Source organism: Streptomyces mangrovisoli (assembly GCF_000974985.2).
GTDB lineage: Bacteria > Actinomycetota > Actinomycetes > Streptomycetales > Streptomycetaceae > Streptomyces > Streptomyces mangrovisoli.
Window position 1 is genome coordinate 1 of the sequence record NZ_LAVA02000052.1, and the last position, 57,088, is coordinate 57,088.

General features: G+C 71.9%; 47 protein-coding genes and 1 tRNA gene (1 of these 48 cut by a window edge). 20 read left to right on the forward strand and 28 right to left on the reverse strand.

All coding sequences use genetic code 11. The annotated features are described in order from the left end of the window. Positions 1-70 precede the first annotated feature (70 nt). Positions 71-937 carry a spermidine synthase gene (locus WN71_RS22070; RefSeq protein WP_046592603.1) on the forward strand — a complete coding sequence of 289 codons (867 nt, stop codon included), beginning with the start codon at positions 71-73 and terminating at the stop codon, positions 935-937. 36 nt (positions 938-973) lie between these two features. Here WN71_RS22070 and WN71_RS22075 read toward each other — a convergent pair whose 3' ends face one another. After that, complete coding sequence (locus WN71_RS22075; protein ID WP_046592616.1) at positions 974-1,513, reverse strand: hypothetical protein; 540 nt, start codon at positions 1,511-1,513, stop codon at positions 974-976. Between the two features lie 166 nt (positions 1,514-1,679). Between WN71_RS22075 and WN71_RS22080 the strand changes: the two genes are divergently transcribed. The 8 genes from WN71_RS22080 to WN71_RS22115 all read left to right on the forward strand — a co-directional run bounded on the left by WN71_RS22080 (position 1,680) and on the right by WN71_RS22115 (position 12,499). Beyond that, entirely contained in the window at positions 1,680-2,387 is a 708-nt protein-coding gene (locus WN71_RS22080) for a response regulator transcription factor (RefSeq protein ID WP_046592604.1), read from the forward strand. Beyond that, on the forward strand, positions 2,384-3,760 hold the full coding sequence (locus WN71_RS22085; protein ID WP_046592605.1) for a sensor histidine kinase: 1,377 nt from the start codon (positions 2,384-2,386) through the stop codon (positions 3,758-3,760). The genes WN71_RS22080 and WN71_RS22085 overlap by 4 nt, the downstream gene beginning before the upstream one ends. A gap of 360 nt (positions 3,761-4,120) precedes the next feature. Continuing rightward, on the forward strand, positions 4,121-5,602 hold the full coding sequence (locus WN71_RS22090) for a glycoside hydrolase family 18 protein (protein ID WP_046592606.1): 1,482 nt from the start codon (positions 4,121-4,123) through the stop codon (positions 5,600-5,602). A 255-nt stretch (positions 5,603-5,857) separates the two neighbouring features. Beyond that, positions 5,858-7,168 carry an ABC transporter substrate-binding protein gene (locus WN71_RS22095; RefSeq protein ID WP_046592607.1) on the forward strand — a complete coding sequence of 437 codons (1,311 nt, stop codon included), beginning with the start codon at positions 5,858-5,860 and terminating at the stop codon, positions 7,166-7,168. An 8-nt stretch (positions 7,169-7,176) separates the two neighbouring features. Further along, positions 7,177-8,157: a carbohydrate ABC transporter permease gene (locus tag WN71_RS22100; protein ID WP_046592608.1), complete on the forward strand. Its 981-nt coding sequence runs from the start codon at positions 7,177-7,179 to the stop codon at positions 8,155-8,157. Continuing rightward, a complete protein-coding gene (locus WN71_RS22105; RefSeq protein WP_046592609.1) occupies positions 8,154-9,041 on the forward strand; it encodes a carbohydrate ABC transporter permease in 888 nt (295 codons plus the stop codon). Before WN71_RS22100 ends, WN71_RS22105 begins: the two co-directional genes overlap by 4 nt. 99 nt (positions 9,042-9,140) lie before the next feature. After that, a complete protein-coding gene (locus WN71_RS22110; RefSeq protein WP_046592610.1) occupies positions 9,141-10,454 on the forward strand; it encodes a glycoside hydrolase family 36 protein in 1,314 nt (437 codons plus the stop codon). Further along, positions 10,451-12,499 carry a beta-galactosidase gene (locus WN71_RS22115; RefSeq protein ID WP_046592611.1) on the forward strand — a complete coding sequence of 683 codons (2,049 nt, stop codon included), beginning with the start codon at positions 10,451-10,453 and terminating at the stop codon, positions 12,497-12,499. The genes WN71_RS22110 and WN71_RS22115 overlap by 4 nt, the downstream gene beginning before the upstream one ends. Before the next feature lie 156 nt (positions 12,500-12,655). Here WN71_RS22115 and WN71_RS22120 read toward each other — a convergent pair whose 3' ends face one another. The 4 genes from WN71_RS22120 to WN71_RS22135 form a co-directional block, all read right to left on the reverse strand. Beyond that, entirely contained in the window at positions 12,656-14,095 is a 1,440-nt protein-coding gene (locus WN71_RS22120) for a GH1 family beta-glucosidase (protein ID WP_046592612.1), read from the reverse strand. Positions 14,096-14,308: 213 nt separating this feature from the next. Next, positions 14,309-15,217, reverse strand: a complete 909-nt coding sequence (locus WN71_RS22125) for a carbohydrate ABC transporter permease (protein ID WP_206300119.1) — start codon at positions 15,215-15,217, stop codon at positions 14,309-14,311. Further along, entirely contained in the window at positions 15,214-16,239 is a 1,026-nt protein-coding gene (locus tag WN71_RS22130) for a carbohydrate ABC transporter permease (RefSeq protein WP_046591198.1), read from the reverse strand. Before WN71_RS22130 ends, WN71_RS22125 begins: the two co-directional genes overlap by 4 nt. Then, positions 16,236-17,558, reverse strand: a complete 1,323-nt coding sequence (locus tag WN71_RS22135; RefSeq protein ID WP_046591197.1) for an ABC transporter substrate-binding protein — start codon at positions 17,556-17,558, stop codon at positions 16,236-16,238. Before WN71_RS22135 ends, WN71_RS22130 begins: the two co-directional genes overlap by 4 nt. A gap of 341 nt (positions 17,559-17,899) precedes the next feature. Between WN71_RS22135 and WN71_RS22140 the strand changes: the two genes are divergently transcribed. After that, entirely contained in the window at positions 17,900-18,955 is a 1,056-nt protein-coding gene (locus WN71_RS22140; protein ID WP_046591196.1) for a LacI family DNA-binding transcriptional regulator, read from the forward strand. Positions 18,956-19,315: 360 nt separating this feature from the next. Here the strand turns inward: WN71_RS22140 and WN71_RS22145 are convergent, their stop codons facing one another. From WN71_RS22145 to WN71_RS22170, 6 genes are all read right to left on the reverse strand, one after another. Then, positions 19,316-19,954 carry a TetR/AcrR family transcriptional regulator gene (locus tag WN71_RS22145; RefSeq protein ID WP_046591195.1) on the reverse strand — a complete coding sequence of 213 codons (639 nt, stop codon included), beginning with the start codon at positions 19,952-19,954 and terminating at the stop codon, positions 19,316-19,318. Positions 19,955-20,009: 55 nt separating this feature from the next. Then, on the reverse strand, positions 20,010-20,558 hold the full coding sequence (locus WN71_RS22150) for a GNAT family N-acetyltransferase (RefSeq protein WP_046591194.1): 549 nt from the start codon (positions 20,556-20,558) through the stop codon (positions 20,010-20,012). A 65-nt stretch (positions 20,559-20,623) separates the two neighbouring features. Further along, positions 20,624-20,696: transfer RNA gene (locus WN71_RS22155), tRNA-His, on the reverse strand. A 118-nt stretch (positions 20,697-20,814) separates the two neighbouring features. Further along, positions 20,815-21,417 carry an oligoribonuclease gene (gene orn / locus WN71_RS22160; RefSeq protein WP_079178023.1) on the reverse strand — a complete coding sequence of 201 codons (603 nt, stop codon included), beginning with the start codon at positions 21,415-21,417 and terminating at the stop codon, positions 20,815-20,817. 147 nt (positions 21,418-21,564) lie between these two features. Next, a complete protein-coding gene (locus WN71_RS22165) occupies positions 21,565-22,827 on the reverse strand; it encodes a helix-turn-helix domain-containing protein (protein ID WP_046591192.1) in 1,263 nt (420 codons plus the stop codon). A 385-nt stretch (positions 22,828-23,212) separates the two neighbouring features. Then, positions 23,213-23,536, reverse strand: a complete 324-nt coding sequence (locus tag WN71_RS22170) for a hypothetical protein (RefSeq protein ID WP_046591191.1) — start codon at positions 23,534-23,536, stop codon at positions 23,213-23,215. A gap of 473 nt (positions 23,537-24,009) precedes the next feature. On the opposite strand from WN71_RS22170, the gene WN71_RS22175 reads away from it, so the two are divergent. Further along, the gene (locus tag WN71_RS22175) at positions 24,010-24,537 is read left to right on the forward strand and encodes a universal stress protein (protein WP_046591190.1); all 528 of its coding nucleotides are present in this window, start codon (positions 24,010-24,012) and stop codon (positions 24,535-24,537) included. A 154-nt stretch (positions 24,538-24,691) separates the two neighbouring features. Next, positions 24,692-25,258 carry a GPR1/FUN34/YaaH family transporter gene (locus WN71_RS22180; protein WP_046591189.1) on the forward strand — a complete coding sequence of 189 codons (567 nt, stop codon included), beginning with the start codon at positions 24,692-24,694 and terminating at the stop codon, positions 25,256-25,258. Positions 25,259-25,366: 108 nt separating this feature from the next. Here WN71_RS22180 and glmS read toward each other — a convergent pair whose 3' ends face one another. Both glmS and WN71_RS22190 read right to left on the reverse strand, forming a co-directional pair. Further along, a complete protein-coding gene (glmS, locus tag WN71_RS22185) occupies positions 25,367-27,184 on the reverse strand; it encodes a glutamine--fructose-6-phosphate transaminase (isomerizing) (protein ID WP_046591188.1) in 1,818 nt (605 codons plus the stop codon). Between the two features lie 118 nt (positions 27,185-27,302). Next, complete coding sequence (locus tag WN71_RS22190; RefSeq protein WP_046591187.1) at positions 27,303-27,560, reverse strand: hypothetical protein; 258 nt, start codon at positions 27,558-27,560, stop codon at positions 27,303-27,305. Between the two features lie 165 nt (positions 27,561-27,725). Between WN71_RS22190 and WN71_RS22195 the strand changes: the two genes are divergently transcribed. Then, positions 27,726-29,291 (forward strand): purple acid phosphatase family protein, encoded by a 1,566-nt coding sequence (locus tag WN71_RS22195; RefSeq protein ID WP_046591186.1) that lies wholly within the window; start codon positions 27,726-27,728, stop codon positions 29,289-29,291. Positions 29,292-29,627: 336 nt separating this feature from the next. Here WN71_RS22195 and WN71_RS22200 read toward each other — a convergent pair whose 3' ends face one another. The 11 genes from WN71_RS22200 to WN71_RS22250 form a co-directional block, all read right to left on the reverse strand. After that, positions 29,628-30,512 carry a DUF4429 domain-containing protein gene (locus WN71_RS22200; RefSeq protein ID WP_046591185.1) on the reverse strand — a complete coding sequence of 295 codons (885 nt, stop codon included), beginning with the start codon at positions 30,510-30,512 and terminating at the stop codon, positions 29,628-29,630. 31 nt (positions 30,513-30,543) lie between these two features. Then, complete coding sequence (locus tag WN71_RS22205) at positions 30,544-32,319, reverse strand: IucA/IucC family protein (protein WP_046591184.1); 1,776 nt, start codon at positions 32,317-32,319, stop codon at positions 30,544-30,546. Continuing rightward, positions 32,316-32,864: a GNAT family N-acetyltransferase gene (locus tag WN71_RS22210; protein WP_046591183.1), complete on the reverse strand. Its 549-nt coding sequence runs from the start codon at positions 32,862-32,864 to the stop codon at positions 32,316-32,318. The genes WN71_RS22205 and WN71_RS22210 overlap by 4 nt, the downstream gene beginning before the upstream one ends. Next, positions 32,861-34,147, reverse strand: coding sequence for a lysine N(6)-hydroxylase/L-ornithine N(5)-oxygenase family protein (locus WN71_RS22215; protein WP_046591182.1), 1,287 nt, complete (start codon positions 34,145-34,147; stop codon positions 32,861-32,863). Before WN71_RS22215 ends, WN71_RS22210 begins: the two co-directional genes overlap by 4 nt. Then, entirely contained in the window at positions 34,131-35,597 is a 1,467-nt protein-coding gene (desA, locus tag WN71_RS22220) for a lysine decarboxylase DesA (RefSeq protein ID WP_046591181.1), read from the reverse strand. Before desA ends, WN71_RS22215 begins: the two co-directional genes overlap by 17 nt. A 178-nt stretch (positions 35,598-35,775) precedes the next feature. Then, positions 35,776-36,660: a siderophore-interacting protein gene (locus WN71_RS22225; RefSeq protein WP_046591180.1), complete on the reverse strand. Its 885-nt coding sequence runs from the start codon at positions 36,658-36,660 to the stop codon at positions 35,776-35,778. A 73-nt stretch (positions 36,661-36,733) separates the two neighbouring features. After that, positions 36,734-37,783 carry an ABC transporter substrate-binding protein gene (locus WN71_RS22230; protein ID WP_046591179.1) on the reverse strand — a complete coding sequence of 350 codons (1,050 nt, stop codon included), beginning with the start codon at positions 37,781-37,783 and terminating at the stop codon, positions 36,734-36,736. Positions 37,784-38,053: 270 nt separating this feature from the next. Further along, positions 38,054-39,214, reverse strand: coding sequence for an acyl-CoA dehydrogenase family protein (locus WN71_RS22235; protein ID WP_046591178.1), 1,161 nt, complete (start codon positions 39,212-39,214; stop codon positions 38,054-38,056). Positions 39,215-39,222: 8 nt separating this feature from the next. Continuing rightward, the gene (locus tag WN71_RS22240) at positions 39,223-40,209 is read right to left on the reverse strand and encodes a hydroxymethylglutaryl-CoA lyase (protein WP_046591177.1); all 987 of its coding nucleotides are present in this window, start codon (positions 40,207-40,209) and stop codon (positions 39,223-39,225) included. Then, positions 40,206-42,161 (reverse strand): acetyl/propionyl/methylcrotonyl-CoA carboxylase subunit alpha, encoded by a 1,956-nt coding sequence (locus tag WN71_RS22245; RefSeq protein ID WP_046591176.1) that lies wholly within the window; start codon positions 42,159-42,161, stop codon positions 40,206-40,208. Before WN71_RS22245 ends, WN71_RS22240 begins: the two co-directional genes overlap by 4 nt. An 11-nt stretch (positions 42,162-42,172) precedes the next feature. Beyond that, positions 42,173-43,789 carry a carboxyl transferase domain-containing protein gene (locus WN71_RS22250; protein ID WP_046591175.1) on the reverse strand — a complete coding sequence of 539 codons (1,617 nt, stop codon included), beginning with the start codon at positions 43,787-43,789 and terminating at the stop codon, positions 42,173-42,175. 95 nt (positions 43,790-43,884) lie between these two features. On the opposite strand from WN71_RS22250, the gene WN71_RS22255 reads away from it, so the two are divergent. The 3 genes from WN71_RS22255 (at position 43,885) to WN71_RS22265 (ending at position 46,748) form a co-directional block, all read left to right on the forward strand. Beyond that, positions 43,885-44,484, forward strand: a complete 600-nt coding sequence (locus WN71_RS22255) for an SACE_7040 family transcriptional regulator (protein WP_046591174.1) — start codon at positions 43,885-43,887, stop codon at positions 44,482-44,484. A gap of 196 nt (positions 44,485-44,680) precedes the next feature. Further along, complete coding sequence (locus tag WN71_RS22260) at positions 44,681-45,838, forward strand: acyl-CoA dehydrogenase family protein (protein ID WP_046591173.1); 1,158 nt, start codon at positions 44,681-44,683, stop codon at positions 45,836-45,838. Between the two features lie 34 nt (positions 45,839-45,872). Then, positions 45,873-46,748 (forward strand): acyl-CoA thioesterase, encoded by an 876-nt coding sequence (locus WN71_RS22265; RefSeq protein WP_046591172.1) that lies wholly within the window; start codon positions 45,873-45,875, stop codon positions 46,746-46,748. Between the two features lie 104 nt (positions 46,749-46,852). On the opposite strand, the gene WN71_RS22270 is transcribed toward WN71_RS22265, so the two are convergent. Together WN71_RS22270 and WN71_RS22275 are read right to left on the reverse strand one after the other, a co-directional pair. Then, positions 46,853-47,683: a phosphatase gene (locus tag WN71_RS22270; RefSeq protein WP_046591171.1), complete on the reverse strand. Its 831-nt coding sequence runs from the start codon at positions 47,681-47,683 to the stop codon at positions 46,853-46,855. A 67-nt stretch (positions 47,684-47,750) separates the two neighbouring features. Then, positions 47,751-49,307 carry a PucR family transcriptional regulator gene (locus tag WN71_RS22275; protein ID WP_206300120.1) on the reverse strand — a complete coding sequence of 519 codons (1,557 nt, stop codon included), beginning with the start codon at positions 49,305-49,307 and terminating at the stop codon, positions 47,751-47,753. A 189-nt stretch (positions 49,308-49,496) separates the two neighbouring features. On the opposite strand from WN71_RS22275, the gene speB reads away from it, so the two are divergent. After that, positions 49,497-50,468, forward strand: coding sequence for an agmatinase (gene speB, locus WN71_RS22280; protein WP_046591169.1), 972 nt, complete (start codon positions 49,497-49,499; stop codon positions 50,466-50,468). A 5-nt stretch (positions 50,469-50,473) separates the two neighbouring features. Continuing rightward, positions 50,474-52,198, forward strand: coding sequence for a thiamine pyrophosphate-binding protein (locus WN71_RS22285; protein WP_046591168.1), 1,725 nt, complete (start codon positions 50,474-50,476; stop codon positions 52,196-52,198). A 98-nt stretch (positions 52,199-52,296) separates the two neighbouring features. Here WN71_RS22285 and WN71_RS22290 read toward each other — a convergent pair whose 3' ends face one another. Together WN71_RS22290 and WN71_RS22295 are read right to left on the reverse strand one after the other, a co-directional pair. Continuing rightward, positions 52,297-53,103, reverse strand: a complete 807-nt coding sequence (locus WN71_RS22290; protein ID WP_046591167.1) for an endonuclease I family protein — start codon at positions 53,101-53,103, stop codon at positions 52,297-52,299. A gap of 149 nt (positions 53,104-53,252) precedes the next feature. Next, on the reverse strand, positions 53,253-55,499 hold the full coding sequence (locus WN71_RS22295) for an ArnT family glycosyltransferase (protein WP_046591166.1): 2,247 nt from the start codon (positions 55,497-55,499) through the stop codon (positions 53,253-53,255). A gap of 157 nt (positions 55,500-55,656) precedes the next feature. Between WN71_RS22295 and WN71_RS22300 the strand changes: the two genes are divergently transcribed. Beyond that, the gene (locus WN71_RS22300; RefSeq protein WP_046591165.1) at positions 55,657-56,514 is read left to right on the forward strand and encodes a serine hydrolase; all 858 of its coding nucleotides are present in this window, start codon (positions 55,657-55,659) and stop codon (positions 56,512-56,514) included. Between the two features lie 259 nt (positions 56,515-56,773). Further along, on the forward strand, positions 56,774-57,088 hold the start of the coding sequence (locus tag WN71_RS22305; protein WP_046591164.1) for an ABC transporter ATP-binding protein. The gene runs 3,420 nt beyond the window's last position; only the first 315 of its 3,735 coding nucleotides appear in the window; it begins with the start codon at positions 56,774-56,776; its stop codon lies off the right edge, out of view.

The following is a 57,088-nucleotide window of genomic DNA, read 5'->3' on the forward strand; positions in this document are numbered from 1 at the left end:
GTGTCCAGACAGGCGAGCCCCCCGCAGGGGCCGGGGCGCGGGTGGGGTGGGGGGCTGCGAAAATGGGGGGATGGGAAAGTCCAGGGGCGCTCGGCGCAGGCAGGACGCCGAGGCCGTCGTCGAGGGCGTCGACGGGGGGCTCGCCGAGCTGATCCCCGACCGGGACCGGCCGCGCGCCTGGACCCTGCTGATCGACGGGGCCCCGCAGTCGCACGTCGACCTGGACGACCCCACCCGGCTGTCGTTCGAGTACCAGCGGCGGCTCGGCCATGTCATCGACCTCGCCGCCCCGCCCGCCGCCCCGCTGCACGTGGTGCACCTCGGCGGCGGCGCCCTGACCCTCGCGCGCTACGTCGCGGCCACCCGCCCGCGCTCCACCCAGCAGGTCGTCGAGCGGGACGCCGCCCTCGTGCAGCTCGTACGCCGGGAACTGCCGCTGGACCCCGGCGCCCGGATCCGGGTGCGCTCGACGGACGCGCGGGCCGGTCTCGCCAAGGTCCCCGACGGCTGGGCGGATCTCGTCGTGTCCGATGTCTTCAGCGGTGCCCGCACCCCCGCCCACCTCACCTCGACCGAGTTCCTCGACGAGGTCCGCCGCGCCCTGCGGCCGGGCGGCGTCTACACCGCCAACCTGGCCGACGGCCCGCCCCTCGCGCATCTGCGCGGCCAGATAGCCACCGCCGCCGCCCGGTTCGGCGAACTCGCCCTCGTCGCCGACGCGGCGGTGCTGCGCGGCAAGCGGTTCGGCAACGCCGTGCTGGTCGCCTGCGACCTGCCGCTGCCGGTCGCCGACCTCACCCGCCGGGCCGCCTCCGACCCGCATCCGGCCCGGGTCGAACACGGGCGTGCGCTGCGGGACTTCACCGGCGGCGCGGGAGCCGTCACCGACGAGGCCGCGGTCGCCTCACCGGCACCCCCGCCCTCGGTCTTCCGCTGAGCCAGGGTGACCGGGGGCCGAACCGCGCCCGGCGGCTCAGTAGTTGCCCACGTCCACCGTCGGCGGCCCGGCGTTCCACGCGCAGATCACCGACACCTTGTCCGCGTCCTTCGTGAACTCCACCCGGATCCAGGTGTCTTCCTTCCACACCTGCATCGACCACCCCGTGCCCGGCGTCGCCGACACCAGCGTCGCGTAGTCGGCGGCCAGATCGAGCACCACCCGCCCGCCGTCGGTGTCGTAGGCCTTGACCGAGCCGGTGGCCGTCGCGGCGGCGGACGGGGTGGCCGCCGCGGCCGAACTGGCTGCGGCCGAGGGTGACTTCGAGGCCGACGGCGACGGCTTCGCCGAAGCGCTGCGGGTGGCGCTCGCCGAGGAGTGCGCCCGCGCCGTCCGCGACGGGGTGGGCAGGGGCGGCGGCGACTGCGTGGCGGCGCCCACCGCCGCTATGGGCAGCGCGCGCGGCGGGTCGTACGCCGTCCCGGTCATGACGGTGTGCACGCCCCACCACGACAGCGTGACCGCCGCGCCCGTGGCGAGCAACCACGCCAGTAGATGTACGAGTCCTCTGCGCATCGACGTCATACTGCCTCACGACCGCCCCACGCGTCCCACCGGTCGTCCAAGCCCTCCCGGGACGGAGTGGGTCCTTCCTCTTATGGGGAGTTCGTCCCCCGCGGCCGCGCTCCGGTTGTCCACAGGCGCCGGATTCCCGTCGCCCGTATGGCGTACGGTGCGGCGCATGGCAAGTGTGCTCGTCGTCGAGGACGACCAGTTCGTCCGCTCGGCGCTGATCCGGCATCTCACCGACGCCTCGCACCTGGTGCGCAGCGTCGGCACGGCCCTTGAGGCGCTGCGCGAGGTCGCCCATTTCCGTTTCGACCTGGTCATCCTGGACCTCGGGCTGCCCGACCTGGACGGCTCCGAGGCGCTGAAGATGCTGCGCGGCATCACCGACGTACCGGTGATCATCGCCACCGCCCGGGACGACGAGGCGGAGGTCGTCCGGCTGCTCAACGCCGGCGCGGACGACTACCTCACCAAGCCGTTCTCCGTCGAGCACCTGTCGGCCAGGATGGCCGCCGTCCTGCGCCGCGCCCGCGCCACCACCGGCGAGGCCCCGCCGTCGTCGGTGATCCGCGTCGGCGGCCTGACCGTCGACCCGCTGCGCCGCCAGGCCGAACTGGACGGCGCCCGGCTCGACCTGACCCGGCGCGAGTTCGACCTGCTGGCCTTCCTGGCCGGCCGCCCCGGCGTGGTCGTCCCCCGCAAGGAGCTGCTCGCCGAGGTCTGGCAGCAGTCCTACGGCGACGACCAGACGATCGACGTGCATCTGTCGTGGCTGCGCCGCAAGCTCGGCGAGACGGCGGCCCGGCCCCGCTATCTGCACACCCTGCGCGGGGTCGGCGTGAAGCTGGAGCCGCCGACGGGAACGGGGCCGACGCGATGAGATGGGCTCTGGTCAAGGTCTGCCTGGCGGTCACCACCATGGTCGTGGTCGCCTTCGCCGTCCCGCTCGGCCTGGTCATCAAGGAGATGGCCCGGGACCGCGCGTTCTCCAACGCCGAGCGCCAGGCCGCCGCGGTCGCGCCCGCCCTGTCCATCACCACCGACCGCGACCAGCTGGAGAAGGTCGTCGCCTCGGCGGCCACCGACGACGGGATGGCCGTGCACATCCCCGCGGGCGACGGCAAGGCGGGCATCGACATCGGCAAGGGCCGCGCGGCCGCGCGCGACATCACCACCGTGCGCAGGATGGGCCGCGCGTCCACCACCGCGGCCACCGGCGGGTTCCTGCTGCTCCAGCCGGTCGCGCTGAGCAGCGGCGCGATCGCCGTCGTCGAGGTCTACGTCCCCGAGTCCGAGGTCAGCAACGGCGTGGGCACGGCCTGGGCGGTGCTCGCGGGGGTCGGCGTCGCGCTGATCCTCGGCTCCGTCGCGGTCGCCGACCGGCTGGGCGTACGGATGGTGCAGCCCGCGCAGCGCCTGGTGGAGGGCGCGCACGAGCTGGGGGAGGGCAAGCTCGGCGCCCGGGTGCCCGAGGAGGGCCCGAACGAACTGCGGCTCGCGGCGGTGGCGTTCAACGCCATGGCCGACCAGGTCGTACAACTGCTCGCCAACGAGCGGGAGCTGGCGGCGGACCTGTCGCACCGGCTGCGCACCCCGCTGACCGTGCTGCGGCTCAACGCGGCCTCGCTGGGCGACGGTCCGGCGGCCGACCAGACCCGGTCGGCCGTCGCCCAGCTGGAGCGCGAGGTCGACACGATCATCCGCACCGCGCGCGAGGCCAAGCCGCAGACCGCGGCCGCCGGTCCGGGCGCCGGCTGCGACGTGGCCGAAGTGGTGCGCTCGCGGATGGAGTTCTGGTCGGCGCTCGCGGAGGACGAGGGCCGCAAGTGGCGGGTGGCGGGGGTCGAGCGGCCGGTGCGCATCCCGGTGGCCCGCGCGGACCTCGCGGCCGGGCTGGACGCGCTGCTCGGCAACGTCTTCCGGCACACCCCCGAGGGCACCGCGTTCGCGGTCGACGTGCACAACGGCGACGACGCGGTGATCGTGCTCGTCTCCGACGCCGGCCAGGGGATAGCGGACCCGGAGGCGGCGATGGCCCGCGGCAGCGGCTCGGGCAACGACGGCTCGACCGGTCTCGGCCTGGACATCGTGCGGCGGCTCGCCGAACAGACGGGCGGCGACGTGCGGATCGGCTCCTCGGTCCTCGGCGGCACGGAGATCCGGGTCTGGATCCAGCTGGCCGACCCCGCGCCGACCCGCCGGGGCCACCGGGGGTCCGTGCGGCGGCGCAAGCGTCTGGCGTCGGCGCGCTGACCCTGCGGGCGGCTCGGCCGTCTCGACAACCCGCGGGCCGGTGGGGCCCCTTCGCGCAGTTCCCCGCGCCCCTTTCGGGGCACGGCTGCGAGGAGCCCCTGAAAGGGGCGCGGGGAACTGCGCGATCAGCCCCCACCGGCCCGCACGTGTCCAGAGAGCCGAGCCCCGCAGGGCCCCCGCAGCGTCACCCTCCGCAGCCGAGCGCAGCGCCTCCGTCGCGAGTTTTAACCGTCCCCGATCTCTTCCTTAAGCGCACCCTAAGATCCTCAACCACCGTCCGGATCAGGCTCTTTGCCCGAATCACGGCCGCTAGCGTCTTGCCCGCACCCCTCCCCCGGAACCATGAAGGCAGGCAGGCGAATGAGCACGCACCGGCGCAGGTTGAGCCGCAGGAACAAGGTGATCGGCAGCATCGTCACCGCGGCCGTGGTGGGTGGCGGCGCCCTGATCCTCACCACCACCGCCAACGCCGCCGACGTCGGCGCCGTGTTCACGAAGACCAGCAGCTGGGACACGGGCTACACCGGCCAGTACGTCGTCACGAACAACACCGGCGCGCGGGAGACCAGCTGGACCCTGGAGTTCGACCTGCCCTCCGGCTCGAAGATCAGCTCCCTGTGGGACGCCGAGTTCACCGTGAGCGGCCAGCACGTCACGGTGAAGCCCCCGAAGTGGGACACGGACGGTCTCGCGGCGGGCGAGTCGGCCACCGTCGGTTTCGTGGTCAGCGGCAGCGGCGACCCCAAGTCCTGCCTCATCGACAACACCTCCTGCTCCGCGGACAGCACCGCCACCCCCGAGCCGAGCGGCCGCCCCACCGAGACCGCGACCTCGACCCCGACGGCCACCCCGACCGCGAGCGCCAGCGCCACCAAGTCGGCGACCCCCACGCCGACGGCCACCACCTCCTCGCCGTCCCCGACCCAGAGCTCCGGCTCCGGCACCACCACCTCGGCCGGCTTCGCGCCGTACGTCGACACCTCTCTCTTCCCGGCGTTCGACCTGGTGAGCGCGGCGAACTCCACCGGCGTGAAGAACTTCAACCTGGCCTTCGTCACCGACGGCGGCGGCTGCACCCCGAAGTTCGGCGGCGTCAGCGACCTGACCGCGGACGGCGTGGCCTCCCAGATCGGCGCGCTGCGCGCCAAGGGCGGCGACGTGCGGGTCTCCTTCGGCGGCGCCTCCGGCACCGAGCTGGCCACCTCCTGCTCCTCGGTGGACGCGCTGGCGGCGGCGTACGGCAAGGTCATCGACACCTTCAAGCTGACCAAGGTGGACTTCGACGTCGAGGGCGCCGCGTCGGCCAACACGGCGGCGAACACCCGCCGCAACCAGGCGATCGCGAAGCTTCAGGCCCAGCACCCGGACCTGGACGTCTCCTTCACCCTGCCGGTGCTGCCCTCGGGCCTCACTCAGGACGGCGTCAACCTGCTCGCCGACGCCAAGACCAACGGCGTGAAGACCTCCGCGGTCAACATCATGGCGATGGACTACGGCCCCTCCTTCACCGGTGACATGGCCACCCTCGCCGAGCAGGCGGCCACCGCCACGCAGGCGCAGATCAAGAGCGTCCTCGGGCTCGGCGACAGCGCCGCGTGGAAGGCGCTCGCCATCACCCCGATGATCGGCGTCAACGACGTCTCCTCCGAGACCTTCACGGTCGCCGACGCGAGCACGCTGGTGACCTTCGCCAAGTCCAAGGGCATCGGCTGGCTGTCGATGTGGTCGGCGGCCCGGGACCAGCAGTGCGCGGGCGGCGCCAAGGGCACGGCCGACGCGACGTGCAGCTCGATCGTCCAGGACAAGTTCGCGTTCATGAAGGCGTTCGGGGCCTTCAACTAACGTAACCAAGACGGAACATGGAGACGGGGCGCTCAGCCGTAGGCTGAGCGCCCCTTTAAGCGCTTGCTTGTTCGTGATCGCGAACGGACGGTCTCGATTACGTTTCGACAAACGGCCCGAGGGGGCCTTGACCGCCCCCCGGAATGGGGCTGTTATTGCGCCACCATGTTTGTTCGAGTTGGTTTCTGGTCGGTTACGACGGATTCCCTCACGGCCTCACATGGCGAGCCGAGCCTCAGCCCTCAGGAGCCGTCCATGCCTCTGTCCCAGTCCGGACTCGTCCTCCCCTCCGCGAGCCGCCGATCGGTCCTGCGCGGCATAGCCGGCGCCGCCGCGCTCGGTGCCGGGGTCCCCCTTCTCAGCGCCTGCGGCGGCAGCGGAAGCTCCTCCGACCCCAAGACCGTCTCCCTCGGCTCGAACGCGTCCGACGCGGTGCCGAAGAAGGCGTACCAAAGCGTCTACACGGCGTTCCAGAAGCAGTCCGGCATCACGGTCAAGGTGAACACCAAGGACCACAACACCTTCCAGGAGCAGATCAACTCCTACCTGCAGGGCACGCCGGACGACGTGTTCAACTGGTTCGCCGGCTACCGGATGCAGTTCTTCGCGGCCAAGAAGCTCTCCACGGCGATCGACGACGTGTGGGCGAAGATCGGGGACAACTTCTCCGACGCCATGAAGAACCTCAGCAAGGGCGAGGACGGCAAGTACTACTTCGTCCCGATGACGACGTACCCCTGGGCGGTCTTCTACCGCAAGAGCGTCTTCCAGAAGTACGGCTACCAGGTCCCGACCACCTGGGACCAGCTCGTCGCCCTGTGCAAGCAGATGAAGAAGGACGGCCTGGTCCCGATCGCGTTCGGCGACAAGGACGCCTGGCCGGCGATGGGCACCTTCGACCAGATCAACTTCCGCCTGAACGGCTACGACTTCCACAAGTCCCTGATGGCGGGCAAGGAGTCGTGGACCGACGCCAAGGTCAAGGCCGTCTTCGACCACTGGTCCGAGCTGCTGCCCTACCACCAGGACGGCTTCATGGGCCGCACCTGGCAGGACGCCGCCCAGACCATCGTCGCCAAGAAGGCCGGCATGTACGTCCTCGGCACCTTCGTGGCCCAGCAGTTCACCAACAAGGACGACCTGGCCGACCTCGACTTCTTCCCGTTCCCGGAGATCAACTCCGCGTACGGCCAGGACACCGTCGAGGCGCCCACCGACGGCTTCATGGTGAGCAAGGCCCCGAAGAACCACGCCGGCGTCGTGAAGCTCATGGAGTACCTGGGCACCCCGGGTGCCGAGGAGACCTACCTCAAGACCGACCCGAGCGTGGTGGCCGCCTCCAGCAAGGCCGACACCTCCTCCTACTCGGCGCTCCAGAAGAAGGCGTTCGACATGATCGGCGGCGCCAAGAGCCTCACCCAGTTCATGGACCGCGACTCCCGCCCGGACTTCACCTCGACGGTGATGCAGCCCGGCCTGCAGAAGTTCCTCCAGAACCCCAAGGGCGTCGACAGCCTGCTGTCCTCGATCGAACGCCAGAAGAAGACGATCTTCGCATCCTCGTGAGCAACCCCATGACGACCGACACCGACACGACCAGCCCGGAGGCGGCACCCGTGCCGCCTCCGGGCCGTGCGCCTGCCGCCAAGCGGGTCCCCAAGGGCCACAAGCGCCTGCTGACCCGCCGTGACCGCGTCACGCTCGCCTTCATGGCGGGTGTGCCGACGTTCCTGCACGTGGCCCTCGTCTGGGTCACCGCCCTCGCCTCCATCGCCCTCGCCTTCACCAGCTGGGACGGCATCGGCTTCGACTCCATCAAGTGGGTCGGCCTGGACAACTTCAAGCAGTTGTTCAGCGACAACCCGCAGTTCTGGCCCGCGGTCCAGCACAACATCATCTGGTTCGTCGTACTGATCCTGATCCCGACGCCGTTCGGCCTGTTCCTGGCCGTGCAGCTGGACAAGCGGATCCGGTTCAGCCGCGTCTACCAGACCGCGTTCTTCCTGCCCGTCGTGGTGTCGCTCGCCGTCACCGGGTTCGTCTGGCAGCTCGTCTACAACCCCGACACCGGCCTGATCAACAGCCTCATCGGGGCCAACAAGCCCGGCCACTACATCGACTGGATCGGCGACCCGCACCTGAACCTGTGGGCCGTGCTGGTCGCCGCCTCCTGGCGGCACACCGGCTACATGATGATCCTCTACCTGGCCGGCCTGAAGGGCGTCGACCCGTCGCTGCGCGAGGCCTCGGCGCTGGACGGCGCCAACGAGTGGCAGACCTTCCGCAACGTCATCTTCCCGACGCTCCGGCCCACCAACACCGTCGTCCTGGTCGTCACCATCATCGAGTCGCTGCGCGCCTTCGACCTGGTGTTCGTCTTCAACAAGGGCGCGCAGGGCACCGAGCTGCTGTCGATCCTGATCACCAACAACATCATCGGCGAGTCCAGCCGGATCGGATACGGGTCGGCCATCGCGGTCGTCCTGCTGGTGATCTCCCTCGCGGTCATCATCCCGTACCTGATCGCCACCTTCCGCAAGGAGCGGCGCGCATGACCACCCCCACCGCCGCGCTCCGGCAGCGCGCACCCGTCCGCCCGGCCAGGGTCCTGCTGCACACCTTCCTCGTCGTCACCTCCCTGGCCTGGCTCGCCCCGCTGCTGTGGGCGGTCTACGCGGCCCTCAGGCCGTACTCGGAGACCAGCGACAAGGGCTATGTCTCCTGGCCGGACAAGCTGACGTTCGAGAACTTCACGAACGCGTTCAAGCAGTCCGACATGACGCACTACTTCGTCAACACGCTGATCATCGCGGTCCCGGCCGTGCTGCTCACGCTGCTGCTGGCGTCGATGGTCGCGTTCTACGTCAGCCGCTTCGACTTCCGGCTCAACCTCTTCCTGCTGCTGGTGTTCACCGCGGGCAACCTGCTGCCGCAGCAGGTCATCATCACCCCGCTGTACCGGATGTACCTGCTGATCGACCTGCCCGGCATCACCGTCAGCGGCAAGCTCTACGACTCCGCGCTGGGCCTGGTCCTCATCCACGTCGCCTTCCAGTCGGGCTTCTGCGCCTTCGTGCTCAGCAACTACATGCGGATGCTGCCGCACGAGCTGACCGAGGCCGCGCTCGTCGACGGCGCCTCGGTGTGGCGGATGTACTGGCAGATCGTGCTGCCGCTGTGCAAGCCCGCGATGGCGGCGCTGGCGACCCTGCTGTCCATCTGGATCTACAACGACTTCTTCTGGGCCATCGTGCTGATCTCCACCGGCGAGAACATGCCGATCACCTCGGCCCTGAACAACCTCTCCGGCCAGTACTTCACCGACCCCAACCTGGTCGCGGCCGGCGCCCTGCTCACCGCCATCCCCACCCTGATCGTGTACTTCGCGCTCCAGCGGCAGTTCGTCAGCGGCCTGACCCTCGGCGCCAACAAGGGCTGAGCCGGGCCTCCTGGCACCGGGCCCTCGCATCGGGGCCCGCGCACCGGGCCCTCTCCACGGCGGGCCCGCCCGAACCGGCCCCACGTGAAAGAGAACCCCGTGCACCACCCGTTCACCCCCGTCGCCGCCCTCCCCGTGGACCCGCGCACCGCTCGCGTCCACGAGGAGGGCTGGCAGTCCTGGAGCCCGAGCGGCGCCTACGCCCTCGACGCCGCTCCGTACCGCCCCACCAACGACAACTGGGCGCTGGTCTGCTACCGCCCCGGCCGCACCGTGCCCGCCGGCACCTTCCAGGGCGAGGGCCTGCTCGCGCTCGACCCCGGCGACGGCTCCCCGGTCCGCCTGTGGGCCGCCCCCGACCCCCTGCACGCCGTGCCCTCCATCCGGCTCACCGTCCACGGGGACCACGCCGAGATCGAGGCCGACGGCCCGGTGAAGGAGCTGACCGGCACCGACGTCCAGGGCGTGCTCGGCGCCTGGGCCGACGGCCTCGGACAGCCCGCGCCCCGCCCGGCCCCGACCGTCTGGTGCTCCTGGTACGAGTACTTCACGACGGTCACCGAGGACGACATCCACGAGAACCTGCGCGCGATGGACACCCTCGACCTGCCCGTCGACGTCGTCCAGATCGACGACGGCTACCAGCAAGCCCTCGGCGACTGGCTCACCCTCTCCGGCCGCTTCCGCTCCCGCGCCGGCATCGCCGAGGCGATCCTCGCCCGCGGCCGCCGCGCCGGCATCTGGACCGCGCCCTTCCTGGTCGACCCGGCGAGCGACCTCGCGGCCGCCCACCCCGACTGGCTGGTGCGCGCCGCCGACGGCACGCCACTGCACGCCGGGCACAACTGGAACCACGACCTGTACGCCCTCGACACCACCCACCCGGACGCGGCGGCCCACCTCACCGAGGTCTTCACCACCCTGCGCGCCGAGGGCTACGACTACTTCAAGACCGACTTCCTCTACGCCGGCGCCCTGGACGGCGTGCGCCACCAGGACGTCGACGCCCTGACCGCCTACCGCGCGGGCATCGGCCTGATCCGCGAGGCCATCGGCGCGGACGCCTACCTGCTGGGCTGCGGAGCGCCCCAACTCCCCTCCGTCGGGCTGTTCGACGCGATGCGGGTCAGCCCCGACACCGCGCCGCACCGCCGCCCCGAGGCCGGCGACTACAGCCAGCCCGGCCAGGACCCCGCCGAGTTCACCGGCGCCGGCCGCCAGTGGCAGCACGGCCGGCTGTGGACCAACGACCCCGACTGCCTGATGGCCCGGCCCGCCGTTCAGACCCGCGAGCGCTGGGCCGCCCATGTCGAGGCCACCGGCGGCCTGGTGGCCTCCAGCGACCGCCTGCTCTCCCTCGACGAGTGGGGCGTCGCCACCACCCGCCGTCTGCTCACCGGAGCGAAGCGATGAAGCGCGAACTGACCCTGCCCGGCCTCCAGTACGGCGGCGACTACAACCCCGAGCAGTGGCCCGAGGAGACCTGGGCCGAGGACATGCGGCTGATGCGCGAGGCCGGGGTCACCCTGGTCAGCGTCGGCATCTTCTCCTGGTCCCTGCTCGAACCCGCCGAGGGCGCCTACGACTTCGCCCGCATGGACAAGATCCTCGACCTGCTCCACGAGAACGGCATCGCCGCCGACCTCGCCACCCCGACGGCCGCCCCGCCCGCCTGGTTCTTCCGCGCCCACCCCGAGGCGCTCCCCGTCGACCACGACGGCCGCACCCTCTCCTACGGCAGCCGCCAGACGTTCTGCCCGAGCAGCCCCGCCTACCGCGAGGCGGCCCTGCGGATCGCCCGCGCCGTCGCCGAGCGCTACGCGGACCACCCCGCCGTCGCGATGTGGCACATCCACAACGAGTACGGCTGCCACAACGCCGCCTGCTACTGCGACACCAGCGCCGAGGCCTTCCGCACCTGGCTGCGCGCCCGCTACGGCGACGACCTCACCGCCCTCAACACCGCCTGGGGCACCACGTTCTGGAGCCAGTGGTACTACGACTGGGCGGAGATCCTGCCGCCCCGCGCCACCGGCGCCGTCCCCAACCCCACCCAGCAGCTCGACTGGCGCCGCTTCTGCTCCGACGCACTGCTCGCGCTGTGCACCGCCGAACGGGAGGTGCTGCGCGAGGCCGCCCCGGACACCCCCGCCACCACCAACTTCATGGTGATGCACGCCTTCGACGCGCTCGACTACTGGCGCTGGGCCCCCGAGCTGGACGTCGTCTCCAACGACCACTACCTGCGCTCCACCGACCCCGAGTCGCAGATCGACATCGCGCTCAGCGGCGACCTGGTGCGCTCGCTGGCGGGCGGCCCCTGGCTGCTGATGGAGCACTCCACCGGCGCGGTCAACTGGCAGCCGGTCAACCGCGCCAAGACCCCCGGCGAGATGCGCCGCAACGCGCTCGCGCACGTGGCGCACGGCGCCGACGGCATCGCCTACTTCCAGTGGCGGGCGGCCCGCGCGGGCGCGGAGCAGTGGCACTCCGCGATGCTGCCGCACGCCGGCACCGACAGCCGGATCTGGCAGGACGTGGTCCGGCTCGGCGCCGACCTGAAGGCGCTCGCCGAGGTACGGGGCAGCACGTCCGCAGCCGACACCGCGATCGTCTGGGACTGGGACGCCCGCTGGGCGCTCGAACTCCCCTCCCAGCCCAGCGAGTCGCTGCGCTACCTCGACCTCGTGCGGTCCTGGTACGAGCCGCTGTGGCGGGCCGGGGTGGCGGTCGACTTCGTCCGCCCCGACGCCGACCTCTCCGGCTACAAGCTGGTCCTCGCGCCCACCCTCTACCTCGTCGACGACGCGGGCGCCGCCAACCTGACGGGGTTCGCGCGCGCGGGCGGCACCCTCGCCGTCGGCTTCCACAGCGGCATGGTCGACGAGAACTGCCATGTCCGCCTGGGTGGTTACCCGGGCGCCTTCCGCGAGGCGCTCGGCGTCTCCACCGACGAGCTGTTCCCGCTCCTCGACGACGAGAGGCTCACCCTCGGCGGCGAGGTCCCGGACGGGGCCACGGCCGGCCTGTGGTCGGAACGGGTCCGCCTCGCGGGCGCCGAGGCCGTCGCCACCTTCACCGCGGGACCGCTCGCCGGCGGCCCCGCCGTCACCCGCCACGGGCACGGCGACGGCACCGCCTGGTACCTGGCCACCCTCCCGGACCCCGGCACGCTGGCGGCCCTGCTCGACGGCATCCGCCGCGCGGCGGGCGTCGAAGCGGTGCTGGAGTCCGCCCCCGAGGGCGTGGAGGCCGTCCTGCGCCGCGGCAAGGACGCCGACTTCCTCTTCCTCGTCGACCACGCCGGGGCCGGCGCCGAGATCGCGGTCCCGGGCGCGGACGTCGAACTCCTCACCGGCAAAACGGTCGTGGGCGGCACGGTGACCGTGCCGCCCGGAGACACGGCGGTCGTACGCCGCGCGCACCGCGCGGATCTGTCGAAGCCCGCCGCGGAGTAGCGCCCCGAAAGGGGCGCGGGGAACTGCGCGACCGGCCACGACGGCCCCGCGGCCGCCGGACGGCACACCGCGGGCCCGCCGGCAGGGCGCAGGGCTCCGGGCCGGTCCGACGACTCCCGTCGGACCGACCCGGAACCCGCCGAACCAGCGGAGCGCCTACGCCACGTCGTCCGTGGCGGGGAGGCTGCCGGTGCGGGCCGCTCGGCCGTACCACAGGGCGCTGGACTTCGGGGTGCGCTCCAGCGTCGCGTAGTCCACGTACACCGCGCCGAACCGCTTGCCGTAGCCCCACGCCCACTCGAAGTTGTCCAGCAGGGACCACAGGTAGTAGCCGCGCACGTCCGCGCCGTCCGTGATCGCCTGCCGTACCGCCGAGAGGTGCCCGTGCAGGTACGCGACGCGCTCGGGGTCGTGCACGCGGCCGTCCGGGTCCGGCTTGTCGTCGTAGGCCGCGCCGTTCTCCGTGATGTAGATCGGCAGGCCCGGGGCCTCCCGCGTGTAGCGCATGAGCAGGTCGTGCAGGCCGGACGGGTCGATGGACCAGCCCATCTCCGTGCGCTCGCCCGGCGTCTGGTGGAAGGCCACGTCGTCCGCGCCGGGCCACGGGGTGTGCTCGCTCTGGCCGTGCCCGTCCAGGCGCGGGCCGGAGACCGTGCTGTCCGCCGCGGAAACCAGCGTCGGCGTGTAGTAGTTGAGGCCGAGCGCGTCCAACGGCTGCTGGATCAGCGCCAGATCGCCCTCCTCGACGAACGACCAGTCGGTGATCGAACGGGTCGCCGCGAGCAGCGTCTCGGGGTACGCGCCGTGCAGGATCGGCCCGTGGAAGACGCCGTTGGCCAGGTCGTCGATCTTCAGCGCGGCCGCCGCGTCCTCGGCGGACGGCGTCAGCGGGCGCACCACCGAGGAGTTGAGGCTGATCGCGATCTGGTTGCGGGACGGCATGACCGACCGCAGCGCCTTGGCGCCGAGGCCGTGCGCCAGGTTCAGGTGGTGCGCGGCCCGCAGCGCCGCCGCCGGGTCGGTGCGGCCGGGCGCGTGCACGCCGGAGCCGTAGCCCAGGAAGGCGCTGCACCAGGGCTCGTTGAGCGTGATCCAGTTCTCCACCCGGTCGCCCAGCGCCTCGCCGACGATCTGCGCGTACTCGGCGAACCGGTAGGCGGTGTCACGGGCCGGCCAGCCGCCCGCGTCCTCCAGCTCCTGCGGCAGGTCCCAGTGGTAGAGGGTGACGGCCGGCTTGATGCCGTGCTCCAGCAGCTCGTCGACCAGGCGGCGGTAGAAGTCCAGGCCCACCTGGACCGCCGGGCCGCGGCCGGTCGGCTGCACCCGCGACCAGGAGATGGAGAAGCGGTACGCCGTCAGGCCCAGCTCGGCCATGAGCGCCACGTCGTCGCGGTAGCGGTGGTAGTGGTCGACAGCGATGTCACCGGTCTCGCCGCCCAGCGTCTTGCCCGGCGTATGGCTGAAGGTGTCCCAGATCGAGGGCGTACGGCCGTCCTCCCGCACCGCTCCCTCGATCTGGTACGCCGAGGTGGCGGCGCCCCAGAGGAAGGTGGAGGGGAAGGTCACCGGGGTCACCGGCTGTGCGGACTCAGTCATGGAAGCGCTCCCAAGGTGGGCCGCGAAGGCCCGACAGGTCGAAACGAGGGGGAAGGAGAGGGGGAGGGGGGAGGGTGGGGGACGAACGGCGATACGGCGGGCGCCGGCGGGGGACGGGCACGGGAGGCGCGAGGGCAGGGACCGGGGACGGGCGGTGGCCCGGCCCCCGGAAGCCCTGCGGCGCGGCGCGCGGCGCGCGGCCTCCGCGGACCGTCAGCCCTTGACCGCGCCCTGCATGATGCCGCCCACGATCTGCTTGCCGAACAGCAGGAAGGCGATCAGCAGCGGCAGCGTGCCGAGCAGCGCGCCCGCCATGATCACCGCCTGGTCGGGGACATAACCCGTGCCCAGCGAGTTCAGCGCCACCTGGACGGTCGGGTTCTGCTGGTTCAGCGCGATGATCGGCCACAGGAAGTCGTTCCAGGCGAACACGAAGGTCAGCAGACCCAGCACGGCCATCGCGGGCCGCGCCGCCGGGAAGACCACGTGCCACACCACTCTGAGGCTGCTCGCGCCGTCCACCCGGGCCGCCTCGATCAGCTCCGTGGGCAGTGCCTGCACCAGGTACTGGCGCATGAAGAACGTCCCGAACGCGGTGACCAGGGTCGGCAGGATCACCGTCTGCAACTGGTTCGACCAGCCGAGCTTCGACATCCACAGGTACAGCGGCACGACGGCCAGCTGCGGCGGGATCATCATCGTGCCGATGGTCAGCAGCAGCAGCGCGTTGGAGAACTTGAACCGCAGCTTCGCGAAGGCGAAACCGGCCAGCGTGGAGAAGACCACCGTGCTCGCGGTGATGGTGCAGGCCACGAGCACGCTGTTGAACATGGCGGTGCCGAGACCGGCCTGGTCCCAGGCGGCCTGGAGGTTCTTGAACAGGTTCCCGCCGAACCACAGCGGCGGCGGGGTCTGGGCCAGCCGGCGGTCGGTGCGCGAGGCGGCGATCGCGGTCCACACCAGCGGTGCCAGCGACACCAGCGCGAAGACCGTCAGCACGATGTACGTGACCGGGCCCGCGTGCATCTGCTTGCCCGCGCCCATCACCCGGCGGGTGCGGCGTTCCGGCGCCGGACGCGTCTGAGGCAGCGGCACCCGGTCCGTCACTTCACTCGTCGTCATTGGGACTTCCTCAGGCGTCGGGTGAGCAGCATGTTGATCGCCGCGATGATCAGCAGGATCAGGAACATCGACCAGGCGATCGCGGAGGCCTTGCCGAGGTTGCCGATGATCCAGCCCTGGTCGTACATGTACAGACCGAGCGTCTGGAACTGGTGCTCCGAGCCGCCCTTGGACCCGCTGATCCCGCCGAACAGCAGCGGCTCACCGAACAGCTGCGTCGCGCCGATGGTCGAGACGACCACCGTGAACAGGATCGTGGGCCGCAGCTGGGGGATGGTCACATGGCGGAACTGCTGCCAGCGGTTGGCGCCGTCGAGCGCCGCGGACTCGTACAGGTCGACCGGGATCGCCTGCATCGCCGCGAGGTAGATCAGCGCGTTGTAACCGGTCCACCGCCAGATCACGATCGACGACACCGCGAACTGCGAACCCCAGTCGGATTCACGCCAGTTGATCGGGTGGACGCCGACGAAGTGCAGCAGCCAGTTGACCATGCCGCCGTCCCACGAGTACAGCAGCGTGAAGACGAGGGTCGCCGCCGCCACCGAGGTGGCGTACGGGGTGAGCATGACCACCCGCCACACGGTCGAGCCGCGCAGCCGGTAGTTGAGCAGGTGCGCCAGACCGATCGCGGCCAGCAGCTGCGGCACGGTCGAGATCACACCGATGGTGAAGGTGTTCTTCAGCGCGTTCCAGAAGAACTCGGACGCGAAGAGGTTCTTGTAGTTGTCCAGGCCCGCCCACGTCTGGTGGTCGAGCGAGGACAGCTGCACGTCGTGCAGCGAGTACCAGGCGGTGTAGAGCAGCGGGACCAGCGAGAAGGCCCCGAATATGAGGAAGAAGGGGGAGATGAACGCGTACGGCGACGCCTTCATGTCCCAGCGGTACAGCCGGCGGCGCCAGGAGTCCGGTTCCGGCGGTGTACCGCGACCGTGAGCGCCCCGGGCCGCGCCCGGCGAGGAGCCGGGCGCGGCGTCGGCGCTCGACGCGGCATGCGCGAGAGCCTGGTCGGAGCTGGTCACTGGCCGAGCACGTCCTTGATCTCGGCCGTGGCTGCGGACCACCCCTGGGCCGGGGTCTTGCCCTTCTGCTCCACCTGGAGGATGCCGACGTCGGTGATCGCGGTACCGATCGGCTGGTCCTTGATGCCGTAGTTCTGCACCGGGATGGACTTGGCGGAGTCACCGAAGATCGTGGTGAGCGGGGCGCCGGAGAAGTACGACGTGGTGTCGGCGGCCGGCTGCAGGGTCGAGTACACCGACGGGGTCGACGGGAAGCTCGCCTGCTTGGCGAAGACCTTCGCCTGCTGCTCGGGCGCGGTCAGCCACTTGGCCAGCGCGATGGCCTCCTTCTGGTGCTTGCCCGCGGTGGGCACGCCGATGAAGGAGCCGCCCCAGTCGGACGCGGTCGGGGCCGCCGCGACGTCCCAGTTGCCCTTGCCGGAGTCACCGGACTTCTGCTCGATGTAGCCGATCATCCAGGCCGGGCAGGCCACGGTGGCGAAGCTGGCGTTGGCGAAGCCCTGGTCCCACGGCTTGTCGAACTGCTTGAGCTTCGCGGACATGTTGCTGGTCGCAACCGTCATCGCGTTGTTCCAGGCGTCCTTCACACCGGTGGACTTGTCCCAGATGACGTTGCCGTCCTTGTCGTAGTACCGCTCGCTCTCGCCGCCGAGGGCCGCGTTGTAGACCGAGGCGGCGGAGTCCACGAACTTGGTGCCCTTGGGCGCCTTCTTCATGTAGTCCTTGCCGACGTCGACGTACTTCGACCAGTCGCCCTTCCACATGGCGGCGAGCTTGTCGCGGTCGGTGGGCAGGCCGGCCTTCTTGAACAGGTCCTTGCGGTAGCAGATCGCCATCGGACCGGTGTCGGTACCGAGGCCGATCAGCTTGCCGTCCTTGGTGGTGGCCTGGGCGTTCTTCCAGTCCAGCCACTGCGACTTGTCGACGTACTTGCTCATGTCGACGAACTTGTCGCCCTGCGTCTGCACGGCCTCGGTGATGTTGCCGACCTCGATCGCCTGGATGTCGTCGGTGCCGGACCCGGCCTGCAGGCGGGTGAGGACCTTCGGCCAGTAGACGGAGGTGCTGGTGGTGACGTTCTCCTTGATGCTGATGTTCGGGTGCAGCTTCATGTACTCGTCGTACAGCCCGGCCTGCTTGTAGCCGAACACGCCGAAGTCGCCGATGGTCAGCGTCGTCTTGCCGTTGGCGTTGCTGCCGCTGTTGTCCGAGGAACTGTCGTCGGAGTCCTTGGAACAGCCGGCCAGCAGTCCCGTAGTCAGCGCGGCGACAGCTGCGAGAGCCATCCACCTGCTGGACCGTCGGGTACTCGTACGCATTTGCGTCCTCCTGTTGCCTGACGTGCCGACCCCCCGGCCAACTGCACTGTTGGGCCCGTTGTTTCTCGCTGCGGCTCGGGCGGGGAACGTGCGGGACGTGTATGTGTCAGGTACTGTGGGAGCGCTCCCACAAGTGATGTGTTGAAGAGTCGCCGGTTCGTGCGGGGGTGTCAAGGGAGCAAGCACGCTGAGATGCGTTCAGTTATCTGCCTGTTAGCTAACTCGGGGCTTCGTGCCCTCTCGTCCCGGTCGGACCTGATTCGGTCCCCGGCGGGGCGGGGGCGGTCGGGGATCGGCTGTTAGATTCCAGGCCCATGCACGGTCGACGGGAGGCAGAGCCCATGGCAAGCCACGGAACTCGAGGCCGGGGCGGTCGTCGCCCCACTCTCGAGGAGGTCGCCGCTCGCGCCGGGGTGGGACGGGGGACCGTCTCCCGGGTGATCAACGGCTCGCCCCGGGTGAGCGAGGCGACCCGGGCCGCCGTCGAGGCGGCCGTCGAGGAGCTCGGCTACGTTCCGAACAACGCCGCCCGCGCCCTGGCCGCCAACCGCACGGACGCGATCGCCCTCGTCGTCCCCGAACCCGAGACCCGGTTCTTCGCGGAACCGTACTTCTCGGACATGTTGCGTGGTGTGGGGGCCGAACTGTCCGAGACCGAGATGCAGTTGCTGCTGATATTCGCGGGCAGCGACCGCGAGCGGCGCCGGCTCGCGGAGTACCTCGCCGCGCACCGGGTCGACGGCGTGCTGCTGGTCTCCGTGCACGCGGACGACCCGCTGCCCGATCTGCTCGGCCAGCTGGAGATCCCCGCCGTCATCAGCGGCCCGCGCTCCTCGGCGGAGACGCTCACCTCCGTGGACTCCGACAACTTCGGCGGCGGGCGGCAGGCCGTGGAGCACCTGCTCGCGCGCGGCCGCCGGACCGTCGCGCACATCACCGGCCGGCTCGACGTCTACGGCGCCCAGCGGCGCGTGGACGGCTACCGTGAGGGGCTGCGCGCGGCGGGGCACGTGGTCGACGAACGGCTCATCGAGCCGGGCGACTTCACCGAGGAGGGCGGCCGCCGGGCCATGACCCGGCTGCTGGAGCGCTGCCCCGAGCTGGACGCGGTCTTCGCCGGCTCGGACGTCATGGCGTCCGGCGCCCGCCAGGTGCTGCGCGAGGCGGGCCGGCGCATCCCGGACGACGTGGCGCTCGTCGGCTACGACGACTCGGCCATCGCCCGCCACATGGACCCGCCGCTGACCAGCGTGCGCCAGCCCATAGAGGAGATGGGTCGCGCCATGATCGAGCTCCTCCTGAACGACATCGCGGACAGCCGCCCGGCAGTCTCCCGCGACCTGGAACGCCGCCACGCGGTACTCCCGACCCAACTGGTCCACCGCACGTCGTCCTGACCCCGCGGCCGTGCAATCCCCCCCCAGGAGGGGGCGGTCCCCGGCCCTTCGGGAGGAGGCGGCCGGCCGGTGCGGGTGCGTCGTAGCCGGTCGCGCAGTTCCCCGCGCCCCTTGCAGGGCCGCGGCGACCGCCCGCGACACACCGACGCCCGGCCGACCCCCTCAGGGGCGCGGGGAACTGCGCGGCCAACCGCGACGGTCCCGCACCCGACAACGGTCCGTACCCCTCCAGGGTCTCGGTGACCGCCCGCGACACACCGAGCGTCACGCCAACCCCCTCAGGGGCGCGGGGAACTGCGCGGCCAACCACGACGCACCCGCACCGGACAGCCGACCGAAGAACCCCGCCGACCCGCGCGGTCAGCGCACCCCGCGCACCTGCCACCCCCGCTCCAGCAGATCGAACGCCGCGTTCACGGTCGCGGCCGGATCCGCCGTCGTACCGGCGAGCGCCCGCGCCTCCAGAGCGAAGTGCGCGAGGGCCGCGCAGCGGGGATCGTCCGCGGCCACGCCGAGATCCGCCGCGACGGCCTCGGCCAGCGCGTGCTCGTGCCGCAGCCACATCCGCCGGTGGTACTCGACCAGCGCCGGGGTGCTCCGCACCAGCCGGTTGAACACGTCGAGCTCCTCGTCGCGCCCGCCGGCCGCGACGACGCGGGCCCCCAGCATGTGGACGCGCAGGGCCTGGATCACCGACGTTCCCGGCGCCCGCTCGCGCACCACCGCCACCAGGGCCGCCTCCTGGTCCGAGTCCAGGTCGAAGACGAGCGCCTCCTTGCTGGGGAAGTGCTTGAACAGGGTGGTGGTGGAGACGTCCGCGGCCTCGGCGACGTCCCGGACGCTCACCTGGTCGTAGCCGTGGGCGAGGAAGAGTTCCAGGGCCGCGTCCGCGAGCGCCTTGCGGGTCGCGGCCTTCTTCCGCTCGCGCCGCCCCGGCGGCTGCGACTGCGAAGGCGGCGGCGCGCTCGCCGCCCGGCCCGAACCCGTGGTCTCCGACATGACAGCAGTCTAAGCGCCGGTTGCCCCGGTGAATAAGTTGAGCCGTTGCACCGACTCAGCCGGCGTCGGCGGCCGGCCCGGCCGGCAGGTCGAGCCGCCAGCGCACCTCGCCGTCCTGCTCCTCGTCGGTCGCGGTGAGCCCGGCCGCGGCGGCCACGGCGGCGGAGGCCAGGTGGGCGGGGTGGACGTGCGCGACGACCGTACGGACGCCGTGCGCGGCGAGCCGCCCGACGAGCCCCCGGGCCGCCTCGGTGGCGAGCCCCCGGCCCTGCCAGGCGGTCCCGACGACCCAGGCGATCTCGGCGAGGTCCCGCGCGGGCACCAGCGTGGCCTGGACCGTGCCGGCGAGCCGGGAGTCCGCGCGCAGCCGGAGCACCCAGTTGCACCAGAGAACGCCGGGGTCCGGTGACCCGGCGGCCAGGCGCTCGTAACGGGCGCGAAGTTCCGCGCGGGAGAGGGGCGCGCCGCCGGTGAAGGCGTACAGCGCCGGGTCGCCGAGTACGGCGGCCATCTCGTCGGCGTGCGCGGGGCGCAACGGGACGAGGTCGAGGCGGGCGGTGCGGACGGTCTCCGTGCCGACGGTCACGGCGCGCAGGGCGGCCACCTCCTCCGGAAAACGAATCAGCCGGTGACCTCGATCTGCATCGAGGTCACCGGCTGACTACTCAGGGTGAGTGACGGGACTCGAACCCGCGGCATCCTGGACCACAACCAGGTGCTCTACCAGCTGAGCTACACCCACCATGACCGCTTCGGTTCGGCTACTGCCTTCTCCGACCGGCCGAGAAAAAGTGTACAGGGTCCGAAGGGGTGCTCGCGCACGCCTTTTCCGGGGGGCCGCCGCGCCGGTGCGCGGCGGGCTACTGCGCGGGCACGACGTGCTTCGCCGCGATCGTCCGGGCGGTGTCGGAGTCGGGTCCGGGCTGCGGCACGAAGATGGCCTCGCGGTAGTAGCGCAGCTCGGCGATGGACTCGCGGATGTCGGCGAGGGCCCGGTGGTTGCCGTTCTTCTCCGGGCTGTTGAAGTAGGCCCGCGGGTACCAGCGCCGCGCGAGCTCCTTCACGGACGAGACGTCGACGATGCGGTAGTGGAGGTACTCCTCCAGCGTCGGCATGTCCCGGAGCAGGAAGCCGCGGTCGGTGCCGACGGAGTTGCCGCACAGCGGCGCCTTGCCGGGCTCCTTGACGTGCTCGCGGATGTAGGCGAGGACCTGCGCCTCGGCGTCGGCCAGGGTGGTGCCGCCGGCCAGCTCCTCGAGCAGCCCCGACGCGGTGTGCATCTGACGCACCACCTCCGGCATCGTCTCCAGCGCCGCGTCCGGCGGGCGGATGACGATGTCCACCCCCTCGCCGAGTACGTTCAGCTCGGAGTCGGTGACGAGGGCGGCCACCTCGATGAGCGCGTCGTCGGACAGCGAGAGGCCGGTCATCTCGCAGTCGATCCACACCATGCGATCGTTCATGTGTCTCACCTTACGGCCCGGTGGGGCGAGGCGGGCCGGTCGTGCGGTGACCTTGTGGCGCGAGGGACGGCCGGGACACCCTCGCCGAGCCCGGTGTGCGGGCGCGGGGGTGGCGGCGCACCGGCCGTCACCCCCGCGTTCCTCACGTCATGCTCCGCTGCGCTGCCCCGGCAGGCTGGCCCTGGTCGGGACATAGGGGTCCCGGCCGTCCAGCGCCGCCGACAGGTGCGCCGGCGCGCCCACCGCGCTCGCCGCCGCCGTACGGCGGGCCTGGTGCGGCACCGGACCCTCCGGGTGCAGCGGGGTCGGCAGCCCGGCACCGCCACCGAGGGCACCGGGAGCACCGGGACCCGCCGTGGCCGTGCCGTCGGAGTCGCCCGGCCGCTCGCTCTGCGGGCGGCGCGCCCGGTAGGCCGCCCGGTAGGCGGCGGGCGACGAGCCCAGCTGGCGGCGGAAGTGCCCGCGCAGGGCGACCGGCGAGCGGAAGCCGCAGCGGCCCGCGACCTCGTCCACGGAGTAGTCCGACGTCTCCAGCAGGCGCTGCGCCTGAAGCACCCGCTGGGTGATCAGCCACTGGAGCGGCGCGCTGCCGGTCAGCGACCGGAAGCGGCGGTCGAAGGTGCGCCGGCTCATGTAGGCGCGCGCCGCCAGCGTCTCGACGTCGAACTGCTCGTGCAGGTGCTCCAGCGCCCAGGCGACGACCTCGGCGAGCGGGTCGGCGCCGATCTCCTCGGGTAAAGAGCGGTCCAGGTAGCGTTCCTGACCCCCCGTCCGGCGCGGCGGGACGACCAGCCGGCGGGCCAGCGCGCCGGCCGCCTCGTTGCCGTGGTCGGTCCGCACGATGTGCAGGCAGAGGTCGATTCCGGCCGCGGTGCCCGCGGAGGTGAGGACGTCCCCGTCGTCGACGAAGAGCTCCCTCGGGTCGACGTGCACCGACGGATAGCGCTTGGCCAGCGTCGGCGCGTACATCCAGTGGGTCGTCGCCGGGCGGCCGTCCAGCAGGCCCGCCGCCGCGAGGACGAAGGCGCCGGTGCACAGCCCGACGATGCGGGCGCCCTCCTCGTGGGCCCGGCGGAGCGCGTCGAGCGCCTCCTCCGGTGGCGGCGAGGTGATCGAACGCCAGGCGGGCACGACGACCGTGCCCGCCCGCGAGATCGCCTCCAGGCCGTGCGGCGCGGTGAGTTCCAGGCCCCCTGTGGTCCGCAGTGGGCCTTCCTCACCGCCGCACACCAGCAGTCGGTAGCGCGGCACGCCGGCGTCCTGGCGGTCGATCCCGAACACCGACAGCGGTATGGAACTCTCGAAGATGGGGCCGCCGCTGAACAGAAGCACCGCGACGATCTCCTTGCGGCGTCGCCCGGAAAGCTTCCGGGCCGCGGCTTCCGGCGCGGCAGTGGAGTCGTGGCTCATCCTGCTAAGCCCCCCTCGGTGGTCGCGGCGCCCTGATCCCTTCGGGTCTGTCGCTCCAACACGTTTCCCCTCGGTCCTGCACGAGTCCCCCGCCGTAACAGTCAAGATCGAATCTACTGTGTCGCGTGATGCCGGCGTGGCCAGTTCGCCACCCGGCTCATTGTCGACATGGCAACTTGGCGTGAAGCATTCGATCACGAAGCGTTGCACTCGTGGGCCGTGCAGGGAAGTGCGCCTCGTGGCAGTGGCCAATCCACGTAGGGTGCGTGGGCCCTCGCGGACTCTGTTCCCGCAGGTGGCACGGGGGTTGGGGGGTGTCAGGGGTAGGGGATGCGCGGTGGCGTGAAGTTGGCTGAAAAGATACGGGCGCGTGCGCGGAAACCGGTCAGTCGACCGGTGTATGCCCTTCCGTGCGCCGCCCGCCCCGGTGGGCGCCGACCGTGCCCCGGTGGTGCCGGCCGCGGGGCGCCGGCACCGCGTCGTCGGGCAGCGGCCGGGCCGCGCCGCGCTCGGAGCGGCGCAGCAGCACCCGGCAGGCGGCGGTGACCGCGGCCAGGCCCAGCGCCGTCCCGGTGGCCCCGGCCAGCGAGGTGCCGTACCAGACGAGGACCACCGGGACGAGGACGCAGCTGAAGGCCGCCCAGCGGACCACGTCCGTCGCCGCCTCCTTGCCGGGGTGGGACTCGGGGGAGGGGCGGGGTCCGGACATGGCGTGCTCCTCACGACGGGGGTTCCCCGGGTTCAACGGCCGTTCGACCGGTCGGTCACTGTGCGTGCCCGGGCGCGGGGCCGGACGGCGGAGCGGGGCGCGGGTCCCGGAGGGGGACAGGATGGCCCGGGAAAGGGCGGCGGAGTACCCCCGGCGGCGCGGCGGGGCGCCGCGGGGCGCGCGTCGCGGGGCGTGCGGAGCACGTGCCTCCGGTAAGTGAACGCTGTGCAAACCGCCTGTACGAGGCAGCAACCATTGCGTGACGGGCGCCCCCTCGTGCATGCTCCGGGGAACCCTCGCGGACGGGTGTGCCCCGACGGGCTTCGGCCGCGAGCCGGTGGAGCGCGAGGTCTGGGCTTAAGGAGGCGTGCCGCCGTACCCTTGCGGGTATGGGGTTGGGAAGATGATTCCCGGACACAGCTCCGCCGCACACTGTCGTCCCCACCCACGAGGATCAAAACGCCGAGAATCCCATGGCCGGTCACGAATTCTTCGAACCCGCGGACCGCAAGCGGCGGGTCGCCGATCCCACGGCGTCCGACCCCTTGGCGGCGGAAGAGGCGCGCCCTTCCTGCGATCCCGCATTCCTGCACGGAGTGGTCGTCGGCTTCGACGGCTCGACCTCCAGTGAGCGTGCCCTCGCCTACGCGATCGGCATGGCCCACCGTTCCGGTTCCGGCCTGATCATCGTGCATGTGGCCAACCGGCTGCCCACCACGGTGTGGGCGGGCTGCGAGCCGCCCGTCTTCGTGGACGTGCCGGACCACCGCACCGAGGTGCTCGGCCTCGAACTCGCCTGCGCGGACTACCTCTCCGAGGTGCCGTGGATCCTGGTCGAGCGCGGCGGCGACATCTGCCACGAACTCGAAGAGGTGGGGCGGGAGTACGGGGCGGACGCGATCGTCGTCGGCTCGACGCACGGCATCGTGGGCCGCATCTTCGGCTCCGTGGCGGGGCGGCTCGCCAAGCGCGCGCAGCGCCCGGTCGTCGTCATTCCGTAACTCCGCGTTCGCCCAGGCAGGTTGGCTGCCGGGCGCGGTGGAGCCCCTTTCCCGGACGGGTGAGCCCGCGCGTGCGCGGGCGTGTTTGTGCCCTTGTGAAGTCAGGGCATATATCGCTCACCGCACGACCGCACATGCAGGAAGGGAGCCCGCCGTGGACAACGACGTCTCCGCGGGAAGCAGCACGACCACCGTCGTCGGCCGACTCGCCCTGGGAATCACCCTGTTGGCCTTCGGCTTCGGATACACGGATGTGATCGACGGCGTATCGGCCGCCGACGCCGTGTCACTGGCCCACTATGTGGGCGGAGTTGCTCTGTTCGTCGCCGGTCTGCTCGCGTTCCGCGACCGGGACACCACGACCGGTACGGCCTACGCGGCCCTCGGCGCGCTCTGGTTCACCTGGGCCGTCGGTGCCGGAACCACCGCATCCGCCAACGCGGCAGGGATGTTCCTGCTGCTCTTCGCCCTGGTCGCGCTGACCCTCACCCTGGCGGGCGGGGACCAACTGACACAGGGCACCTACGGGTTGTTCTTCGCCGCCCTGGTGCTGCTGGCGATCGCGCAGTTCGCCGACAACGGCTCCCTGGCGAAGATCGGCGGCTGGGTCGCCGTGGCCGCGGGAGCGGTGGCCTGGTACGCGGCCACCGCGTCGCTCGCGCACTGGCCGACGGCCCTGCCCCGTCGCGCTGCCGGCCGGGGGGTGACGGCCACCGGCTGAACGGCAGCCGACGCCGGGGCGCCGGGCGCCTCCGGCGGAACAGCGGCGGACCCCCGCGTGTCAGGTGGCACACGCGAGGGTCCGTTCGCACTCCGGTCGCGCAATCCGCTACTCGACGGTCACGGACTTCGCCAGGTTGCGGGGCTTGTCGATGTCCCGGCCCAGCGCCTTCGCCGTGTGGTAAGCGAGCAGCTGGAGCGGGATGCCCATGAGGATCGGGTCCAGCTCGTCCTCGTTCTTCGGGACCACGATGGTCTGGTCCGCCTTCTCCTGCTCCCGGTGGGCCACCGCGAGGATCCGGCCGCTGCGCGCCTTGATCTCCTCCAGGGCGGCGCGGTTCTTCTCCAGCAGGTCGTCGTCCGGGACGATCGCGACCGTCGGCAGGGCGGGCTCGATCAGGGCCAGCGGGCCGTGCTTGAGCTCGGAGGCCGGGTAGGCCTCGGCGTGGATGTAGGAGACCTCCTTGAGCTTCAGGGAGGCCTCGCGGGCCACCGGGTAGCCCCGGACCCGGCCGATGAAGAGCATGGAGCGGGCGTCGGCGAACTGCTCGGCCAGCTTCTGGATCTCCGCCTCCTGCTCCAGGATCTCGGAGATCTGCGCGGGCAGCTTGCGCAGGCCCTCGATGATCCGCTTGCCGTCGCGCACCGACAGGTCGCGGGTGCGGCCGAGGTGCAGCGCGAGCAGCGCGAAGGCGACCGTGGTGTTGGTGAAGCACTTGGTGGACACCACGCAGACCTCGGGGCCCGCGTGCACGTAGACGCCGCCGTCCGCCTCGCGGGCGATCGCCGAACCGACCACGTTGACCACGCCGAGGACGCGCGCGCCCTTGCGCTTGAGCTCCTGCACGGCGGCCAGCACGTCGTACGTCTCGCCGGACTGGGAGACCGCGATGTAGAGGGTGTCGGGGTCGACGACCGCGTTGCGGTAGCGGAACTCCGAGGCCGGCTCGGCGTCCGCGGGGATGCGGGCCAGCTCCTCGATCATCTGCGCGCCGATCATGCCGGCGTGGTACGAGGTGCCGCAGCCGAGGATCTTGACCCGGCGGATCCGGCGGGCCTCGCGGGCGTCCAGGTTCAGGCCGCCGAGGTGCACGGTGGAGAAGCGCTCGTCGATACGGCCGCGCAGCACGCGGTCGACGGCGTCGGCCTGCTCGCTGATCTCCTTGTGCATGTAGGTGTCGTGGCCGCCCATGTCGTAGGAGGCGGCCTCCCACTCCACGGTGGTGGGCTCGGACGTGGTCCGGGTGCCCTCGGTGGTGTAGGTGCGGAAGTCGTCGGCCTTGAGGGTGGCCATCTCGCCGTCGTCGAGCGTGACGATCTGGCGGGTGTGGGCGACCAGCGCGGCGATGTCGGAGGCGACGAACATCTCCTTCTCGCCGATGCCGAGGACGACGGGGGAGCCGTTGCGGGCCACCACGATGCGGTCGGCGAAGTCGGCGTGCAGCACGGCGATGCCGTAGGTGCCCTCGACGAGCCGCACGGTCTCGCGGACCTTCTCCTCCAGGGTCGCGGCCTGGGAGCGCGAGATGAGGTGGACGAGGACCTCGGTGTCGGTCTCCGAGAGGAACTCGACGCCGTCCGCCTCCAGCTTGCGGCGCAGGTCGGCGGCGTTGTCGATGATGCCGTTGTGGACGACGGCGACCTTGCCCTCGGCGTCCAGGTGCGGGTGGGCGTTCACGTCGGAGGGGGCGCCGTGGGTGGCCCAGCGGGTGTGGGCGATGCCGGTGGTGCCCTTGAAGCGGGCGGGGACCTTGGCCTCCAGGTCGCGCACCCGGCCCTTGGCCTTGACCGTCCTCAGGCCGGGCGTCTTCGGGGAGGTGATGGCGATGCCGGCCGAGTCGTAGCCGCGGTACTCCAGACGCTGCAGACCTTCGAGCAGCAGAGGGGCGACGTCACGCTTCCCGATGTATCCGACGATTCCGCACATATATGGGTATCCAGCTCTCTCGGCACCACGGCCCCGCCGTGGACGATGTCTTCCGGTGCTTCCGGTGCTTCCGGCCTTTCCGGTGCTTCCGGTGTTCTTCCGGCTCTTGGGCTGCGGCTCAGCCGTAGACGATGCGGCGCAGTTGCCGGAGCGTGAGCTCCGGCGGCGCCACCGCCCGGTATCTCAGGTCCGCCTCGATCCGTCCGAAGATCTCCGCGTTGACCAGGCCCTGTGCCTGGAGTTCGCGGTGGCGGCGACGGACGTACGCCTCCGTCGTCTCGTCGAAGAAGGCGAGCACGTCCTGGACCACGCGCAGTGCCTCGCCCCGGGTGAGGGCGGTGGACCGCGTCAGATGATCGAGGAGTTCGTCGTGCACTCGGTAGATCCTGAGGCACCGGTCCCGGTTTCGCAAGAATCCTGCCCGATTCCGGGCAAGGGGCTGTTGGATCTCTCATGAGGTGCTGTTCGCGCAATGTCCATCCCGTGTCCTGCGCCACGTTGCCCGCGTAGACGAGTTTCAGACGCCATGGACATTCCTCGCATGGGCGTACCCGACCAGCTCGCCGAGCGCATGAGCATGGCCGAGCAGCATGAGTACCTGCGCGCCAGATTCTCCCGGCGCACGATGATCAGAGGCGGTGCCGTGACGCTCGGCGCCGTCACGGGCGGCACCTTCGTGGCGGGCGGTACCGCCCAGGCCGCGGTGCCCACCCAGTCCACCGCCACCTCGTCCGAGAAGGTCGACGGCGCCCTCGTCGCCCCCTTCGGCCGGCACCTCGCCTACGGCAGCGACCCGCGCACGGAGATCACCGTCTCCTGGCAGGTCCCCGTCGTCGTGGACAAGCCGTTCATCCGGATCGGCGCCTCCCCGTGGGACCTCTCCCGCAAGATCTCCGCCGAGGTCCGCACCCTCTACACCCCGGCCGGTGTCGGTGCCAGCGCCGACCACTACCAGTACTACCTGCACGCCAAGCTCACGAACCTGCGCCCCGGCAAGACGTATTACTACGGCGTCGGCCACGCGGGCTTCGACCCGGCCGAGCGCCACCTGCTGGGCACCCTCGGCACCTTCACGACCGCCCCCTCCTCGAAGGAGCCGTTCACCTTCACGGCCTTCGGCGACCAGGGCGTCAGCTACCACGGCCTGGCCAACGACGCCCTGATCCTCGGCCAGAACCCCACCTTCCACCTGCACGCCGGCGACATCGCCTACGCCGACCCGTCCGGCGCCGGCAAGACCGCCGACACCGGCTTCGATTCGCGGGTGTGGGACCAGTTCCTCGCCCAGACCGAGTCGGTCGCCAAGTCCGTGCCGTGGATGGTCTCCTACGGCAACCACGACATGGAGGCCTGGTACTCGCCCAACGGCTACGGCGGCGAGGAGGCCCGCTTCACCCTCCCCGACAACGGGCCGGACAAGAAGAACCTGCCGGGCGTCTACACCTTCGTGCACGGCAACACGGCGATCATCTCGCTGGACCCGAACGACGTGTCCTTCGAGATCCCGGCCAACCTCGGCATCTCCGGCGGCACCCAGACCACGTGGCTGGAAGGCCAGCTGAAGAAGTACCGGGCGTCGAAGGACATCGACTTCGTCGTCGTCTTCTTCCACCACTGCGCCTACTGCACCTCCACCGCGCACGCCTCGGAGGGGGGCGTGCGCCAGGAGTGGGTGCCGCTGTTCGACAAGTACTCGGTGGACCTGGTCATCAACGGCCACAACCACCAGTACGAGCGCACCGACGTGATCAAGGGCAACCAGGTCGTCAAGAAGCTGCCGATCGGCGAGACGGCCTACTCGGACACCGAGGGCACCGTGTACGTCACGGCGGGCGCCGCGGGCCGCAGCCTGTACGCGTTCACCGCGCCGGACTCCTACGAGGGCCACCTGAACGAGGTCGACTCCGTCGCCTCCTTCATCAACACCAAGGACGGCAAGGTCAACGAGACCGTCACCTGGTCGCGGGTGCGCTACCTCAACTACTCGTTCCTGCGCGTGGACGTCGAGCCGGCGCCGCGGGGCCACTACGCCAAGCTGGTGGTCTCCGGCATCGCCGAGACCGGCGACCGCATCGACCACTTCACGGTGGCGCGCAAGGCCAAGTAGGCGGCGCGACGCACACGGGCGGCCCGGCCGCGCCTTCCGGCGCCCGCCGGGCCGCCCGTACCACCACGCGCCGCCCCCGACGGACCCGCCCGCGGCCCCCGCGCGGGCGGGTTCCGCGGGGGCGGTCGGGCCGTTCGCGCAGTTCCCCGCGCCCCTGATCAATCACCCTGCGGGCCGGTGGGGGCTGGTCGCGCAGTTCCCCGCGCCCCTTTCAGGGGCCCGGGCAGCCGTGCCCCGAAAGGGGCGCGGGGAACTGCGCGACCAGCCCTCCACCGCCCCGCGGCCGGCCCGGGCGGGGTCCACCGTTCCGAGGCAGCAGCCGCCGGTCGCCCGTCCTCACAGGCGTCTGAGCACCGCCCGCTTGGCCAGGGTGAACTCCGCGTCCGTCAGGACGCCCGCGCGGCGCAGCTCGCCCAGTTCGCGCAGCCGTCGCAGCAGCGCGTCGTGGCCGTCTCCGGCGGGCGGTCGCGCGGCCTGAGCGGGCACCTTCGAGGCCGGAGCCGCCCCGGGGCCGCCCGCCGCCCGCGGGTGCGGCAGCCGTGCCCGCACGGCCGCCGCGACGAGCGCCGTCAGCGGGTCCCCGCGAAAGCCCCACAGCTCCACGGCGTGCGGGTCGTACCTCGGGGGCGCCCCGCACGGCGCGCCGCGCACGGTGAAGCGCAGAAAGCCGTTCGCCGGCCCGGTCGCCGGGCGCCACTCCACCGCGGCGATGTCCGCGACGGGCAGGGTGCGGGCGCCGGCCGCGGCCTTGGCGTCCTCCGTCCGCCGGTTCCACTCCAGGCGCACCCGCTCGCCGTCGAAGCTCGCGGTGCCGTCCCCGGCGGACGCCGACACCGGCACCGCGGGCCCCGGCAGCAGCCAGGCGGCCACCGGTTCGGCCGGTGGCGCGTCGAGCCGCAGCGCGCCGCGCACCTCCTCGGCGACATATCCGGCGACGCCGTACCGGTCGGCGTCCACGAGCAGCCGGTAGGGGTCGTCGCCCGCGCCGAGCCGGCCGCCGGTGGCGTGCAGCAGCGGGTCCGCGCCGTCGCGCAGCCGCAGCCTCAGCCGCCCGGCCCGCCGGCCCTGTTCGAACGAGACCCCCGCGAGTGCCCGCAGTGGTACGTCCAGTTCGCCCAGGGTCCGGCGGAACGGGCTGACGCTCCGGTGCCGGCCGGGCGTCAGCCGCAGGGCGTCGCCGTGGAGCACCCACGCGCCGTCCCGCTGGAGGATCTCGGCCATGGGTGCATGGTCCCACCGGCCGCCGCCCGCGTCAGAACACGGCGAGCGGGTTGCGCAGGGTGCCGACCAGCTGGAGCGCGCCGGAGGGATCCGCCAGGTCGACCATCTGCCGGTTGTCGCGCAACTGGAGCCGGTTCAGGCAGGACAGCGCGAACTCGGGCGCGAACAGGTCGTACTGCCGGAACTTGTCGGCGAGTTCGGGTGCCGAGTCCTGATAGGCGCGGCTGACCTCGGTGACCGTCCGCCAGAAGGCGTCCTCGGCCAGGATGCCCTCGGCCGCCAACTGGGCGGCGAGGAACCGGAAGAAGCAGTCGAAGACGTCCGTGAAGATCGACAGGAGCTTCATGTCCTCCGGCACCTCGGCGCGGATCCGCCGCACCTCGGGCGGGAGCACGGCGTCCGGGTCCATCACCACGATCTCCTCGGCGATGTCCTTGTAGACCGCCCGCCGCACCACGCCGTCCTCCAGCACCAGGATCACGTTCTCGCCGTGCGGCATGAACACCAGGTCGTAGGCGTAGAAGCTGTGCAGGAGGGGGACGTAGTACGCCTCCAGATAGCGCCTGAGCCACTCGGTGGGGGCCAGCCCGGACCGCTCGACCAGGGCGCCCGCGAACGACGCGCCCGTGTGGTCGACATGGAGCAGGGACGCCATGGTGGCGAGCGACTCGCCGTCCCGGAGCGCCGGCACCGGGCTCTCCCGCCACAGCGCCGCCAGCATCTTGCGGTACGGCGAGTAGCGGTCGGTCGCCTGCTCGTACTCCAGGTGCCGGTAGCCCACGGCGGCCCGCTCGCGGATGACCGACAGGCCGGACTCCTTGAGCACCGGGTCGTTCGCGACCAGCTGGGCGAGCCAGTCGTTGATGGCCGGGGTCGCCTCCATGTAGGCGGCCGAGAGGCCCCGCATGAAGCCCATGTTGAGCACGGACAGCGCCGTCTTCACATAGTGCTTCCCGGGGTGGGAGCGGTTGAAGAAGGTCCGGATGGATTGCTGGGCCAGATACTCGTCGTCGCCCTCGCCGAGGCAGACCAGCAGCTCCCGGGCGACCTCGGCGGCGAAGGTGACGGAGAGCTTGTTCCACCACTGCCAGGGGTGGACGGGTATGAGCAGGTAGTCCGCCGGGTCGAGGCCGCGCCCGCGCAGCGTGGCGGCGAAGCGCTCGACGGTCTCCTCGCCCAGCTCCGCGCGCAGGAAGGACTCGTACTCGATGCCCGCGCCCGCGGTGAACGCGGCGCGCGAGCGGTGCGCGGCCAGCCAGACCAGGCGGACCGGGCTCGCGGTCTCCGGCGCGTACGCCAGGTACTCGTGGACGCCGAAGCCGAGCCGGCCGTTGTTGGCGACGAAGCAGGGGTGGCCCTCGGTCATCCCGGTCTCGATGGCCTGGAAGCCGCGCTCCAGCAGGTCGGCGGAGGCGACCTGCTCCTTGGCGAGCTTGTAGCAGGTGCCGGAGAGGGTGGAGGAGATCTCCTCCAGATAGACCGGCAGGATCTCGTCGGCGAGGCCCAGGGAGTCCTTCAGCTCGATGAAGAAGTCCAGGGCGGCGAGCGGGAGTTCGGCGCCGTCACGCGTCCGGGTGATGGAGTCGGCGGCCACCTGCCAGTGGTCCAGGGCGCGCCGTTCGGCGGTGAAGCGGTAGCGGGTGAGGCCGTCGTCGCCGCGGACGGTGAACCCCGTGCCGTCCGGCTCCGGCTCGGGCGTGATCAGCCGCTCGTGCGCGAACTCCGCGAGCGCCTTGCGCACGAGCAGGCGGTTGGCCCGCTCCCAGTGCTCGGGGGTCAGGTGGGTGACGGCGTCGGCGGGCCTCATGCGGACACCGCCTTCTCGAAGTCCTCGCGGGTGCAGAAGCTGAGCAGCGCCTTCTTCTCCGGCTTGACGATCTCCCGCTCGGGCACGAACCCGACGGCCGCGTTCAGGGCGTGCACGGCGGTGTTGGCGACGTCCGGTTCGACCACGACCCGGTGCACCGCCGGGTCGGCGAACAGGTGGGTCATGACGGCGGTGATGACGGCCCGGGTGAAGCCGTGCACGGGCCGGTCGGTCGGCGCGACCAGGAAGTGCATCCCGACGTCGCCGGGCCGCGGCTCGTACAGCCCGACGAGTTCGCGGTGCGCGGGGTCGTAGTGCTCCATCAGGAAGGCGGGGGTGCCGTCGCGCAGCCCCAGCAGGGCGTGGTGGTGCTCGTCGGCGGCGATCTCCATGTAGGCGCGCTCGACGTCCTCCAGGCGGGCGTCCTGCATCATCCAGAAGGCCGCCTTGGGGTGGGTGACCCAGGCGTGCAGCGACTCGGCGTCCCGCAGCGGGTCCAGGGGGCGCAGGGTGAGGATGCCGATGCCGGCGGTGGTGGTGCTCATACGGAGAACTCCTGGAAGGCGATCGTCTTCTCGATCGGGTAGTACTCGGTGCCGAGCAGCTCGCGGATGATGCAGGAGTTGCGGTACGGGCCCATGCCGAGGTCGGGGCTGGTGATGCTGTGCGTGTGCACGCCGGCGTTCTGCAGGAACACGCCGCGGCCGGTGACGTCGACGGAGTAGTTGCGGGCGACGTCGAAGCGGCCGTGGCCGTCGAAGCGGAGGCGGTCGCGGATCGGGCCGAGGAAGGCCGGGGGCTCGTAGTGGTAGCCGGTGGCCAGCACGACGGCCTCGGTGGTGATCTCGAAGTCCTTGTCCTGCTCGTCCTGGTGGAAGCCCAGGGTGTGTCCGTCGCCGTCCCGACGGGCGGCGACGAGCGAGGAGTTGGTGAGCAGACGGGTGGTGAGGGGGGTGTCGCCGCTCTCGACGTTCTTCTGGTACAGCAGGTCGAAGATCGCGTCGATGAGGTCCGAGTTGATGCCCTTGAACAGGCCCTTCTGCTGCTTCTCCAGCCGGTAGCGGGTCTCCTCGGGCAGCGCCCGGAAGTAGTCGATGTAGTCCGGGGAGGTCATCTCCAGGGTCAGCTTGGTGTACTCCAGCGGGAAGAACCGCGGGGAGCGGGTGACCCAGTTGAGCTGGTAGCCGTGGACGTCGATCTCGGCGAGCAGCTCGTGGTAGATCTCCGCGGCGCTCTGCCCGCTGCCGACGATCGTGATCGACTTCTTCGCCTGGAGCTCCGCCTTGCGGTGCATGTACTGCGCGGTGTGGACGACGTCCTTCGTCAACTCCCGGCAGACCTCGGGCACATAGGGCACGGTGCCGGTGCCGAGCACCAGCCGGCGGGCCCGGTGGGTCTCGCCGGCCGCCGTGTGCACGAGGTAGATCCCGTCCTCGTGGCGGACCTCGGTGACGGTGGTGGAGAAGCGGACGCAGGAGAGCTTCCCGGCGGCCCAGCGGCAGTAGTCGTCGTACTCGACGCGCAGCGGGTAGAAGTTCTCCCGGATGTAGAACGGGTACAGCCGGCCCTTCTCCTTCAGGTAGCTGAGGAAGGAGTACGGCGACGTCGGGTCGGCCAGGGTGACCAGGTCCGACATGAACGGGGTCTGCAGGTGGGCGCCGTCGAGGAACATGCCCGCGTGCCATTCGAAGTCCGGCTTGGCGTCGAGGAAGAGGCCGTCGAGCCCGTCGATGGGCTCGGTCAGGCAGGCCAGTCCCAGGTTGAAGGGGCCGAGCCCGATGCCCACGAAGTCGTAGGTCCTGTCCGGGGTTTCAGCAAGCGCGGTCAAGGGAGTCTCCCAGGTACTGCTCGGCGTGGCCGGCGATGAGGTCGAGCACCGCGGCGATGTCGCCCGCGGTGGTCTCGGGGTTGAGCAGGGTGAACTTCAGGTAGTGGCGCCCGCCGACCTTGGTGCCCGCGACGACGGCGTCCCCGGAGGCGAACAGGGCCTTCCTGGCGTAGAGGTTGGCGCGGTCGATCTCGGCCGGGTCGGTGACGGTGGCCGGGATGTACCGGAAGACGAGGGTGGACAGCGACGGCTCGACGACGACGTCGTAGCGGGGGTCGGCGGCCAGCAGCCGCCACCCTTCCCGGGCCAGGTCGCAGACCTCGTCGAAGAGTTCGCCGATGCCGTCGGCGCCCATCGTGCGCAGCGTCATCCACAGCTTGAGGGCGTCGAAGCGGCGGGTGGTCTGGAGGGACTTGTCGACCTGGTTGGGGATGCGCTCCTCGGCCATCCGGCGCGGGTTCAGGTAGTCCGCGTGGTAGGTGGCGTGCCGCAGGGTGGCCGCGTCCCGGACCAGCACGGCGGACGAACTCACCGGCTGGAAGAAGGACTTGTGGTAGTCGACGGTGACGGAGTCGGCGCGCTCGATGCCGTCGATGCGGTCCCGGTGGCGCACGGAGGCGAGCAGTCCGCAGCCGTAGGCGGCGTCGACGTGCATCCACACGTCGTACTGCTCGCACAGTTCGGCGATCTCGGGCAGCGGGTCGATGGAGCCGAAGTCGGTGGTGCCCGCGGTGGCGACGACGGCCATCGGCACGAGGCCGTCGCGTGCGCAGTTCTCCAGCGCGCGGGCGAGCGCGACGGTCTGCATCCGCTTGTCGTGGTCGACGGGGATCGACACGACCGCGTCCTGGCCGAGGCCCAGCAGTTTCGCCGACTTGCGGACGCTGAAGTGGCTGGCCTCGGAGGCGAAGACACGCAGTTTCGCGAGCGAGGCCGGGTGGTCCCCGTCGTCCGGTCCGGGCTTGGCCTCCTCGCGGGCCAGCAGCAGCGCCTGGAGGTTGGACTGGGTGCCGCCGGAGGTGAACACGCCGTCGGCGGCGGGTCCGAGGCCGATGCGGCCGGCGGTCCAGTCGATCAGTTTCCGCTCGATCAGGGTGCCGCCCGCCGACTGGTCCCAGGTGTCCAGCGAGGAGTTGACGGCGGAGAGCACCGCCTCCCCGAGCACCGCGGGGATCACGACGGGGCAGTTGAGGTGCGCGAGATAGCGGGGGTGGTGGAAGTAGACGGCGTCGCGGAGGTAGACCTCCTCGAGCTCGTCCAGGGCGGCGCCGGTGTCGTACAGCGGGCGGTCGAGGTCGATCCGGTCGACGAGCGGGGCGAGGGCGTCGGGGGTGACGCCGGTGAACGGCCGGTCGGTGGTGGCGAGTCTGGCCGCCACCCGCTCCACTCCTTCGGTCACGGAGCGGCGGTAGTGCTCCGCGGTGAGGTCATTGAGCAGGTGCGAGCGCATGTGGGGGTCCTCCGGTGGGGACGGTCCGTGCGGGGTGACGGAAAGGGGCGGAACCGCTCTCCAACTAAGGTTAGCCTAACCTAAGTTGATCTAAACGGATTCCGCCCCTCGGGTGACCGCGATCACGCGCCCGCGATCACGCGCCCGCGATCACGCGCCCGCGATCACGCGCAGGCGATCACTCGCCGCGTGCGCGCAGTTGCTCCTCGCTCAGTCCCTGGCGCCAGTAGCCCACGAAGGTGACACGGCGCCGGTCGATCCCGCGCTCGCCCACGAAGTGCCGGCGCAGCGCCTTCATCCGCCCGGCCTCGCCGGCGATCCAGACGTACGGGCGTGCGGCTGCGGGCAGTTCGGCGGCGCGGACGGCGTCGAGGGCGGGGAAGCGAGGGGTGCCGGTGTCGTCGCGGCCGTCGTGCGGCGCGGGATGCGTCCCCGTGACGATCCAGTCGATCCGCACGTCCGCCGCGGTCGCCGGCCGCTGGATGTCGGCGGGGTCGGGCACCTCCAGCCAGACCCGGGCGCGGGTGCCGGCCGGCAGGGACTCCAGGACGGCGCAGGCGGCCGGAAGGGCGGTCTGGTCGCCCCACATCAGCACCAGATCGGTGTCCTCGGGCGGACGGAAGCGGATGGCGTGGTTGTCCGCGACGGCCGGCCCGAGCAGCAGGACGCGGTCGCCGGGCGCGGCGTCCGCGGCCCAGCGGGAGGCGGGACCGGCCGGGGTGGGGGCGCCGGGCTCCACCCCGTGCAGCACGAAGTCGATGTCGATCTCGTCGGGGTCGTGGCGCTGCGCCCGCAGGGTGTACGACCGCATCACCGCCCGCACGTCCTCGGGCAGGGCGTTCCAGCGCTGCCGCCAGGTGTCGTCCAGGTCCAGGGGGACCACCGGCTCGCTCTGGCCGGGACGGGGCAGGAACAGCGACAGCGACTGGTCCCGCCCGTGGGAGTGGAAGGCGTGCAGATCGGGACCGGTGAAGGTGACCCGGGCCAGAGACGGGCCGAGCCGCCTCGTCCGTACGACCCGGAGGGAGAAGAAACGGAACGGGGCGGCCACGGCCGTCGTCATGAGTGCTCCTGTGACGCGAGGAGAGGTGACTCGGGGGGAGGGGGAGTCGGTCGGGGAGGGGTGACGCGGGGCGTCAGCCGACCTTCTTGGCCTTCTCGATGGCCGCGGCGAGGTCCTCGACCAGCGGGGCGCACTTGTCGTAGGACAGGATCGGCTCGGGGTTGCGGGCGATGACCTGGCCGGCCTTGACCGCGGGCAGCTTCTTCCAGGTGCCCTCGGTGATGTCGGCGGGCTGGATGGCCGAGGTGCGGTTGTCCATCATGATGATGTCGGCCGCGTACTTGTCGACGTTCTCCCAGCTCAGCGACTCGTACCAACCGCCGCCCTTGGCCTTGGACTTCTCCGACGGCTCGACGAAGTTCACGCCGAGGGCCTTGAAGTACTCCAGGTCGATGGAGAGGTTGGAGCCGGAGACGTAGAACAGGTCCTGGCTCGCGGAACCGGCCATGACCTTGATGTCCGGGTTGGCCTTGGTGGCGGCGCGCAGCCGGGCGGCCGCGTCCTCGAAGCGCTTCTTCGCCTGCGTGACCTGGTCCGAAGTGACGTCGCCGCCGAGGGACTTGGCGAGCGCGAGCATCCGCTGCAGGGGCTCGGTCAGCTGGCGGTCGTAGACGGAGATCCCGACGCTCGGGGCGCCGACGGCGAGGATCTTCTTCTTGGACTCCTCGGGGACGTACCAGAGGGTGCCGACGTTGTCGAACATCGTGGAGACGAGGAGGTCGGGCGCGAGGGCCGCGTACTTCTCGATGTTGAACTGGCCCCACTCGTTGCCGAGGTTGGTCACCTTGGTGATGTCGAGGTCGCCGGCCTGGACGTCGGCCTTGCCGTCCGAGGTCTTCGTCGGGCCGAAGACGCCCTTGGCCTCGACGCCGTAGTCGTGCAGCGCCGCCGCGACACCGATGAACGCGACGATGCTCGCCGGGGTCTTGTCGGTCTTCGCGGTCTGCCCGCGGTCGTCCTTGAAGGACCAGGGGCCGGACGCCGCGGCCGTGGTCTTCGCGCCCGAGCCACCGCTTTTCGCGTCGTCGTCCCCGCAGGCCGCGAGCGCGGCGCCGAGGCCGAGCGCGCCTCCTGCGGCGAGGATGCCGCGGCGGGAGAGGTGAGTGACACGGGCATTGGGCATGGGTCGGCTGCCTTCGAACGGGGCGGACTGTCCGCCGGGCGATTCGAAGGTAGGTTAGCCTAACCTCAGCGGATGTCCAGAGGGCGGGTCGGCCCCGGCACGTGGGCGCAACGGCCCGGATGTGCCGTGGCGGTTCGCGGAGGGACGGCCCCGCCGCCCCGGCGGCGGTTCGTGTCGGACCGGTCCCGCCGCGCGCGCAGGGCGTCCCCGGACGCGCGAACGGCCCGCCCGGCGGTCTCCCCGCCCGGCGGGCCGCGCGGGGCCCGCTGTTCAGCTCGTGAGCCCCAACTCCCGCGCGATCAGCATCCGCTGGACCTCGCTGGTGCCCTCGCCGATCTCCAGGATCTTGGAGTCGCGCCACATCCGGGCCACCGGGTACTCGTTCATGAAGCCGTAGCCGCCGTGGATCTGGGTGGCGTCCCGCGCGTTGTCCACGGCCACCGTCGAGGAGTGCAGCTTGGCGAGCGCCGCCTCCTTCTTGAACGGGGCGCCCGACACCAGCCGGGCCGCCGCGTCCCGCCACGCGAGCCGCGCGGTGTGCGCCCGCATCTCCATGTCGGCGATCTTGAACTGGATGGCCTGGTTGGCGCCGATCGGCCGGCCGAAGGCGTGCCGCTCCCGCGCGTACTTCAGCGACTCGTCCACACAGCCCTGCGCGAGACCCGTCGCGAGAGCCGCGATCGCGATCCGCCCCTCGTCGAGGATGCGCAGGAACTGCGCGTAGCCGCGCCCCTGTTCGCCCACCAGGTTGGCCGCGGGCACCCGCACGTCCGCGAAGGACAGCTCGCGGGTGTCCGAGGCGTTCCAGCCGACCTTCGAGTACGGCGCCGCGACGGTGAACCCGGGGGTGCCCGAGGGCACGAGGATCGCCGAGATCAGCGGCCTGCCGTCGGGCCCCCGGCCGGTCACCGCCGTCACCGTGACCAGGCCCGTGATGTCCGTGCCGGAGTTGGTGATGAAGCACTTGGTGCCGTTGATCACCCACTCGCCGGTGGCCTCGTCGAGCCGCGCGGTGGTGCGGGTGGCGCCCGCGTCCGAGCCGCCGTCGGGCTCCGTCAGGCCGAAGGCGCCCAGCACCTCGCCCGAGCACAGCCGCGGCAGCCACGCGCGCTTCTGCTCCTCGGTGCCGAACAGATGGATCGGCATCGCGCCGAGCGAGACGCCCGCCTCCAGGGTGATCGCGACCGACGAGTCGACCCGGGCCAGCTCCTCCAGCGCCACGCCGAGCGCCAGGTAGTCGCCGCCCATGCCGCCGTACTCCTCGGGGAACGGCAGCCCGAACAGGCCCATGCGGCCCATCTCGCGGACGATCTCGTAGGGGAACTCGTGCCGCTCGTAGAAGTCGCCGATCTTGGGCGCGACCACGTCGTGGGCGAACTCCTCGACGGTGCGCCGGAGTTCCTCCAGCTCGGGGGAGAGTCGGTAGTCCATGGCTGTGATCACTGCTCCTGGTGGGAGAGGGCTCGGACGGTGCGGGACGGGCTGGGGCGGCCCAGTTGTTCGGCCATCCACACGCTGGTGGCGACGAGACGGCCGAGATCGACGCCGGTGTCGATGCCGAGTCCGCGCAGCATCCACACGAGGTCCTCGGTGGCGAGGTTGCCGGTGGCGGACCTGGCGTACGGGCAGCCGCCGAGGCCGCCCGCGGAGGCGTCGACGGTGGTGACGCCGTGCTGAAGCGCGGCCAGGGTGTTGGACAGGGCCTGGCCGTAGGTGTCGTGGAAGTGGACGCCGATCTCGTCGGTCGGCACGCCCTCCTCGTTGAGCTGCGCGAGCAGGTCGAGCACATGGCCCGGGGTGGCGACGCCGATGGTGTCGCCGAGGCTCAGCTCGTCGCAGCCCATGTCGCGCAGGGCCCGGCACACGCGGACCACCTGGTGCAGCGGGACCGGGCCCTCCCAGGGGTCGCCGAAGCACATGGAGACATAGCCGCGCACGTGCGCGCCCGCGTCCTTCGCCTGCCGTACGACGGGCTCGAAGACGGCGAGCGACTCGTCCACCGTGCGGTTGAGGTTGGCCTTCGCGAACGACTCGGTGGCGCTGGCGAAGACGGCGACCCGGCGGGCGCCGAGCGCGAGCGCGCGGTCCAGGCCCCGCTGGTTGGGCACCAACACCGGCAGCGCGACCCCGGGCAGCTCGCTCACCTTCGGGAACAGCTGCTCCGCGTCGGCGAGTTGGGGCACCCACTTGGGGTGCACGAAGCTCGTCGCCTCGATCGTGGTGAGCCCCGCGTCGGCGAGCCGGCGGATGAACTCCGCCTTCACCTCGACCGGTACGGCCGTCTTCTCGTTCTGCAGCCCGTCGCGCGCGCCGACCTCGTGGATGCGCACCCGCGCGGGCAGACCCGGTGCCGGTACGGCCATGGGCAGCGCGCGGGGGCCCGCCGCGGCCGTAGTGTCCGTTCCTTCGATGCCCTCGGCGGTCATGCCCCCGCCTCCTCGCTCCGGTCGGCCTGCTCGCTCTCGTGCGGCGCGATGACGGCCAGCACCTGGTCCATGGCGACCGTGGAGCCGGGCGTCACGTCCAGCTCGGCGACGGTGCCCGCGTGCGGGGCGGAGACGACGTGCTCCATCTTCATCGCCTCGACCACGAGCAGGCTCTGTCCGGCCGTCACCTCGTCGCCGACGGCCACCTTCACCACGGTCACCGTGCCCGGCATGGGCGCGGTCAGCGAGTCGGCGCCGGCGTGCGCGGAACGGGTCAGCGAGGCGGCGACCGGGTCGTGGTCGCGCACCTGCCAGGAGTCGCCGTCCCGGCCGATCCAGTCGCCGGCCCGGCGGAAGGTCGTCCGGACGCCGTCGAGGGTGACCGAGACCGTGTCCCCGGCGACGGCGTGGGCGCCGCGGGGGACGTACTCCACCGGGTCCTGCACCCGCAGGTGGAAGCCGACGGGCTTCGGGGTGCCGCCGAGCCGCCAGCCGCTCGGCACCGAGAACGGGTCGGTCCAGCCCTCGCCCCGGGGCCTGAGCGCGTCCAGCCGCACGGCCGCCGCCGCCTCGTACACCTCGTCCGGCACGTCCGTGGTGACCAGGTCGTCCACCACTCGCTCCACCAGCCCGGTGTCGAGATCGCCCGAGACCACGTCCGGGTGCGCGAGCAGCCGGCGCAGGAAGCCCGCGTTGGTCTGCACGCCCAGTGTCACCGTGTCCGCGAGGGCGGCGCGGAGCCTGCGCAGCGCGGTCGCGCGGTCGGGGCCGTAGGCGATGACCTTGGACAGCATCGGGTCGTAGAGGCTGCCGACCTCCGTGCCCTCGCTGAGCCCGGAGTCGGTGCGCACCCCGTCGCCGTCCGGCTCGTCCAGCAGCAGCACCGTGCCGCCCGAGGGCAGGAAGCCGCGGGTCGGGTCCTCGGCGCAGATCCGCGCCTCGATCGCGTGCCCGGTCAGCCGTACGTCGTCCTGCACGAAGCCGAGCCTCTCCCCGGCCGCCACCCGCAGCTGCCACTCCACCAGGTCGAGGCCGGTGACCAACTCGGTGACCGGGTGCTCCACCTGGAGGCGGGTGTTCATCTCCATGAAGTAGTACGCCGAAGGGTCGCGGCCCGGGACGATGAACTCCACCGTGCCCGCGCCCCGGTAGCCGCAGGAGCGGGCCGCCTGCACGGCCGCCTCGCCCATCGCGGCGCGGGTGGCCTCGTCGAGCAGGACGCTGGGCGCCTCCTCGATCACCTTCTGGTGGCGCCGCTGGAGCGAGCACTCGCGCTCGCCGAGGTGCACCACGCCCCCGTGGCCGTCGGCGAGGACCTGGATCTCGATGTGCCGGGGCCGGTCGATCCACCGCTCCACCAGCAGGGTGTCGTCGCCGAAGGAGGCGCGGGCCTCGCGGCGGGCGGCCGCGATCTCCTCCTCCAGGGCGGTCAGCTCGCGCACCAGGCGCATGCCCTTGCCGCCGCCGCCCGCGCTGGGCTTGAGCAGCACGGGCACGCCGATCTCGCGCGCCGCGTCCGCGAGCTGCGCGTCGCTCAGGCCACTGCCGCTGGAGCCGGGCACGACCGGCACCCCGGCCGTCTGCACGGTCTCCTTGGCGCGGATCTTGTCGCCCATCAGCGCGATCGCGTCGGCGGACGGCCCGATGAAGACCAGCCCGGCCTCCTCGCAGGCCCGCGCGAACGCGGCGTTCTCCGCGAGGAAGCCGTAGCCCGGGTGGACGGCCTGGGCGCCGGTGCGGGCCGCGGCCTCGATCAGCCGCTCGGCGGACAGATAGCTCTCCGCGGCCGGCGCGGGCCCGATACGGACCGCGGTGTCGGCCTCCCGGACATGCCGGGCGTCTGCGTCGGCGTCGGAGAAGACGGCGACGGACCGCACGCCGAGCGCGCGCAGCGTACGGATGACCCGCACGGCGATCTCGCCGCGGTTGGCCACGAGCACGGTGTCGAACACGGGTCCCCTCCTCACATCCGGAAGACGCCGAACTGGGGGTCACCCAGCGGCGCGTTGGCACAGGCGGTCAGTGCGAGTCCCAGCACCTGCCGGGTCTCCACCGGGTCGATGACGCCGTCGTCCCAGAGCCGGGCGGTGGCGTAGTAGGCGCTGCCCTGGCGTTCGTACTGGGCGCGGATCGGGGCCTTGAAGGCCTCCTCGTCCTCGGCGGGCCAGGACCCGCCGCCCGCCTCCAGCTGGTCCCGCTTGACGGTCGCGAGCACCGAGGCGGCCTGCTCGCCGCCCATGACGGAGATCTTGGCGCCGGGCCACATCCACAGGAAGCGGGGGGAGTAGGCGCGGCCGCACATCGAGTAGTTGCCCGCGCCGTAGGAGCCGCCGACGACGACGGTCAGCTTCGGCACCCGGGTGCAGGCGACCGCGGTCACCATCTTGGCGCCGTGCTTGGCGATGCCGCCCGCCTCGTAGTCCTTGCCGACCATGAAGCCGGAGATGTTCTGGAGGAACACCAGCGGGATGCCGCGCTGGTCGGCGAGCTCGATGAAGTGGGCGCCCTTCTGGGCGGACTCGGAGAACAGGATGCCGTTGTTGGCGACGACGGCCACCGGGTGCCCGTGGATCCGCGCGAAGCCGGTGACCAGGGTCTGCCCGAACTCCGCCTTGAACTCCGCGAACCGCGAGCCGTCGACGACGCGCCCGATGACCTCGCGGACGTCGTAGGGGGTGCGGGAGTCGACCGGCACCGCGCCGTACAGCCCGGAGGGGTCGACCTTGGGCTCGATCGCCGCGGTCACCTCCCAGGGCAGGGTGGAGCGCGCGGGCAGCGTGGCGACGATGTCGCGGACGATCCTGAGCGCGTGCGCGTCGTCCTCGGCGAGGTGGTCGGTGACGCCCGAGACGCGGGAGTGCACCTCGCCGCCGCCGAGCTCCTCGGCGGTCACGACCTCGCCGGTGGCCGCCTTCACCAGCGGCGGGCCGCCCAGGAAGATCGTGCCCTGGTTCCGGACGATGACGGCCTCGTCGCTCATCGCGGGGACGTACGCCCCGCCGGCCGTGCACGAGCCGAGGACGGCGGCGATCTGCGGGATGCCGGCCCCCGACATGCGGGCCTGGTTGTAGAAGATCCGCCCGAAGTGCTCCCGGTCGGGGAAGACCTCGTCCTGCATCGGCAGGAAGGCGCCGCCGGAGTCCACCAGGTACAGGCAGGGCAGCCGGTTCTCCAGGGCCACCTCCTGCGCGCGCAGGTGCTTCTTCACCGTCATCGGGTAGTACGTGCCGCCCTTGACGGTGGCGTCGTTGGCCACGATCACGCACTCGCGCCCGCTCACCCGGCCGATGCCGGCGATCACCCCGGCCGCCGGGGCCTGCCCGTCGTACATCCCCTCCGCGGCCAGCGGAGCCAGTTCCAGGAAGGGCGACCCGGGATCGAGCAGCGTGTCCACCCGGTCGCGCGGCAGCAGCTTGCCGCGCGCGGTGTGCCGGGCGCGCGCCTTCTCGCCGCCGCCGAGCCGCGCGGCGGCGAGCCTCGCGCGCAGCTCCTCGCCGAGCGCGCGGTGCGCCTCCTCGTTGGCTCGCCAGGCGTCCGACGCGGGGTCCGCCGCGCTCGTCAGCTCCGGTGCCTCGTGCATTCTTGCGGCCCCTCACCCAGTGGTCGACTGTTAATGAGCGTTAACCATCTCCCTCAGGTTAACGACCGCTAACCTCCCTGTCTAGAATTGACTGCATGGTCACCAGAACCGACGCCCCCACCCGGCGTGAGCAGATCCTCAAGGAGGCCGCCCGCCTCTTCGCCGAGCGCGGTTTCCACGGCGTCGGGGTCGACGAGATAGGCGCCGCCGTCGGCATCAGCGGCCCCGGCCTGTACCGGCACTTCCCGGGCAAGGACGCGATGCTCGCCGAGCTGCTGGTGGGCATCAGCGGCCGGCTGCTGACCGGGGCCAAGCTCCGGCTCGCGGAGTCCGGCGCCGCCGCGGACCCGTCGGCGGTGCTGGACTCGCTCATCGAGGGCCATATCGACTTCGCCCTCGACGACCGCCCACTGATCACCCTGCACGACCGTGAGCTGGACCGCCTGCGCGACAGCGACCGCAAGCTGGTGCGCCAGCTCCAGCGGCAGTACGTCGAGCTGTGGGTGGAGGTCGTACGGGAGCTGTATCCGGCCCTCACCGAACCGGCGGCGCGCTCCTCCGTGCACTCGGTCTTCGGCCTGCTGAACTCCACGCCCCATCTGGCCCGCCCCGGCGCGCTGCCCGGCCGCTCGGTCACGGCCGAGCTGCTGCACCGCATGGCGCGGGGCGCCTTCGCCGCCGCGGGTGCGGAGTGACGCGCGCCGGCCGGTCCGAGGGGCGGGCGTTCGCCGCTGCGGAGTGACGAGCATTACGGGTCCGTGCACCGGCCGCCCCTGGACTCACCTCGATACCCGCCGGTACGGTTGAGTGAGCAAGCGCTTAGACAGGTGCCGTGACAGCGGCATGTGCCGTGGCGCTCGGACAGGACAGCCCCAGGCGGAGGAGGCGGCGGTGCGCCGTACTGTGTTCAACGAGGACCACGAGGCGTTCCGGGAGACCCTGCGCGCCTTCATCGAGGCCGAGGTCGTCCCGGTCTACGACGAGTGGTTCGCCGCCGGCCAGGCGCCGCGCGACTTCTACTACAAGCTCGCCGAACTCGGCATCTTCGGCATCCGCGTGGACGAGGAGTTCGGCGGCGCCGGCATCGACTCGTACAAGTTCGAGGCCGTGATGTACGAGGAGACCGCTCGCGCCGGTGTCCAGTTCGGCGGCTCCGGCGTGCACGTGCTGCTCGGCCTGCCGTACATCAAGATGCTCGCCACCGACGAGCAGAAGAAGCGCTTCCTGCCGAAGTTCGTCTCCGGCGAGGAGATGTGGGCCCTCGCGATGACCGAGCCGGGCACCGGCTCCGACCTCGCGGGCATGAAGACCACCGCCAAGCTCAGCGAGGACGGCACGCACTACGTCCTCAACGGCGCCAAGACCTTCATCACCGGCGGCGTGCACGCCGACCGCGTGATCGTCTGCGCCCGCACCTCGGCGCCCAAGGAGGACGACCGCCGCTTCGGCATCTCCCTCTTCGCCGTCGACACCAAGTCCGAGGGCTACTCCGTCGGCCGCAAGCTCGACAAGCTGGGCCTGAAGACCTCCGACACCGCCGAGCTGGCGTTCGTCGACGTCAAGGTGCCCGTCGAGGACCTCCTCGGCGAGGAGAACAAGGGCTTCTCCTACCTCGGCCACAACCTGGCCTCCGAGCGCTGGGGCATCGCCTTCGGCGCCTACGCCCAGGCCAAGGCCGCCGTCCGGTTCGCCAAGGAGTACGTCCAGGACCGCACGGTCTTCGGCAAGCCGGTCGCCTCCTTCCAGAACACCAAGTTCGAGCTGGCCGCCTGCCAGGCCGAGGTGGACGCGGCCGAGGCCGTCGCCGACCGCGCCCTGGAGGCCCTCGACGCGGGCGAGCTGACCCCCGCCGAGGCCGCCAGCGCCAAGCTGTTCTGCACCGAGGTCGCGCACCGCGTGATCGACCGCTGCCTCCAGCTGCACGGCGGCTACGGCTTCATGAACGAGTACCCGATCGCCCGCCTGTACGCGGACAACCGGGTCAACCGCATCTACGGCGGCACCAACGAGATCATGAAGACGATCATCGCCAAGGACATGGGTCTGTAAGCGGCCGGCAATCACTGGCCTATACAACTGACTCATGAGCCAGGCACTTCAGGACCTCCTCGATCTGCTCGACCTCGAGCAGATCGAGGAGGACATCTTCCGCGGCCGGTCCCGGTCCGCCGTCGTCCCCCGCGTCTTCGGCGGGCAGGTCGCGGCGCAGGCGCTGGTCGCCGCGGGGCGCACCGTCCCCGCCGAGCGGCACGCACACTCCCTGCACGCGTACTTCCTGCGCCCCGGGGACCCGGGCGCGCCGATCGTCTACACCGTCGAGCGCATCCGTGACGGGCGCTCCTTCACCACCCGGCGGGTGGTCGCGGTGCAGCACGGCCGGCCGATCTTCGCGCTGTCGGCGTCCTTCCAGGTCTTCGAGGACGGCCTCGACCACCAGACCCCGATGCCGCCCGCGCCCGACCCGGCCACCCTGCCGACCTCCCAGGAGCGGCTGCGCGGCTACGGCCACCTCGACCCGGTGGTCGTGGAGAAGTTCGTCGAGGCGCGCGAGGCGGTGGACCTGCGCTATGTCGAGGATCCGCCGTTCGGCCGGTTCGGCGAGCCGCGCGAGCCGCACTCCCAGGTCTGGTTCCGCACCAACGGCAAGCTCGCGGACGACCCCCTGCTGCACGTCGTGCTCGCCACGTACGTCTCCGACATGACCCTGCTCGACTCGGTCCTGCTCGCGCACGGGCGCGGCGGCTGGGCGGTCGGCGACGTCGTCGGCGCCTCCCTCGACCACGCGATGTGGTTCCACCGGCCGTTCCGCGCGGACGAGTGGCTGCTGTACGACCAGGAGTCCCCGTCCGCGTCCGGCGGGCGCGGCCTCGGCCAGGCCCGCATCTACACGCAGGACGGGAGCCTCGCGATCTCCGTCATCCAGGAGGGCGTGATCCGCGTCCCGCACGGCGAGGACTGAGCGCGGACCTCCCGCTCTCGTGAGGAGGCCGGGCGCTCTTCCCGGGCGAGCCGGCTCGGGCGGCCCCGGACGGGGCGGCCCCGGGCAGCCCCCGGCCGGCCGGCTCAGGCGGCCGGGACGCCCCGGTCGGCGCTGGTGGCGGGGTCCGCCGCCAGGCCCGCCGCGTCCAGCAGGTACGCCGTCATCGGGTCGTAGTGGCGCGGGCTGCGCACATGGTCGTCGAGGGGTACCGCCACCTGGAGGGTGCCCTCGGCCTCGGCCAGGAACAGCGCCGGGTCGTTGCAGTCCGCGTAGCCGACGGAGTCGACGCCGTGCCGGGCCGCGTACCCCGCCCAGCCGTGGTCGGCGACCACCAGGTCGGGCAGCGGGCGGCCCTCGCGTTCCAGGGCGGTGAGGATCTGCCGCATCGGCTCGCCCGAGTGGGTGTGCCACAGCGTGGCCCCGTGCTCCAGGACCGCCACGTCCGCGAACTGCATGACGTAGCCCTCGTCCGTCTGGAGCTCCTCCGGGATGACGACGATCTCGCAGCCCGCGGCGCGCAGCGCGACCGCCGTCGCGCGGTGCACGTCCAGCAGGCCGCCGGGGTGACCGGTGGCCAGCAGCACCCGCTGCCGTCCCTCGGCCGCCTTTCTCAGCCGGCCCGCCAGCCGCTCCAGGGCGTCGATCGTCAGCTCGGGGTCGATGGTGTCCTGCCCGTAGCGGTGCTCCGGGTCGTCGTTCACGCCCACCCGCTCCGCCATCACCGCGAGCACGTCCTGCTCGTCGCGCCACCGGTCCCCGAGCTCCAGGCCGAGCCAGTAGTGACGGTCGCCGTTCGCCAGCTTGCGGTAGTGCAGCAGGTTGTTCTCACGGGGGGTGGCCACCTCCCCGGCGATGCGGGTGCGCTTCAGGTGGTCGACGAGCTCGGCGCGGCTGGGTGTCCCGGGTATCGGCATGACAACCATTGTGGAGCAGCACACTGTGACCGTCCCCACTGTCCCGCAGCCCGGGATGGGACGTGCGTCACTGCCCGGCCGTGCGCGGCGCCCTGCCCAGCGCGAACCACAGCTCCATCCGTACGTCCGGGTCGTCCAGGTCGGTCTCCAGCAGGGCCGCGCAGCGGGCGATCCGCTGGCGCACGGTGTTGCGGTGCACGCCGAGCGCCACCGCCGTACGGTCCCAACTTCCGTGCAGGGAAAGCCAGGTGCGCAGGGTCTCGGTGAGTGCCGGGGCCGCGGCGATCGGCGCGAGCAGGGCGCTCGCGTGGGCGGCGGCGTCCGCGTCGGGCACCAGGTCGGCGAGGGCGGTGCGGGCGCCGTGCCGGACCAGCGGGCTACGGGTGGCCCGCGCGCGGGCCAGCGCGCGGGCGGCCTGCGCGTCGGCGGCCGGCCAGTCCGGCGCGGCGGCCGGCGCGCTGACGCCGAGCGTCCAGCCGGGCTGCGGCTCCGGCGCGCGATCGGCCGGCACCAGGACCCGTACGACGTCGTCCGCGAGGTCGACCAGCGGGGAGCCGAGGGCCGCGCCCAGCGCCGAGGCGGCCACCGGGTCCGCGGCCTGCGCGTCCGGCCGGGCGTGCACCACCAGCCGGTCCCCGGTCCCGAGCAGCGGCGCGACCTCGGCGGGCGGCGCCCCGAGCAGCAGCCGCACCAGCGCCGACGAGCGGGCCGCGCCCGCCCCGCTGTGGTGCTCCCCGGTCAGCAGCGAGAGCAGCACGGCGGCGACGGAGGCGATCGTGTGGTCCCCGGGCTCCCGCCGCGCCGCGGCGACCCCGAGCACGAAGCCGCCTCCGGCGCCGAGCGCGTAGGCGGCGAGATGCACCCCGGCGACGGTGTCGGTCGCGGAGGCGGGCGCCCCGGCCCGCCCGGGCCGCACGACCCGCGCCAGCGCGTCGAGCGCCGCGCCCGCGGGATCGTCGGCGTCCGCGGGATCGGCGGCGGCGCCCGCGGGGTTCGCGGGCGCGGTCGCGGGCGTACTCCCCGCCTCCGCGATCCGTGTCCCGTCCGGTCCGTACAGCACCGCCCGGCCGTCCACCCGGCGGGCCAGCCGGCGCAGGACCGAGGGGACCGGGTCGGGGCGGGCGGCGGCGGAGGCGAGGCTCTGCTGGGCCTCGGTGACCCGGCGCAGCTCGGCCAGCCGGGCCTGCGCCATGAGCTGCCAGACCGCGCGCGCGATGCCGGAGAACGTGGTCTGCGGCGGCACCTCGAGCAGCGGCAGGCCGTGGGTGTCGCAGGCGGCGACCAGGGCGGGCGGGACCGTGTCGTGCACGGGCGCCAGCCCGAAGCCCAGGGCGGCCCCGCCGGCCGCGACGATCCGGGCGACGTAGGAGTCGAAGTACGCGGCGGCGGCCCCGTCGGCCGCCGTGTCGCCCAGCACCCCCTCCGGGATGTGCACGCCCGCCGAGAGCAGCAGCTCGCCGCCCAGCAGATAGGGATACGGGTCGGCCATCTCCGAGGTGTGCACCCAGTGGATCGCGGTGTCCTCGGCGGCCGGCCCGGCGATCCGCCGCAGCGCCAGGTCCTCCCGGGCCAGCAGGGCGGTCAGCGGCACGGGCGGCGAGGGCGGGACCGCGGGATCCGGCATGGTGTGCGTTCCCTCCATGAGATCCGTCCTCGATGGATGAAACGTACACTTCGCAGCCGCCCTCCGGCGACCTAGGGTCGGTCCGGAGGCGCGGCCCCGTCCAAGGCCGCGCTCCTGGTCACCACCCCCCATAGAGTCGGACAAGAGCGGTACATACGCGGCGAAGCGTAGGAAAGAAGGCAGTACCTCATGAGCAGCAACGGCACGTTCCGGGGCCCCGTCGACTCCTCGCGCATCCCGCGGTACGCGGGCCCCGCGACCTTCGCCCGGCTGCCCCGCCTGGACGAGGTCGGCACGGCCGACGTCGCCGTCGTGGGCGTGCCGTTCGACTCCGGCGTCTCCTACCGCCCCGGCGCCCGCTTCGGCGGCAACGCCATCCGTGAGGCCTCCCGCCTGCTGCGCCCCTACAACCCGGCGCAGGACGCCTCCCCCTTCGCCCTCGCCCAGGTCGCGGACGGCGGCGACATCGCCGTGAACCCGTTCAACATCAACGAGGCCGTCGAGACGATCGAGGCCGCCGCCGACGACCTGCTCGGCACCGGCGCCCGCCTGATGACCCTCGGCGGCGACCACACCATCGCCCTGCCGCTGCTGCGCTCGGTCGCGAAGAAGCACGGCCCGGTCGCCCTGCTGCACTTCGACGCCCACCTCGACACCTGGGACACCTACTTCGGCGCCGAGTACACCCACGGCACCCCGTTCCGCCGGGCGGTCGAGGAGGGCATCCTCGACACCGAGGCGCTCTCCCACGTCGGCACCCGCGGCCCGCTCTACGGCAAGCAGGACCTCACCGACGACGAGAAGCTCGGCTTCGGCATCGTCACCTCCGCGGACGTCTACCGCCGCGGCGCCGACGAGATCGCCGACCAGCTGCGCCAGCGCATCGGCGACCGCCCGCTCTACATCTCCATCGACATCGACTGCCTCGACCCGGCGCACGCGCCCGGCACCGGCACCCCCGAGGCGGGCGGCATGACCTCCCGCGAGCTCCTGGAGATCCTGCGCGGCCTCGCCTCCTGCAACCTGGTCTCCGCGGATGTCGTCGAGGTGGCGCCCGCGTACGATCACGCCGAGATCACGTCGGTGGCCGCCTCGCACACGGCGTACGAACTCACCACGATCATGTCCCGCCAGATCGCCGAGGCCCGGAAGGACGCGTAGGCGCCGTGACCCACGACCACGACCTGGTGCTCCGCCCGACCGCCGCGCAGACCGCGGCGGCCCTGAACCCGCCCCCCGGGCGGTGCGGCGGAGACCTCGTCGTGGAGACGCTCGCCTCCCTCGGCGCGACGACCGTCTTCGGACTGCCGGGCCAGCACGCGCTCGGCATGTTCGACGCGCTGCGCCGCTCCGCCCTGCGCTACGTCGGCCTGCGGGTGGAGAACAACGCGGGCTTCGCCGCCGACGCCTACGGCCGGATCACCGGCGAGGCCGCCCCGCTGCTGCTGTCCACCGGCCCCGGCGCGCTGACCTCGCTCGCGGCACTCCAGGAGGCCGCGGCGGCCAGCGCCCCGGTGCTGGCGATCGGCAGCCAGGTGCCGACGGCCGGCCTCGGCGGCGGCCGGCGCGGATACCTGCACGAACTCCCCGACCAGGCCGCCTCGTTCCGCGGGGTGGTCAAGTCGGTGCACACCGTCCGCAGCCAGTCGCAGATCCCCTCGGCGCTCGCCGCCGCCTGGCAGTCCGCGCTCACCGCGCCACACGGCCCGGTGTGGGTGGAGATCCCGCAGGACGTGCTGCTGGCCCCGGCCTCCCTCCCGGTGGTGACCGGCGTGGACGCGGCCCCGGAGGACCTCGTGCCGCGCCCCGAACTCACCGCCGTGGCCGCCGACCTGCTGGCGAACGCGGCCCGCCCGGTGATCGTCGCGGGCGGCGGGGTGATCCGGGCGGACGCCTCGCGCAAGCTCCGGCAGCTCGCGGAGCGGCTGGCCGCGCCGGTGGTGACGACGTACGGCGGCAAGGGCGCGTTCCCGTGGACGCACCCGCTCTCCCTGCGGTCCTGGGTGGAGGACCGGCACACCACCGACTTCCTGGAGGACGCGGACGTCGTGCTCGTGGTCGGCTCCGGCCTCGGCGAACTCTCCTCCAACTACCACACGTTCAGGCCGCGCGGCCGGGTGATCCAGATCGAGGCCGACCTCGGCAAGCTGGAGGCCAACCACCCGGCCCTCGGCATCCACGCCGACGCCCGCCTCGCCCTCCAGGCCCTGCTGGAGACGGTGCCCGAACGCACCGACGCCACCGCCCCGATCCGGGTGCGCGAGGTGCTGGAGAAGATCGACGAACGCATCACCGGTCAGCAACTCACCCTGGAACAGGGCCTGCTGACGTCGATCCGACGCGCCCTGCCGGCCACCTCCCCGTCCTTCTGGGACATGACGATCCTGTCGTACTGGGCCTGGGCCGCGTTCGACGCGAAGGCGCCCAACACCCTGCACTCGGCGCAGGGCGCCGGCGGCCTCGGCTACGCCTTCCCGGCCGCCCTGGGCGCGGCCGTCGCCGACCCGACCGGCCCGGTGCTCGCGGTCTCCGGCGACGGCGGCGCCCTCTACTCCGTCGCGGAACTGGCGACGGCCCGTCAGTACGGCCTGGACGTCACCTGGCTGATCGTCGACGACGGCGGCTACGGCGTCCTGCGCGAGTACCTGACCGACACCTTCGGCGAGACCACGGCCGTGGACGGGGCGGCCCAGGAGGCGGCGGTCACCGACCTGACCGGCCCCGACTTCGTGGCCCTGGCGGAGTCGTTCGGCGTCCCGGGCACCCGGACGACCCCGGAGACGCTCTCCGCCGACCTGGCGAAGGCGCTGTCCACGCCGGGCCCCTCGGTGGTCGTACTCCCGGCACGACTGCGGATGTTCGCGCCGACGCATCTGGACCGCCAGGACTGACCGCCCCGACCCGTGCGGGCCGGGACCGACCGGGCCCGGACCCACCGCGCCGAGGCGCCCCGGCGTGATCGCCGGGGCGCTGCCGTGCGCGGGCCCGCCTACCAGATCGAGTCCACCCACTCCGGGTGGTCGATGAACGGGTTCCGGTTGTGCTGGTAGGTGGTGTAGATGACGTTGTTGCGGTTCTCCTCGAAGGAGTCGGGCGGGTCCTCGTCGTTCCACTGCTTGAGGATCGAGAGCTTGCCTATGTACGGGTTGGAGCCGTTGTTGACCTTGTCGTCGGGCTCCAGGTTCGCGAACCCGTCGTCGCCCTCGTAGCGGACGGCCATGTAGAGGATCATGCGGGCCACGTCGCCCTTGACGGCGTCGCGCGGTTCGAAGGAGTCCGAGTCGACCTTGCTGCCGCCGCTGTTGGTGAAGGTGGAGCCGCCCTCGTCGAAGTCGAGGTTGCCGCGCTTGCCGTTGACCGCCACGTCCTCGGGACGGATGTGGTGCAGGTCGGTGCCCGGACCGGTGGACGTGGTGAGGTCGCCGTGCGAGATCGCCCAGACGTGCTCGCGGTTCCAGTCGCCGCTGTCACCGCCGTTGAGGGTCTTGCTGCGCGAGATCCCCGAGTACAGCAGGATCACGTTGCTGCTGTTGTTCGGGTCCTGGTCGGTGACCTTCAACGCGTCCCACAGGGCCGAGTACGACAGCTTGGTGACGTTCGCGCTGATGATCGTGTGCAGGGAGGACTTGAGGCTGGTCCCCGTCTTGCCGATCGCGTTCTTGTAGTACGTCGAGTCGTACGCGGTGGTCGTCGCGGCGGCCGGGGTCGCCGTGAGCGCCGGAACGGTGAGGCCCACCAGGACGGCGGCGGTCGTCAGGGCCACCGACTTCCACTGCCGGATGCGTGTCGCCAGCATAAAGAGATTCCCATCTACGCGGGTTGATGAGACGGCAAGAAGGAGGGTGACATGAACATGAGGACAAGCGGGTGAACGGAATGTAAAAAGCCGAACCAAAAGAGGCCCCCGACCGTGTGGTCGGGGGCCTCTTCGGTGCCGGATCTACGTCAGTCGACGTCCGACGGGTCGAGGCGGTACAGCGTCGACGTGTTCGACGTGCTCGTGCCGGACGAGCCCGACGTGCTCGACTTCGACGACGAGCCGCTGCTCTTCGACGCCGAACTCTTGCTGTAGGCGCTCTCCTTGACCTCCGTGCCGTGCTGCTTCACCCAGTTCGACACCTCGGTGCTCAGGCTGTTGCCGCCGCCCATCCCGCCGCCGCCCATCCCGCCGCCGCCGAAGCCGCCGCCGGTCTGGATGTAGTGCAACTCGCCCTTCTTCACCAGCTCCTTGAGCTTGGCGACCGTCATCGCGTTGTCGGAGCCGGTGAAGCCCCACATCGAGATGACCGGTTCGCGGGCGCTCAGCTCGATCTCTGCCGCGCTGGACGAGTTGGCCACCGCGAGCAGCCACTTGGCGCCGTCCTGGTGCTTCTTGAGGTACGAGATCAGTTCGCTGCTCGCGCCGCCGCCCATGCCGCCGCCGCCCATGCCGCCGCGCCCGCCGGAGGGTGCCTCGCCGCCGCCCGGCATCCGGCCACCGCTCGGCAGCTCCCCGCCGCTCGGCATCTGGCCACCGCTCGGCATCTCGCCGCCGCTCGGCAGCTGACCGCCGCCCGGCATCTCCCCGCCGCCGGGGAAGCCGCCCGAGGCCTGTCCGTTCTGCTGCGAGCCGCTCGGCATCTCGCCGCCGCCGGGGAAGCCGCCGCGACCGCCCCCGCCGCCCCCGCCGGGCCCGCCGAAGCCGCCCGTCGACGGGCCGGCCGTCGGGTTGGTCCCGCCCATCGCGCCGGCACCGGAGGACGGCACCGCGAAGGAGTACGCCGCCGGTCCGGCGATCGACGCGACCACCGCCGCCGCGAGGGACACCGCGAGCAGCCGTACCCGCCGGCCGGAGCGGAAGACGAGGAGTCCGGCGACCGCCGCCACCGTCAGCAGGCCGACCGTCGGCCACAGCCAGGTGTTCCAGCCCGAGGCCCGGCGCAGCAGCACGACCGCCCAGAGGCCGGTGACCGCGAAGGCGGCCGGCAGCACCCACATCCAGCGCTTGTCCGTGCGGTAGGCCCGGAACAGCATCACGCCACCGCCGCCGCACAGCGCCGCGATGCCCGGGGCGAGCGCGGTCGTGTAGTAGGGGTGCATCGTGCCCTGGGCCGTCGCGAAGATGACGTAGTGCAGCAAGGTCCAGCCGCCCCACGTCACCAGGCCCATGCGCCGCAGGTCCGTGCGCGGGGCCCGCCCGCACAGGATCAGGCCGCCGACCAGCGCGACCGCCGCGAACGGCAGCAGCCAGGAGATCTGGCCGCCGAGGGTGTCGTTGAACAGCCGGCCGATGCCGGACGCGCCGGAGAAGCCGCCTCCGCCGCCCATGCCTCCGCCGCCCATGTTGCCCTCGCCGCCGAACACCCGGCCCAGGCCGTCGTAGCCCATGATCAGGTCCCAGGCGGAGCCGTCCGTGGAGCCGCCGATGTAGGGCCGGGAGGACGCCGGGACCAGCGACACGGCGAGCGCCCACCAGAAGCTGGAGACGGCGAGGACCACCGCGGCCAGCAGCAGTCGGAGGATCCGCTTCGCCCAGGGCGCCTTCGACGCGTACAGGTAGAGCGCGAAGACGGCGGGCAGCGCGATCCAGCCGGCCAGCAGCTTGGTGTTGAAGGCCAGGCCGAAGCAGGCCGCCGAGCCGAGCAGCGGCAGCAGCCGTTCGTCGCGGGTGGCGCGCAGGGCGAGCGCCGCGCCCGACACCATGAGGAAGACCAGCAGGGTGTCGGGGTTGTTGTCGCGGTTGATCGCGACCGTGATCGGGGTCAGGGCCAGCACCAGCGCGGCGATCGTCGCCGCGGCGTGGCCCCAGATCCGCTTCACCGAGGAGTGCAGGATCCAGATGGTGGCCAGCGCCAGCACGATCATCGGGGCCATCATCTGCCAGGTGCCGAAACCGAACACCCGGCAGGACAGCCCCATGACCATGGTGGCCAGCGGCGGCTTGTCGACGGTCAGGAAGTTGCCCGGGTCGAGCGAGCCGAAGAACCAGGCCTTCCAGCTCTGGGTGCCGGCCCAGACGGCGCCGCTGTAGAACGAGTTCAGGCCGGAGCCGGACAGGTTCCAGGAGTACAGCACGCCCGCGAGGACCAGGATCGCGATCAGCGCGGGCAGCGACCAGCGCGGCGCGGTCCCGGGTGGGTCCGCGGGTGGCGCCGGGGGCGGCCAGTCGGCGGACGCGGGCGTATGGGTGTGGGGGTCCGTGGCAGATGTCACGAGGGGCAGCCTGCCCGGCCGGGGTGGGTGGGTGCTGTGGCGTGGCTGGCCGTTTCCTGTGAACCCCCCAGGCCCGGGTCACGGCGCGTCAAGCCTTTGCCCAACGGTGTCCCCCATCCGCACAACCATTCGGTCATGGCCATGAGTCAACAGGGGCATGACTCACTGGAACTCCCTACGCGCCAGAGGCCTGGCGGCCGCCGTCGGCGCCGGGGTGCTGATACCGCTGGTGGCCGCGGCCGCACCCGCCTCCGCGGCCACCGCCGTCAGCTGCTCGTCGTCCACCCACGCGGCGCTCGCCGCCAAACTGCAGAAGGACATCGCCACCGCGGTGTCCGGGCGCAGCGGCACCATCGCCGTCGGTCTCTACGACCGCACCACGAAGACGACGTGCACGCTCCGCGCCACGACCTCGTTCGACTCGGCCAGCACCGTCAAGGTCACCGTGCTCGCCACGCTGCTGTGGGACGCGAAGAAGCACAACCGCTACCTCACCAGCACCGAGACCACGCTCGCCAAGGCCATGATCACCCAGTCCGACAACGACGCGACCAGCAAGCTGTGGAAGCAGCTGGGCGTGACGAAGATCAAGGGCTTCCTCGCCGCGGCGGGCATGACCAAGACCGTCCCGGGCAGCAACAACTACTGGGGCCTGACGCAGATCAACGTCACCGACGAGCAGAAGCTGCTGAAGCTGGTCACGGCGAAGAACACGGTGCTCAGCGACAACGCCCGCGCGTACATCCTGAAGCTGATGAACCAGGTCGTGTCCTCGCAGCGCTGGGGCACCCCGTACGGTGCGCCGTCCAACGCCACTGTGCACGTCAAGAACGGCTGGCTGCAGCGGTCCACGAACGGGTGGCGGGTGCACAGCCTGGGCACGTTCAGCGGGCACGGCCACGACTACATGATGACCGTCCTCACCCACGGCAACAGCTCGATGAGCTACGGCATCACCACGATCCAGAACGTGGCGAAGGTCATCCACAAGGACCTGGTGGCCGGCGGCGGCTGATCCCCGTCCGGGGGAGATCCATGGGCTTCGTGCCCGTCCGCGGCCCGGTGGGGCCCTTTCGCGCAGTTCCCCGCGCCCTGAGGGAGCTGCGGCCAGGTGCCCCGAAAGGGGCGCGGGGAACTGCGCGACCAGCCCCCACCGGGCCGCAGGGGAAGAATCGGCGGCCCCCCCCGGGCGGGAGATTGTGAACGCGGGATGAAATCGCAGGCCGCGCGTGTTGGTGCCTTCCGGTAGATCAGGACGATCGGAAGGCACCCGCGTGGCAGGGCGACAGGCGCAGACACAGGGCTGGGCACGCAGACTGGCCGGGTACGCGTGGCGTCACCCCCGGGACGTCGTGCTGGCGCTGGGCTCCTCCCTGGCCGGCATGGCCGTCCTCGCGGTCGTCCCCCTGGTCACCAAGGTGATCATCGACGACGTCATCGGCGACCACAGCCGCGGCATGACCCCCTGGGCGCTCGCCCTGGTCGGCGCCGCGGTCGTCGTCTACGTCCTCACCTTCGTACGGCGCTACTACGGCGGCCGCCTCGCCCTGGACGTCCAGCACGACCTGCGCACCGAGATGTTCGCGTCG

What these genes read in the sequence shown, in the direction of transcription:
- WN71_RS22070 (WP_046592603.1), top strand. Translation starts at nt 71, where the DNA reads ATGGGAAAGTCCAGGGGCGCTCGGCGCAGGCAGGACGCCGAGGCCGTC.
- WN71_RS22075 (WP_046592616.1), bottom strand. Translation starts at nt 1,513, where the DNA reads ATGCGCAGAGGACTCGTACATCTACTGGCGTGGTTGCTCGCCACGGGC.
- WN71_RS22080 (WP_046592604.1), top strand. Translation starts at nt 1,680, where the DNA reads ATGGCAAGTGTGCTCGTCGTCGAGGACGACCAGTTCGTCCGCTCGGCG.
- WN71_RS22085 (WP_046592605.1), top strand. Translation starts at nt 2,384, where the DNA reads ATGAGATGGGCTCTGGTCAAGGTCTGCCTGGCGGTCACCACCATGGTC.
- WN71_RS22090 (WP_046592606.1), top strand. Translation starts at nt 4,121, where the DNA reads ATGAGCACGCACCGGCGCAGGTTGAGCCGCAGGAACAAGGTGATCGGC.
- WN71_RS22095 (WP_046592607.1), top strand. Translation starts at nt 5,858, where the DNA reads ATGCCTCTGTCCCAGTCCGGACTCGTCCTCCCCTCCGCGAGCCGCCGA.
- WN71_RS22100 (WP_046592608.1), top strand. Translation starts at nt 7,177, where the DNA reads ATGACGACCGACACCGACACGACCAGCCCGGAGGCGGCACCCGTGCCG.
- WN71_RS22105 (WP_046592609.1), top strand. Translation starts at nt 8,154, where the DNA reads ATGACCACCCCCACCGCCGCGCTCCGGCAGCGCGCACCCGTCCGCCCG.
- WN71_RS22115 (WP_046592611.1), top strand. Translation starts at nt 10,451, where the DNA reads ATGAAGCGCGAACTGACCCTGCCCGGCCTCCAGTACGGCGGCGACTAC.
- WN71_RS22120 (WP_046592612.1), bottom strand. Translation starts at nt 14,095, where the DNA reads ATGACTGAGTCCGCACAGCCGGTGACCCCGGTGACCTTCCCCTCCACC.
- WN71_RS22125 (WP_206300119.1), bottom strand. Translation starts at nt 15,217, where the DNA reads ATGACGACGAGTGAAGTGACGGACCGGGTGCCGCTGCCTCAGACGCGT.
- WN71_RS22135 (WP_046591197.1), bottom strand. Translation starts at nt 17,558, where the DNA reads ATGCGTACGAGTACCCGACGGTCCAGCAGGTGGATGGCTCTCGCAGCT.
- WN71_RS22140 (WP_046591196.1), top strand. Translation starts at nt 17,900, where the DNA reads ATGGCAAGCCACGGAACTCGAGGCCGGGGCGGTCGTCGCCCCACTCTC.
- WN71_RS22145 (WP_046591195.1), bottom strand. Translation starts at nt 19,954, where the DNA reads ATGTCGGAGACCACGGGTTCGGGCCGGGCGGCGAGCGCGCCGCCGCCT.
- orn (WP_079178023.1), bottom strand. Translation starts at nt 21,417, where the DNA reads ATGAACGATCGCATGGTGTGGATCGACTGCGAGATGACCGGCCTCTCG.
- WN71_RS22165 (WP_046591192.1), bottom strand. Translation starts at nt 22,827, where the DNA reads ATGAGCCACGACTCCACTGCCGCGCCGGAAGCCGCGGCCCGGAAGCTT.
- WN71_RS22170 (WP_046591191.1), bottom strand. Translation starts at nt 23,536, where the DNA reads ATGTCCGGACCCCGCCCCTCCCCCGAGTCCCACCCCGGCAAGGAGGCG.
- WN71_RS22175 (WP_046591190.1), top strand. Translation starts at nt 24,010, where the DNA reads ATGGCCGGTCACGAATTCTTCGAACCCGCGGACCGCAAGCGGCGGGTC.
- glmS (WP_046591188.1), bottom strand. Translation starts at nt 27,184, where the DNA reads ATGTGCGGAATCGTCGGATACATCGGGAAGCGTGACGTCGCCCCTCTG.
- WN71_RS22195 (WP_046591186.1), top strand. Translation starts at nt 27,726, where the DNA reads ATGGGCGTACCCGACCAGCTCGCCGAGCGCATGAGCATGGCCGAGCAG.
- WN71_RS22200 (WP_046591185.1), bottom strand. Translation starts at nt 30,512, where the DNA reads ATGGCCGAGATCCTCCAGCGGGACGGCGCGTGGGTGCTCCACGGCGAC.
- WN71_RS22205 (WP_046591184.1), bottom strand. Translation starts at nt 32,319, where the DNA reads ATGAGGCCCGCCGACGCCGTCACCCACCTGACCCCCGAGCACTGGGAG.
- WN71_RS22210 (WP_046591183.1), bottom strand. Translation starts at nt 32,864, where the DNA reads ATGAGCACCACCACCGCCGGCATCGGCATCCTCACCCTGCGCCCCCTG.
- desA (WP_046591181.1), bottom strand. Translation starts at nt 35,597, where the DNA reads ATGCGCTCGCACCTGCTCAATGACCTCACCGCGGAGCACTACCGCCGC.
- WN71_RS22225 (WP_046591180.1), bottom strand. Translation starts at nt 36,660, where the DNA reads ATGACGACGGCCGTGGCCGCCCCGTTCCGTTTCTTCTCCCTCCGGGTC.
- WN71_RS22230 (WP_046591179.1), bottom strand. Translation starts at nt 37,783, where the DNA reads ATGCCCAATGCCCGTGTCACTCACCTCTCCCGCCGCGGCATCCTCGCC.
- WN71_RS22235 (WP_046591178.1), bottom strand. Translation starts at nt 39,214, where the DNA reads ATGGACTACCGACTCTCCCCCGAGCTGGAGGAACTCCGGCGCACCGTC.
- WN71_RS22240 (WP_046591177.1), bottom strand. Translation starts at nt 40,209, where the DNA reads ATGACCGCCGAGGGCATCGAAGGAACGGACACTACGGCCGCGGCGGGC.
- WN71_RS22250 (WP_046591175.1), bottom strand. Translation starts at nt 43,789, where the DNA reads ATGCACGAGGCACCGGAGCTGACGAGCGCGGCGGACCCCGCGTCGGAC.
- WN71_RS22255 (WP_046591174.1), top strand. Translation starts at nt 43,885, where the DNA reads ATGGTCACCAGAACCGACGCCCCCACCCGGCGTGAGCAGATCCTCAAG.
- WN71_RS22265 (WP_046591172.1), top strand. Translation starts at nt 45,873, where the DNA reads ATGAGCCAGGCACTTCAGGACCTCCTCGATCTGCTCGACCTCGAGCAG.
- WN71_RS22270 (WP_046591171.1), bottom strand. Translation starts at nt 47,683, where the DNA reads ATGCCGATACCCGGGACACCCAGCCGCGCCGAGCTCGTCGACCACCTG.
- WN71_RS22275 (WP_206300120.1), bottom strand. Translation starts at nt 49,307, where the DNA reads ATGCCGGATCCCGCGGTCCCGCCCTCGCCGCCCGTGCCGCTGACCGCC.
- speB (WP_046591169.1), top strand. Translation starts at nt 49,497, where the DNA reads ATGAGCAGCAACGGCACGTTCCGGGGCCCCGTCGACTCCTCGCGCATC.
- WN71_RS22290 (WP_046591167.1), bottom strand. Translation starts at nt 53,103, where the DNA reads ATGCTGGCGACACGCATCCGGCAGTGGAAGTCGGTGGCCCTGACGACC.
- WN71_RS22300 (WP_046591165.1), top strand. Translation starts at nt 55,657, where the DNA reads ATGACTCACTGGAACTCCCTACGCGCCAGAGGCCTGGCGGCCGCCGTC.